The 54,139-nt window shown below is 71.7% G+C and carries 62 protein-coding genes (2 of these 62 running past the window's edge); 26 read left to right on the plus strand and 36 right to left on the minus strand.

From position 1 onward, the window contains the following. From G401_RS0122685 to G401_RS0122695, 3 genes are all read right to left on the minus strand, one after another. Positions 1-598: the 5' portion of a hypothetical protein gene (locus tag G401_RS0122685; protein WP_027344310.1), read on the minus strand. Its footprint begins 95 nt before the window's first position; the window shows 598 of its 693 coding nt (coding positions 1-598); the start codon lies at positions 596-598; its stop codon lies beyond the left edge, outside the window. An 83-nt stretch (positions 599-681) separates the two neighbouring features. Next, positions 682-1,227 carry a hypothetical protein gene (locus G401_RS0122690; protein ID WP_157546144.1) on the minus strand — a complete coding sequence of 182 codons (546 nt, stop codon included), beginning with the start codon at positions 1,225-1,227 and terminating at the stop codon, positions 682-684. Between the two features lie 28 nt (positions 1,228-1,255). Further along, the gene (locus tag G401_RS0122695) at positions 1,256-1,462 is read right to left on the minus strand and encodes a DUF1918 domain-containing protein (protein ID WP_027344312.1); all 207 of its coding nucleotides are present in this window, start codon (positions 1,460-1,462) and stop codon (positions 1,256-1,258) included. A 107-nt stretch (positions 1,463-1,569) separates the two neighbouring features. Here G401_RS0122695 and G401_RS47615 point away from each other — a divergent pair, with 107 nt between their 5' ends. Beyond that, positions 1,570-2,043 carry a universal stress protein gene (locus G401_RS47615; RefSeq protein ID WP_051366996.1) on the plus strand — a complete coding sequence of 158 codons (474 nt, stop codon included), beginning with the start codon at positions 1,570-1,572 and terminating at the stop codon, positions 2,041-2,043. Here G401_RS47615 and G401_RS53165 read toward each other — a convergent pair. Beyond that, complete coding sequence (locus G401_RS53165; protein ID WP_051366997.1) at positions 2,022-2,465, minus strand: PNPOx family protein; 444 nt, start codon at positions 2,463-2,465, stop codon at positions 2,022-2,024. The two genes, G401_RS47615 and G401_RS53165, sit on opposite strands and share 22 nt — an antisense overlap. Positions 2,466-2,665: 200 nt before the next feature. Here G401_RS53165 and pflB point away from each other — a divergent pair, with 200 nt between their 5' ends. Both pflB and pflA read left to right on the plus strand, forming a co-directional pair. Further along, positions 2,666-4,912, plus strand: a complete 2,247-nt coding sequence (gene pflB / locus G401_RS0122715; RefSeq protein WP_027344313.1) for a formate C-acetyltransferase — start codon at positions 2,666-2,668, stop codon at positions 4,910-4,912. Continuing rightward, positions 4,909-5,658: a pyruvate formate-lyase-activating protein gene (pflA, locus tag G401_RS0122720; RefSeq protein WP_027344314.1), complete on the plus strand. Its 750-nt coding sequence runs from the start codon at positions 4,909-4,911 to the stop codon at positions 5,656-5,658. Before pflB ends, pflA begins: the two co-directional genes overlap by 4 nt. 69 nt (positions 5,659-5,727) lie before the next feature. On the opposite strand, the gene G401_RS0122725 is transcribed toward pflA, so the two are convergent. From G401_RS0122725 to G401_RS0122755, 7 genes are all read right to left on the minus strand, one after another. After that, positions 5,728-8,124, minus strand: a complete 2,397-nt coding sequence (locus tag G401_RS0122725; protein ID WP_407636907.1) for a phosphoketolase family protein — start codon at positions 8,122-8,124, stop codon at positions 5,728-5,730. Between the two features lie 281 nt (positions 8,125-8,405). After that, positions 8,406-9,380, minus strand: a complete 975-nt coding sequence (locus tag G401_RS0122730; protein WP_027344316.1) for an Acg family FMN-binding oxidoreductase — start codon at positions 9,378-9,380, stop codon at positions 8,406-8,408. A gap of 229 nt (positions 9,381-9,609) precedes the next feature. Further along, entirely contained in the window at positions 9,610-10,251 is a 642-nt protein-coding gene (locus G401_RS0122735) for a hypothetical protein (protein ID WP_027344317.1), read from the minus strand. Between the two features lie 668 nt (positions 10,252-10,919). After that, complete coding sequence (gene mgtA, locus G401_RS47625; protein ID WP_084557498.1) at positions 10,920-13,379, minus strand: magnesium-translocating P-type ATPase; 2,460 nt, start codon at positions 13,377-13,379, stop codon at positions 10,920-10,922. Continuing rightward, complete coding sequence (locus G401_RS0122745; protein ID WP_027344318.1) at positions 13,376-13,804, minus strand: CBS domain-containing protein; 429 nt, start codon at positions 13,802-13,804, stop codon at positions 13,376-13,378. The genes mgtA and G401_RS0122745 overlap by 4 nt, the downstream gene beginning before the upstream one ends. 88 nt (positions 13,805-13,892) lie before the next feature. Then, positions 13,893-15,557: a GAF domain-containing sensor histidine kinase gene (locus G401_RS0122750; RefSeq protein ID WP_027344319.1), complete on the minus strand. Its 1,665-nt coding sequence runs from the start codon at positions 15,555-15,557 to the stop codon at positions 13,893-13,895. Between the two features lie 80 nt (positions 15,558-15,637). Next, the gene (locus G401_RS0122755) at positions 15,638-15,841 is read right to left on the minus strand and encodes an Hsp20 family protein (protein ID WP_027344320.1); all 204 of its coding nucleotides are present in this window, start codon (positions 15,839-15,841) and stop codon (positions 15,638-15,640) included. A gap of 186 nt (positions 15,842-16,027) precedes the next feature. Here G401_RS0122755 and G401_RS0122760 point away from each other — a divergent pair, with 186 nt between their 5' ends. Both G401_RS0122760 and G401_RS47630 read left to right on the plus strand, forming a co-directional pair. Beyond that, positions 16,028-16,303, plus strand: coding sequence for an SHOCT domain-containing protein (locus tag G401_RS0122760; RefSeq protein ID WP_027344321.1), 276 nt, complete (start codon positions 16,028-16,030; stop codon positions 16,301-16,303). Positions 16,304-16,468: 165 nt separating this feature from the next. After that, positions 16,469-16,924 carry a hydrogenase maturation protease gene (locus G401_RS47630; RefSeq protein ID WP_051366999.1) on the plus strand — a complete coding sequence of 152 codons (456 nt, stop codon included), beginning with the start codon at positions 16,469-16,471 and terminating at the stop codon, positions 16,922-16,924. 41 nt (positions 16,925-16,965) lie between these two features. On the opposite strand, the gene G401_RS0122770 is transcribed toward G401_RS47630, so the two are convergent. The 3 genes from G401_RS0122770 to G401_RS0122780 form a co-directional block, all read right to left on the minus strand. Next, positions 16,966-18,003, minus strand: a complete 1,038-nt coding sequence (locus tag G401_RS0122770; RefSeq protein WP_027344322.1) for an alcohol dehydrogenase catalytic domain-containing protein — start codon at positions 18,001-18,003, stop codon at positions 16,966-16,968. A gap of 123 nt (positions 18,004-18,126) precedes the next feature. Then, positions 18,127-19,038 (minus strand): sensor histidine kinase, encoded by a 912-nt coding sequence (locus tag G401_RS0122775; protein WP_027344323.1) that lies wholly within the window; start codon positions 19,036-19,038, stop codon positions 18,127-18,129. Next, positions 19,035-19,697 (minus strand): response regulator transcription factor, encoded by a 663-nt coding sequence (locus G401_RS0122780; protein WP_027344324.1) that lies wholly within the window; start codon positions 19,695-19,697, stop codon positions 19,035-19,037. The genes G401_RS0122775 and G401_RS0122780 overlap by 4 nt, the downstream gene beginning before the upstream one ends. Before the next feature lie 173 nt (positions 19,698-19,870). On the opposite strand from G401_RS0122780, the gene G401_RS0122785 reads away from it, so the two are divergent. From G401_RS0122785 to G401_RS0122810, 6 genes are all read left to right on the plus strand, one after another. Continuing rightward, positions 19,871-20,614, plus strand: coding sequence for an ABC transporter ATP-binding protein (locus G401_RS0122785; RefSeq protein WP_027344325.1), 744 nt, complete (start codon positions 19,871-19,873; stop codon positions 20,612-20,614). Then, the gene (locus tag G401_RS0122790) at positions 20,614-22,119 is read left to right on the plus strand and encodes an ABC transporter permease subunit (protein WP_034592681.1); all 1,506 of its coding nucleotides are present in this window, start codon (positions 20,614-20,616) and stop codon (positions 22,117-22,119) included. The genes G401_RS0122785 and G401_RS0122790 overlap by 1 nt, the downstream gene beginning before the upstream one ends. Further along, positions 22,116-22,754 carry a hypothetical protein gene (locus G401_RS0122795; RefSeq protein WP_027344327.1) on the plus strand — a complete coding sequence of 213 codons (639 nt, stop codon included), beginning with the start codon at positions 22,116-22,118 and terminating at the stop codon, positions 22,752-22,754. Before G401_RS0122790 ends, G401_RS0122795 begins: the two co-directional genes overlap by 4 nt. 167 nt (positions 22,755-22,921) lie before the next feature. Beyond that, positions 22,922-23,671: an SAM-dependent methyltransferase gene (locus tag G401_RS0122800; RefSeq protein WP_034592683.1), complete on the plus strand. Its 750-nt coding sequence runs from the start codon at positions 22,922-22,924 to the stop codon at positions 23,669-23,671. Positions 23,672-23,906: 235 nt separating this feature from the next. Next, positions 23,907-26,834, plus strand: coding sequence for a putative bifunctional diguanylate cyclase/phosphodiesterase (locus G401_RS58380; protein WP_157546146.1), 2,928 nt, complete (start codon positions 23,907-23,909; stop codon positions 26,832-26,834). A gap of 386 nt (positions 26,835-27,220) precedes the next feature. Then, positions 27,221-27,856 carry a GPP34 family phosphoprotein gene (locus tag G401_RS0122810; protein ID WP_027344330.1) on the plus strand — a complete coding sequence of 212 codons (636 nt, stop codon included), beginning with the start codon at positions 27,221-27,223 and terminating at the stop codon, positions 27,854-27,856. A gap of 38 nt (positions 27,857-27,894) precedes the next feature. Here the strand turns inward: G401_RS0122810 and G401_RS0122815 are convergent, their stop codons facing one another. Together G401_RS0122815 and G401_RS47635 are read right to left on the minus strand one after the other, a co-directional pair. Next, positions 27,895-29,094 carry a hypothetical protein gene (locus G401_RS0122815; protein ID WP_157546149.1) on the minus strand — a complete coding sequence of 400 codons (1,200 nt, stop codon included), beginning with the start codon at positions 29,092-29,094 and terminating at the stop codon, positions 27,895-27,897. 96 nt (positions 29,095-29,190) lie between these two features. Continuing rightward, the gene (locus tag G401_RS47635) at positions 29,191-29,985 is read right to left on the minus strand and encodes a hypothetical protein (RefSeq protein WP_157546152.1); all 795 of its coding nucleotides are present in this window, start codon (positions 29,983-29,985) and stop codon (positions 29,191-29,193) included. Between the two features lie 158 nt (positions 29,986-30,143). On the opposite strand from G401_RS47635, the gene G401_RS0122825 reads away from it, so the two are divergent. Further along, on the plus strand, positions 30,144-30,971 hold the full coding sequence (locus G401_RS0122825; RefSeq protein ID WP_211240809.1) for an ATP-grasp domain-containing protein: 828 nt from the start codon (positions 30,144-30,146) through the stop codon (positions 30,969-30,971). A gap of 19 nt (positions 30,972-30,990) precedes the next feature. On the opposite strand, the gene G401_RS0122830 is transcribed toward G401_RS0122825, so the two are convergent. After that, positions 30,991-31,200 carry a hypothetical protein gene (locus G401_RS0122830; protein ID WP_027344333.1) on the minus strand — a complete coding sequence of 70 codons (210 nt, stop codon included), beginning with the start codon at positions 31,198-31,200 and terminating at the stop codon, positions 30,991-30,993. Positions 31,201-31,263: 63 nt separating this feature from the next. Between G401_RS0122830 and G401_RS47640 the strand changes: the two genes are divergently transcribed. The 3 genes from G401_RS47640 to G401_RS0122845 are packed head-to-tail and all read left to right on the plus strand — an operon-like array spanning position 31,264 to position 32,880. Further along, on the plus strand, positions 31,264-31,659 hold the full coding sequence (locus G401_RS47640; RefSeq protein WP_034592686.1) for a phage holin family protein: 396 nt from the start codon (positions 31,264-31,266) through the stop codon (positions 31,657-31,659). Continuing rightward, on the plus strand, positions 31,656-32,492 hold the full coding sequence (locus G401_RS57155) for a DUF3618 domain-containing protein (protein WP_051367000.1): 837 nt from the start codon (positions 31,656-31,658) through the stop codon (positions 32,490-32,492). Before G401_RS47640 ends, G401_RS57155 begins: the two co-directional genes overlap by 4 nt. A 28-nt stretch (positions 32,493-32,520) precedes the next feature. Continuing rightward, the gene (locus tag G401_RS0122845; RefSeq protein WP_027344334.1) at positions 32,521-32,880 is read left to right on the plus strand and encodes a DUF2795 domain-containing protein; all 360 of its coding nucleotides are present in this window, start codon (positions 32,521-32,523) and stop codon (positions 32,878-32,880) included. Here the strand turns inward: G401_RS0122845 and G401_RS0122850 are convergent. The 5 genes from G401_RS0122850 to G401_RS57825 form a co-directional block, all read right to left on the minus strand. Then, on the minus strand, positions 32,874-33,938 hold the full coding sequence (locus G401_RS0122850; protein ID WP_027344335.1) for a baeRF2 domain-containing protein: 1,065 nt from the start codon (positions 33,936-33,938) through the stop codon (positions 32,874-32,876). The two genes, G401_RS0122845 and G401_RS0122850, sit on opposite strands and share 7 nt — an antisense overlap. 59 nt (positions 33,939-33,997) lie before the next feature. Further along, on the minus strand, positions 33,998-34,291 hold the full coding sequence (locus G401_RS0122855) for a hypothetical protein (RefSeq protein WP_157546155.1): 294 nt from the start codon (positions 34,289-34,291) through the stop codon (positions 33,998-34,000). A 179-nt stretch (positions 34,292-34,470) separates the two neighbouring features. After that, positions 34,471-35,259, minus strand: a complete 789-nt coding sequence (locus G401_RS0122860) for an aminoglycoside phosphotransferase family protein (RefSeq protein ID WP_027344337.1) — start codon at positions 35,257-35,259, stop codon at positions 34,471-34,473. A 57-nt stretch (positions 35,260-35,316) separates the two neighbouring features. Beyond that, positions 35,317-36,198, minus strand: a complete 882-nt coding sequence (locus tag G401_RS0122865) for a serine hydrolase (RefSeq protein ID WP_245601810.1) — start codon at positions 36,196-36,198, stop codon at positions 35,317-35,319. Further along, positions 36,191-37,144 (minus strand): LysR family transcriptional regulator, encoded by a 954-nt coding sequence (locus G401_RS57825; protein ID WP_064741834.1) that lies wholly within the window; start codon positions 37,142-37,144, stop codon positions 36,191-36,193. Before G401_RS57825 ends, G401_RS0122865 begins: the two co-directional genes overlap by 8 nt. An 83-nt stretch (positions 37,145-37,227) precedes the next feature. Here G401_RS57825 and G401_RS47655 point away from each other — a divergent pair, with 83 nt between their 5' ends. Then, the gene (locus tag G401_RS47655) at positions 37,228-38,232 is read left to right on the plus strand and encodes an MBL fold metallo-hydrolase (protein ID WP_051367002.1); all 1,005 of its coding nucleotides are present in this window, start codon (positions 37,228-37,230) and stop codon (positions 38,230-38,232) included. A gap of 60 nt (positions 38,233-38,292) precedes the next feature. Here the strand turns inward: G401_RS47655 and G401_RS0122880 are convergent, their stop codons facing one another. Then, the gene (locus G401_RS0122880) at positions 38,293-39,456 is read right to left on the minus strand and encodes an AI-2E family transporter (protein WP_051367003.1); all 1,164 of its coding nucleotides are present in this window, start codon (positions 39,454-39,456) and stop codon (positions 38,293-38,295) included. Between the two features lie 173 nt (positions 39,457-39,629). Between G401_RS0122880 and G401_RS0122885 the strand changes: the two genes are divergently transcribed. Then, the gene (locus G401_RS0122885; RefSeq protein WP_027344340.1) at positions 39,630-39,839 is read left to right on the plus strand and encodes a CsbD family protein; all 210 of its coding nucleotides are present in this window, start codon (positions 39,630-39,632) and stop codon (positions 39,837-39,839) included. A gap of 179 nt (positions 39,840-40,018) precedes the next feature. On the opposite strand, the gene G401_RS0122890 is transcribed toward G401_RS0122885, so the two are convergent. Then, positions 40,019-40,402 (minus strand): GntR family transcriptional regulator, encoded by a 384-nt coding sequence (locus G401_RS0122890; protein WP_084557501.1) that lies wholly within the window; start codon positions 40,400-40,402, stop codon positions 40,019-40,021. Beyond that, positions 40,399-41,124, minus strand: a complete 726-nt coding sequence (locus G401_RS0122895) for a hypothetical protein (RefSeq protein WP_027344342.1) — start codon at positions 41,122-41,124, stop codon at positions 40,399-40,401. Before G401_RS0122895 ends, G401_RS0122890 begins: the two co-directional genes overlap by 4 nt. Positions 41,125-41,275: 151 nt before the next feature. On the opposite strand from G401_RS0122895, the gene G401_RS47660 reads away from it, so the two are divergent. Then, positions 41,276-41,677, plus strand: a complete 402-nt coding sequence (locus G401_RS47660; RefSeq protein ID WP_051367004.1) for a PadR family transcriptional regulator — start codon at positions 41,276-41,278, stop codon at positions 41,675-41,677. After that, the gene (locus tag G401_RS0122905) at positions 41,674-42,603 is read left to right on the plus strand and encodes a permease prefix domain 1-containing protein (RefSeq protein ID WP_027344343.1); all 930 of its coding nucleotides are present in this window, start codon (positions 41,674-41,676) and stop codon (positions 42,601-42,603) included. Before G401_RS47660 ends, G401_RS0122905 begins: the two co-directional genes overlap by 4 nt. Before the next feature lie 89 nt (positions 42,604-42,692). Here G401_RS0122905 and G401_RS53175 read toward each other — a convergent pair whose 3' ends face one another. From G401_RS53175 to G401_RS0122920, 3 genes are all read right to left on the minus strand, one after another. After that, positions 42,693-43,013, minus strand: a complete 321-nt coding sequence (locus tag G401_RS53175) for an STAS domain-containing protein (protein WP_051367005.1) — start codon at positions 43,011-43,013, stop codon at positions 42,693-42,695. Continuing rightward, positions 43,013-43,432 carry an ATP-binding protein gene (locus G401_RS47670; protein WP_051367006.1) on the minus strand — a complete coding sequence of 140 codons (420 nt, stop codon included), beginning with the start codon at positions 43,430-43,432 and terminating at the stop codon, positions 43,013-43,015. The genes G401_RS53175 and G401_RS47670 overlap by 1 nt, the downstream gene beginning before the upstream one ends. Positions 43,433-43,564: 132 nt before the next feature. Continuing rightward, the gene (locus G401_RS0122920; protein WP_157546161.1) at positions 43,565-44,146 is read right to left on the minus strand and encodes a TetR/AcrR family transcriptional regulator; all 582 of its coding nucleotides are present in this window, start codon (positions 44,144-44,146) and stop codon (positions 43,565-43,567) included. Between the two features lie 83 nt (positions 44,147-44,229). On the opposite strand from G401_RS0122920, the gene G401_RS47675 reads away from it, so the two are divergent. Both G401_RS47675 and G401_RS0122930 read left to right on the plus strand, forming a co-directional pair. Continuing rightward, positions 44,230-45,408, plus strand: coding sequence for an FAD-dependent monooxygenase (locus G401_RS47675; protein ID WP_034592687.1), 1,179 nt, complete (start codon positions 44,230-44,232; stop codon positions 45,406-45,408). Positions 45,409-45,449: 41 nt separating this feature from the next. Next, positions 45,450-46,076 carry a 3-hydroxyacyl-CoA dehydrogenase NAD-binding domain-containing protein gene (locus tag G401_RS0122930; RefSeq protein WP_027344346.1) on the plus strand — a complete coding sequence of 209 codons (627 nt, stop codon included), beginning with the start codon at positions 45,450-45,452 and terminating at the stop codon, positions 46,074-46,076. Here G401_RS0122930 and G401_RS0122935 read toward each other — a convergent pair. After that, complete coding sequence (locus G401_RS0122935; protein ID WP_027344347.1) at positions 46,063-47,292, minus strand: aminotransferase class V-fold PLP-dependent enzyme; 1,230 nt, start codon at positions 47,290-47,292, stop codon at positions 46,063-46,065. The two genes, G401_RS0122930 and G401_RS0122935, sit on opposite strands and share 14 nt — an antisense overlap. On the opposite strand from G401_RS0122935, the gene G401_RS0122940 reads away from it, so the two are divergent. After that, entirely contained in the window at positions 47,291-48,661 is a 1,371-nt protein-coding gene (locus G401_RS0122940) for an aminotransferase-like domain-containing protein (RefSeq protein WP_027344348.1), read from the plus strand. The genes G401_RS0122935 and G401_RS0122940 overlap by 2 nt on opposite strands. Before the next feature lie 6 nt (positions 48,662-48,667). On the opposite strand, the gene G401_RS0122945 is transcribed toward G401_RS0122940, so the two are convergent. Beyond that, a complete protein-coding gene (locus tag G401_RS0122945) occupies positions 48,668-49,339 on the minus strand; it encodes an HAD family hydrolase (protein ID WP_027344349.1) in 672 nt (223 codons plus the stop codon). A gap of 97 nt (positions 49,340-49,436) precedes the next feature. Then, positions 49,437-49,958 (minus strand): HIT family protein, encoded by a 522-nt coding sequence (locus tag G401_RS0122950; RefSeq protein WP_051367020.1) that lies wholly within the window; start codon positions 49,956-49,958, stop codon positions 49,437-49,439. 68 nt (positions 49,959-50,026) lie between these two features. On the opposite strand from G401_RS0122950, the gene G401_RS0122955 reads away from it, so the two are divergent. Next, positions 50,027-50,236: a hypothetical protein gene (locus G401_RS0122955; RefSeq protein WP_027344351.1), complete on the plus strand. Its 210-nt coding sequence runs from the start codon at positions 50,027-50,029 to the stop codon at positions 50,234-50,236. Positions 50,237-50,255: 19 nt separating this feature from the next. Here the strand turns inward: G401_RS0122955 and G401_RS0122960 are convergent, their stop codons facing one another. Then, positions 50,256-50,873: a GyrI-like domain-containing protein gene (locus G401_RS0122960; RefSeq protein ID WP_027344352.1), complete on the minus strand. Its 618-nt coding sequence runs from the start codon at positions 50,871-50,873 to the stop codon at positions 50,256-50,258. 109 nt (positions 50,874-50,982) lie between these two features. On the opposite strand from G401_RS0122960, the gene G401_RS56065 reads away from it, so the two are divergent. Next, positions 50,983-51,321, plus strand: a complete 339-nt coding sequence (locus tag G401_RS56065) for a hypothetical protein (protein ID WP_157546164.1) — start codon at positions 50,983-50,985, stop codon at positions 51,319-51,321. Positions 51,322-51,370: 49 nt separating this feature from the next. Here the strand turns inward: G401_RS56065 and G401_RS56815 are convergent, their stop codons facing one another. Both G401_RS56815 and G401_RS0122970 read right to left on the minus strand, forming a co-directional pair. Continuing rightward, positions 51,371-51,838, minus strand: a complete 468-nt coding sequence (locus G401_RS56815) for a DUF6158 family protein (RefSeq protein WP_084557502.1) — start codon at positions 51,836-51,838, stop codon at positions 51,371-51,373. A 28-nt stretch (positions 51,839-51,866) separates the two neighbouring features. Continuing rightward, complete coding sequence (locus tag G401_RS0122970; protein ID WP_211240811.1) at positions 51,867-52,442, minus strand: TetR/AcrR family transcriptional regulator; 576 nt, start codon at positions 52,440-52,442, stop codon at positions 51,867-51,869. Between the two features lie 118 nt (positions 52,443-52,560). On the opposite strand from G401_RS0122970, the gene G401_RS0122975 reads away from it, so the two are divergent. Together G401_RS0122975 and G401_RS56070 are read left to right on the plus strand one after the other, a co-directional pair. Then, on the plus strand, positions 52,561-52,974 hold the full coding sequence (locus tag G401_RS0122975) for an organic hydroperoxide resistance protein (protein WP_027344355.1): 414 nt from the start codon (positions 52,561-52,563) through the stop codon (positions 52,972-52,974). 122 nt (positions 52,975-53,096) lie between these two features. Beyond that, entirely contained in the window at positions 53,097-53,234 is a 138-nt protein-coding gene (locus G401_RS56070) for a hypothetical protein (RefSeq protein WP_157546167.1), read from the plus strand. Positions 53,235-53,269: 35 nt separating this feature from the next. On the opposite strand, the gene G401_RS0122985 is transcribed toward G401_RS56070, so the two are convergent. Together G401_RS0122985 and G401_RS0122990 are read right to left on the minus strand one after the other, a co-directional pair. Next, the gene (locus G401_RS0122985; RefSeq protein ID WP_245601811.1) at positions 53,270-53,647 is read right to left on the minus strand and encodes a cupin domain-containing protein; all 378 of its coding nucleotides are present in this window, start codon (positions 53,645-53,647) and stop codon (positions 53,270-53,272) included. A gap of 191 nt (positions 53,648-53,838) precedes the next feature. Then, positions 53,839-54,139, minus strand: partial view of a hypothetical protein gene (locus G401_RS0122990; protein ID WP_027344357.1) — the end only. 317 nt of this gene lie beyond the right edge of the window; the window shows 301 of its 618 coding nt (coding positions 318-618); its start codon lies off the right edge, out of view — the gene reads right to left on this strand; its stop codon occupies positions 53,839-53,841.

Here is a 54,139-nt window from a genome sequence, read left to right on the forward strand (position 1 = left end):
GGGTCTCGGCGCGTACGTGGCGCTCCGCCGTGCCCTCACGGCATTCGAGGACGTAGACCCCGGCCGCCACGCCGACCGCCGGACCCACGCCGATCTGCGCGTACCAGCCGTCGTCACGCTCCAGGACCAGGTAGAACCGGTCCGGGCGCAGCCGGCGTACGGCCCAGTCGAGGCGGTGGTCGTCGGGCTCCGGCACGGTCGGCAGGGCCGCCCCGGTGAGCGTGAACGCCGCGCTGTAGCCGGGCGCGTTCGGATGCAGCACGTCGAAGCCCGGCTCGTAGCACACCAGCCCATAGGCCATCGCGAGTTCCAGGGTCGCCCGCTCGACCTCGTCCGCCCGCGGCCACACCGTCGACAGGATCAGCAGCGTGTCCGAGGCGACCGGGGTCATGCTCCAGACGCCGGACACGTCGGCCTGCGCCCCGGGCAGATCCTCCAGCGCCGGAAAGCGGCCGAGCAGGGCCGTGTGCACCGCGCGTACACCGGGATGGGGCGGGAACGCCTCGGTGTCGCCCGCGTACCAACGGTCCAGTTTGGACCGCGCGGCGGCGGCGGTGATCGGCTGGGGCTCGTACCAGACGTACAGATCAAAACTCATGGCGTCTTCGGGTGTCTTCGGGTCGCGTCGGAGTTCGCATCGTAGCGTCGTCCGGCGTCGATCGCGTCAAGCCCTGATCGGAATCATGCGCCGGTCGCCGCACGCGGCAAGCCGGGCACGGTCATCCCCGTCCGCAGGCGGCGGCGGACGGGTCCGGTCCACGGCAGCAGGAGCAGCGCGAGTCCCGTCGTCCCGTACGCCGCTTGGAGCCAGGACAGGTCGGGTAGGTAGATCAGCTCCAGGCCTATCCAGACGAGTTGCCCGGCGCCCAGGGCTTGGACGGCCGCCCAGGACCAGTGGTGGCGGGTCCACCGCTCCACAGGCCGCGCCCACCGCCAGACGGGCCGCCGGAGCACACCGTACGCGGTGAGAAGCGATCCGGCTCCGAACCCGGCCAGCAGCACCAGGGACGGCGCCAGGAACGTGTCGATCAACGGCAGCCCGTCGAGCCACCGAGACGGCAGATACCGGCCGCCGTGCAGGTCGGCGAGCATCGCGATGCCACCGCCAGCGGCGCTGAACCCGAGGAACACCAGCAGACCGGCCAGACCCCGCACGGCGGGCGCCGAGCCGGTGTCGCTCGGCGGTGCCGCCCGGCGGCCGCTCATGTCCGTTGCCGGGCGCGACATCGGATCCACCTCCCGCCGCGGGCCGGCCTCAGGCCGCAGGACGTCCTTCGTCCGGATGTTCGATACGGGCGTCGGAACCGGGGAAGACCAGCCCCTCGTGCCCGTCGTCAAGCCAGCGCACGAGGTAGGGCGGGCTGCCGTCCGGGTGACGCAGCTCCACCACTACGCCGATGCGCCGCCGGTCTCCCACGTGCGTACCTTCGAGGATCAAACGGTCTCCGAGCTGTGCGTTCATGACTTCACCGTAGAGACCCCGCGGCCACCGGGGCACGGGTCGTGGGTCCGTCGCAGACAGGTCTTTCGGCCCTGCTCAGGGCACCTTTGATCATCCAGGCTGACGGCATGACGACCTATCGCATCGTGGTCGGCGTCGACGGCTCGGAAGGCAGCCTGAGAGCCCTGCTCTGGGCGGTCGGCGAGGCTCATCATCGCAACGGCTCGGTCCAGGCGATCATGGTCTGCGACCGGCCCGGGACCGAGGCGGCGCTGCCGGCAGGACTCGGCTCGGACGGCGAACTGCGTCGCGCGGAGGGCGTGCTCGCGAAGGCCCTCGAGGGTGTCCGCGGCCAGTTCGAGGAGACCCCGATCGCCACGGAGGCCGTCACGGGCAAGCCCGCATACAAGCTGGCGGAGGCCTCCCGCGACGCCGATCTGCTCGTGGTCGGCAGCCACGGCCACGGCCACCTGCACCAAGCGACGCTGGGTTCGGTCAGCGAAGGCTGCGTCCGGCAGGCGCACTGCCCAGTGGTCGTGGTGCCCACGCCCCGCTTCGACTCGACGGCGAACACGGACCTTCAGGAAGTCCCGCCCGGTTGACGAGTCTCCGGATCAAGCCTGATCACGATCATCGGGTCGTCCTCGACCGCCAGATCCGGGAACCGGTCGTTGTAGATCCGGGCCGCGTCCGCCCGCTCGGGCGATCCGGCGGCGACGACGTGCCCGGTTCCGCCGCGGGTCATGCCCCGCAGCAGAAGGCCCACACGGTGCGGGCGGCTGAAGTTGTGCCACCACACCTTGCGGTCCGCGCCGCCGACAAGGACCACCACCGTGCCGTCGTCCTGCGCGTACATCACCGGCAGCACGATGTCGCGGCCGCTGCGGCGGGCACGGAACCGCAGTTCGCACACTTGGCGCTCGGCCAGCCGCTCCAGTCCCGGCGTACGCAGGATCCAGAGGGTCAGAGCGTTCCAGGCCTTCCATCGCGGCCGAGCGGGATGCCTGGTGATCGTGCCTGCCATGACGCCACCTCCTTATACCCGGGGGTTTCAGTCCCACAGTGCGCCCGGCGAGCCGGGCGGACCAGGGGCGAAAGTCCCGCGGCCAGGTGGTAGGCGGAACATGCCTGCGCGGTGGTCGGGACCTTCGGCTCGGTCCTGTGCCTCTACCTGCCCGGCGACCGCCCGGAGAGGCTGGAGGCGAGACCCATGAAGGAGGAGCGATGAGCGCGACGACCCGCTCCGATGCCGCGTGGCGCGGCTTCACCGGTACCCGCTGGCGCGACCACATCGACGTGGCCGACTTCGTCCGGCACAACCACGAGCCCTACGACGGTGACGGCGCCTTCCTCGCCGGCCCGACCGCGCGGACGACCCGGCTGTGGCAGCAGCTGACCGCCATGTTCGCCGCCGAGCGGCACCGCGGCGTCTACGACGTCGACGAGGTGACGCCGTCGACCATCACCTCGCACGCACCAGGCTATATCGACCGCGAGCACGAGCTGATCGTCGGCCTGCAGACCGATGCGCCGCTGCGCCGGGCGATCATGCCCAACGGCGGCCTGCGGATGGTCGAGGCCGGCTTGTCCGCGTACGGCTATCAGCTCGACCCGCACGTGGCGAAGATCTGGTCGACCTACCGTAAGAGCCACAACCAGGGTGTCTTCGACGCGTATCCGGCGAACGTGCTGGCCGCCCGCCGGTCGCACCTCATCACCGGACTGCCGGACGCGTACGGGCGGGGGCGGATCATCGGTGACTACCGGCGCGTCGCGCTGTACGGCGTCGACCGGCTCGTCGCCGACCGGATCGAGCGCCGGCGCAGCCTGGAGGACCGGCGTTGCACCGAGGACGTCATCCGCGACCGGGAGGAGCTGACCGAGCAGATCCGGGCTCTGGAGGAGCTCAGGGAGATGGCCGGCGGCTACGGCTTCGACATCGGCGGCCCGGCCCGCGATGCCCGCGAGGCCGTCCAGTGGCTGTACTTCGCCTATCTGGCCGCCGCCAAGGAACAGAACGGCGCCGCGATGTCGCTGGGGCGCACCGCCACCTTCCTCGACGCCTACCTGCGGCGGGATCTGGCCGAGGGCAGGCTTGCCGAACGAGAGGCGCAGGAACTGATCGACGACTTCGTCATCAAGCTGCGCATCATCCGGTTCCTGCGCACGCCCGAGTACGACCAGCTGTTCTCCGGCGATCCGACCTGGGTCACCGAGGCGCTGGGCGGCATGGGCTCCGACGGCCGGACCCTCGTGTCGCGGACGACGTTCCGCTACCTGCAGACGCTCTACAACCTCGGCCCGGCCCCGGAACCGAACCTGACCGTGCTGTGGTCGCCGGCACTGCCCGAAGGCTTCAAGCGCTTCTGCGCCCAGGTGTCGCTGGACACCAGCGCCCTCCAGTACGAGAACGACGACCTGATCCGGCCGGCGTACGACGACGACACGGCGATAGCCTGCTGTGTCTCGGCGATGCGCGTCGGCAAGGACATGCAGTTCTTCGGCGCCCGGGCGAACCTCGCCAAGGCACTGCTGTACGCGATCAACGGCGGCCGTGACGAGATCAGCGGGGACCAGGTCGCCCCGCCCAGCCCGACGGTCGGCGGCGACGTCCTCGATTACGACGAGGTGATGGCGGCCTACGACAAGACACTCGACTGGCTCGCCGAGACCTACGTGGACGCGTTGAACGTCATCCACTACATGCACGACAAGTACGCCTACGAGCGGCTCGAAATGGCCCTGCACGACTATCCGGTGCACCGGTTCCTCGCGACGGGGATCGCCGGGCTGTCCGTGGCCGCCGACAGCCTGTCGGCGATCCGCTACGGCCGGGTGAAGGTCTTGCGCGACGAGCACGGGCTGGCCGTCGACTTCGCCGTCGAGGGCGACTTCCCCGCGTTCGGCAACAACGACGACCGCGTCGACACCATCGCGGTGCACCTCGTCGAGTCGTTCATGGACAAGATCCGCCGCCGGCACGCGTACCGGCACGCCGAGCCGACGCTGTCGGTCCTGACGATCACGTCGAACGTGGTCTACGGCAAGAACACCGGCAACACGCCCGACGGGCGCCGGGCCGGACAGCCGTTCGCACCCGGGGCCAACCCGATGAACGGCCGCGACCGGCACGGCCTGGTCACCGCCGCGCTGTCGGTCGCCAAACTGCCGTACGCCAGCGCCCGCGACGGAATCTCGCTGACGGAGACCGTCACACCCGACGGACTGGGCCACCACCGCGACGAACGGATCGCCAACCTGGTCGGCGTCCTCGACGGGTACGCCGACGCCGGCGGGTTCCACATGAACGTCAACGTACTGACCCGCGCGACGCTCGAGGACGCGATGGAGCACCCGGACGACTATCCGCAGCTGACCATCCGCGTGTCCGGCTATGCGGTCAACTTCACGAAGCTGACCCGCGAGCAGCAGGAGGACGTCCTGTCGCGGACGTTCCACGGTGCGCTGTGACGGCCACGACGCGCCCCGTGACCGGGTCCGTCCACTCGTTCGACATCTCGATCGGGGTGGACGGGCCCGGTACCCGCTTCGTCGCGTTCCTCGCCGGCTGTCCGCTGCGCTGCCGCTACTGCCACAGCCCGGACACCTGGTTCCAACGGGCCGGCGTACCGACCACGGCGGCGGGCCTGGTCGTTGAAATCCAACGCTACCAACGCTTTCTTCAGGTCGCGCACGGCGGCGTCACGATCTCCGGCGGCGAGCCCCTCCAACAGGCCCGCTTCACCCGCGAGGTCCTGCAACGCTGCCACGACCTGCGCCTGCACACCGCGCTCGACACGAGCGGCTTCCTCGGCGTACGCGCGGACGACGAACTCCTCGCCGCCACCGACCTGGTCCTCCTGGACGTCAAGTCGGCCGACCCGGACACCTACCGGCGCGTGACGCGTACCGGCGAACTCGCGCCGACGCTGGAGTTCGCGCAACGGCTCGACCGGATGGGCAAGCCGATGTGGATCCGCTTCGTCCTGGTCCCCGGCTTGACCGACGCGCCCGCCCATGTGGATGGACTCGGCCGCTTCTGCGCGACGCTCGGCAGCGTCGAACGGGTGGAGGTGCTGCCGTTCCACCGTCTCGGCGCGCACAAGTACACCGCTCTGGGGCTGGAGTTCCCGCTGGCGCACGTCGAACCGCCCGCGGCCGTCCTAGTGGACGAGGTCCGCGAGCGGTTGCGGGCGTACGGTCTGACGGTCTTCTGAACCGGTCTTCTGAAGCTGCGCCGCGGATGGGCGGGGTCCGTGGAGGGACCCCGCCCATCCGGGAACGCGTCACGCGGGGCGGCCGACCGCCCAGTCGCGTACCTCCGGCATGTCCTCCAGATGCTCCACGATGTACGCCTCGTGCCGGTCGAGCTGGCTCTGGCACCAGTCCTTGAGGGCGGCGGCGCCCGGCGGCAGCCGGCGGGCGTTGTTGATGGCGTCCATGACCAGGTGGTAGCGCGACGTGCGGTTGCGGACGGTCATGTCGAACGGCGTCGTGGTGGTGCCCTGCTCGATGAATCCGCGCACCCGGAACCGGTCGGCGTCGGGCCGGCCGTGGACGAGCTGGTGGATGGCCCCGGGGTAGCCGTGGAACGCGAAGACCACGTCCACGGTGTCGGTGAACAGTTCGGTGAAGAACGTCTCGCTCATCCCGTGCGGGTGGTCCTTGGGCCGGGGAAGGGTCATCAGATCCACGACGTTGACCACGCGTACGCGCATTCCCGGCAGCCGTTCCTTGAGGATCTGGGCCGCGGCGACGGTTTCCATGGTGACCACGTCCCCGGCGCAGGCCAGGATGATGTCGGGGTCGCTGGTGCCGTCGTCGGTGCCGGCCCACTGCCAGATGCCGGCCCCGCGGGTGCAGTGCTCGATCGCCTGGTCCATGGACAGCCATTGCAGCTGCGGCTGCTTGTCGATGACGATGAGGTTGATGTACGAACGTGACCGGAACGCGTGGTCGGCCACCGACAGCAGGCAGTTCGCGTCCGGCGGCAGGTAGACCCGCGCCACGTCGCCGCGCTGCGTGAGGACCACCTGGATCAGGCCGGGGCCCTGGTGGGAGAAGCCGTTGTGGTCGTTGCGCCAGGCGGTCGAGGTCAGCAGGATGTTCAGGCTGGGCACCTTGGCCCGCCAGGGCAGGCGCTTCGCCTCCTGCAGCCACTTGCCGTGCTGGACCGTCTGCGAGGCGCTGACCATGGCGAACGCCTCGTAGGTGGCGAACATGCCGTGCCGTCCGGTCAGCGTGTAGCTCTCCAGCCAACCGTGGCAGTTGTGTTCGGACAGCACCTCCATGACCCTGCCGTCGCGACCGATCGCGACGTCGTCGGCGGTGACGTGCTCCATGAACGCCCGGTCCGACACCTCGAACACCGCGCCGAGGCGGTTGCTGTTGGTCTCGTCGGGGCAGAAGAGCCGGAACCGGTCGGGGTTGCGGCTGTAGATGTCGCGCATGAACTCGCCGAGCCGGCGGGTCGACTCGGCCCGCTCGACGCCCGGCTCACCGATCTTGACGGCGTATCCGGTGAAGTCGGGCAGATCCAGGTCGCGGGTCAGCAGGCCGCCGTTGGCGTGCGCGGTCGCGCTCATCCGCAGGTCCCCGTCCGGCGACTGCCCGGAGACCAGCGGTACGGGTGCTCCGGTCTCGTCGAACAGCTCGTCCGGGCGGTAGGAACGCAGCCAGCGTTCCAGGATCGCGAGGTGCTCCGGGTTCTCCTTGACGCCGGACAGCGGAACCTGGTGCGAGCGCCACGTGCCGGTGACGGTGATGCCGTCGACCTCGGCCGGGCCGGTCCAGCCCTTGGGCGAGCGCAGGACGATCAGCGGCCAGGTCGGCCGGGACCCGTCCCAGGTCCCCTCCCGCGCGGCGGTCTGGATCGCACGGATGCGCCCCCACGCCTGGGCCAGGGCTGCCGCGAACCGCAGATGCATGCCGGGCAGGTCGTCGCCTTCGACCTCGATGACCTCGTATCCGTGGCCGCTGAGCAGCGCGCGTACCTCCGCCGGGTCCTTGCGGGCGAGCACCGTCGGTCCGGAGATCTTGGCACCGTTCAGGTGCAGGACGGGCAGCACCGCGCCATCGCGCGCAGGGTTGAGGAACGACACGCCTTTCCACGATCCCTCCAGGGGACCGGTTTCGGCCTCGCCGTCACCGACGACCGCGATGGCGAGCAGATCGGGGTTGTCCATCACCGCGCCGAACGCGTGTACCAGGACGTAGCCGAGCTCGCCGCCCTCGTGGATCGAGCCGGGGGTGGTGACCGACACGTGGCTGGGTATGCCGCCGGGGCTGGAGAACTGCCGGAACAGCCGCAGCAGTCCGGGCTCGTTGCGGGTCACCGCGGGGTAGATCTCGCTGTACGTGCCTTCCAAGTAGCCTGCCGCGACCAGGGCGGGGCCGCCGTGGCCGGGGCCGGCGAGGTAGACGGCCCGCTGCCCGGTCATGCGGATCAACCGGGAGACGTGGGCGTAGATGAGCGACAGACCGGGGCTGGTTCCCCAGTGGCCGAGCAGTCTCGGCTTGATGTGCGCCGCCGTCAGCGGTTCCCGCAGGAGGGGGTTGGCCTGCAGATAGATCTGGCCGATGGTGAGGTAGTTGTTGGCACGCCACCAGGCGTCCAGTCCGGCCAGCTCGTCCTCGGACGGCCGGCCCAGATCGTCCAGCAGTTCGTCGCTCGGAGCAGAGATTGTGGTCACGACCTGTTCCTTTCGTGGCAGGGCAAGCAGGAGGGAGCTCGCCGGCACAAGCGTCGCCCGCACGCCGGCCGACCGGATAGGGCCCATGGTCCCTTCCACAAGGGACCATGGGGCGCAGGAGGAGCGCCGGCGGGCCGAGCAGGTGCTGGCGGCACCAGGCCGTACTCGGCTCGATCAGCGAGGAATGCGTACGCCGCGCGGCCACCGCCCTACGGAGGTGGCCGATGACACGTGCCCGGACCATACCGGCCACCGGCCTCCGGCCGGCACGATCAGGCGATCTCCACAATCTGGTCTGCGGCCAGCCGGGGCGTACGCGGCGGTGTGTGCTCCTGCTGCGCGGGCACGCCGAGGCGGACCACGAGGTAGGGGCATCCGAGTCCGGAAAGGACGTCCCGGCGCAGCAGCTCGCGGATGGAGACGACCTCGATGACGGAGCTGAAGGGCAGCACCGACAGCCCGCACGCGGTCGCGGCGAGCCACCCGGCCGACAGCGCCTGCCCGGCCCGCAGCCAGTCCGCGGGCTCGTCCCCGTCGCCGAACAGCATGAGATAGGTGGCCGGGCCGTCGCCTTCGACGGAGGCGGCGAGGGTTCCCCGGCGGACGAAGTCGCGTCCGGGCACCATGCCGGCCGGATCGTGGGAGGGGATGACCGACGACGGTACGCCGGCCGCCGCCCGCTGCCCGCCGATCCAGTACGCCAGCTCGGTCCGGTACGCCGGGTCGAGCATCTCGGTACGGTCGGCGTGCTCGGCGGCCGCACCGAGCTCGGCGACCTGGTCGGGGCGGAGCAGATGGGCATCGACGCCGAGGGCGGTGATCGCAGCCCGAACGGCGGTCACGGCCGCGGGCGGCGCGGTCTCGTGCACCGGCCGCCGGTCGGTGTGACGTAGCTGGAGATCCTGGAAGGTACGCATCGCCTCGGCGGTCACCGGTAGCGTTCCGGCGATCGCGATGCGGGCCAGCAGATCCGGCTGTGCCGGGTCGGGCAGCGTGGCGACGGTCGCGGACACGCCCTCGGCGGCCAGCGCGACGGTCGCGTGGTGCACGGCGGTTCCGCAGCTGATGACCATCAGCCGGCCGTCGGGGTCGGTGACGGTCAGCTGGCGGCTGCGATCGGCGTAGAGGTCGAGGACGTCACCGTGGACCCGCCACCGCCAGGGCTGCGTGTTGTGCACCGAGGGGGCGAAGCCGGCCGCCGCGGCGGCCTCGGCCAGCACGGCGGCCGGCGGGCGTGAAGTCTGCATGTCCCGAACGTTAAGCGCGCCGGCACGTTCAGCGCTGCGGCCCACGGTCAGCACTGCGAGGGACCAAAGTCCCGAACCGGATATCCGGCGCGGCGCCCGTCGATCGCCGCGCGCCGCTTCGGTTGTCCCCTGTCGCTGGTGATCGACAGCGTGACACCGTCTTCACCGATGACCGTGTCCGGCCCCGGCATCGATGCCGGAACCGGACGTGCGGGGGGCTGAGCGGTGTTCACCGGGTCGCGACCGGTTCCCGGGGCTCTTCGACGACGGCGAACCCGACGTTCTTGGCGGTGGTGAACGCGTGCACCAGACCGGCGAGAGCGAGCAGCAGCATCAGCCCGGCGGCGAGGAAGGCGACCAGTGCGGCCTGCCCGGCCTTGGCGCCGAACTCGCTAAACCCGTAGGAGGTCAGCAGCATCCCGCGCAGCGCCTCGCCCTTGAAGAGGGTCTCCCGCTGAGCGGTCACGGTGTCGAGCTGCTTCTGCAGGTCGGCGACGTTGGCGGCGTTGGCGGTCTGGGCCGCGGCCAGCTGCGTACGCAGGGCGGCCTGGTCGTCACCGAGCTGGGCGTAGGTCTTTCCGGCGGCGATCGACTTGACGTGCAGCCCGATGAACTGGTTGGCATAGCACTCGGCCTGCTTGCCGGTGGTCAACTGCTGGCCGGCGTACTGGGTCAGGCAGGGAGCCTTCTTCTCCTCGTCGGTGAGGGTCGCGGCGGTCTTGAAGAAGATCTGCTCCTGCGCCAGCTGGTCGTGGACGTAGGTGTTGGCGAAGTTCGCGTTGCTGTGCAGCACGAACCCCGCTACGACGAGAAGGGCCGCGATGAACAGGCCGCCGATGCTGAACAGGATGTCGAGAGTCCGACGCTTCATGACTGTCTCCTCAGGTCGGACGCCCTGGGAGGCAGGGCGTCTCGGTCGATTCACATCGTGGGGTCCGCGACGACGTACCGGCAGGGAGGAACGCCCTGAAAACGACAGGACCAAGGGCACCTCGTGGAAGGTCTTCCGGACTGGACAGACGGCGGCGGTTGGCGTTGCCCTACCGATGCGCTCCCCCTGATTCGGCACCACGTTGATGCAGCGCCACGTCAGGCCGTACGGGTGAGCGGCGCGGCCGCCGGGGAGACAGTCGGCAGGCCGCGCCGCCGTCCGCCGCCACGGTTCCGGCCGTCCCGGAGCAGGCCGCTCCAGGCCCTCCTCGGCGGATCCGCCCGGCGATGCGGACCCGTCCATCAGATCGCGTCCCCGACGCTTCGTTCAGGGGCCAAGGTCCCGCCCCACAAGCCGGACGACCTCGCCTGCCGGCGGACGCACCGGACTCAGCTGCATCACGGCGCCGCCCCCCGGCGGCGGGTCGGGACCAAGGTCCCGCACCGGTCACGACGGGTGCCTCTACGCGTAGCCGAACATCTGGCCCAGTCTGAAGGCAGCTTCCTCCAGCGGGCGGAGGGCGGAACAGACCGACTGTCCGATGTGGTCTTCGGCTCCGGCGTCGCCTGGGTCACCGTCAACATCTGGCCAAGGCGTACCTGAGCACCTCACCGGACGCTGAACCGGGCTGCCCGCCGGTGCACGCGACGCGGGGCGCTCACCGTCACCGGCTGCCGCGACGGCGCGGTCCGGTAGAAATAGAACTTGGTCACCTCGACGACGAGGAGATAGAGCAGCACCATGCCGCCCAAGGCGGCCAGGTACCCGGCCGGTAGCGGCTGGAAGCCGAGCAGCCCGGCGATCGGCAGCCACGGCAGCGCCACTCCGACCGCGACCACGCTCAATGCCGCCGCGCTCAGGAGCAGACCTGGCCGGCTGCGCAGGAACGGCGTACGCCGGGTGCGGATGGCGAAGATGATCAGCGTCTGAGTGGCCAGTGACTCGACGAACCAGCCGGTGTGGAACATGGCCTCGCCGGCGTGGAACACGCCGAGCATCAGAGCGAACGTCAGGTAGTCGAACAGAGAGCTCGCCAGGCCGAAGACGAGCATGAACCGGCGGATGAGCCGCAGGTCCCAGTGCGACGGCGCGGCGAGTTGTTCGGGGTCGACCCGGTCGGTGGGGATGGCGAGCTGGCTGCTGTCGTAGAGCAGGTTGTTGAGCAGGATCTGCGACGGCAGCATGGGCAGGAACGGCAGGAACGCCGACGCTCCCGCGGCGCTGAACATGTTGCCGAAGTTGCTCGACGCTCCCATGAGGACGTACTTGATCGTGTTGGCGAAGATCGCCCGGCCGTCGGTGACACCGTCGGCGAGCACGCCGAGGTCCTTGCTGAGCAGGAGCACGTCGGCCGCGTCCTTCGCGACGTCCGCGGCGGTGTCGACGGAGACCCCCACGTCGGCCTTGTGCAGCGCGACCGCGTCGTTGACGCCGTCGCCGAGGAACGCCACCCCGGCGGTGTCGCCGCGCAGCGAGCGGACCAGGCGCGCTTTCTGCTCCGGGGACACCCGGGCGTAGACGGTCGCGGTGCGGGCGGCCGTGGCCAGCTCCTCGTCGTCGAGGGCGTCGATCTGACCGCCGTCGAGCACGCCGGTCACCGGTAACCCGAGGTCCGCGCAGACGCGGACGGCGACCGGGCCGCTGTCGCCGGTCGCGATCTTGACAGCGACGCCGAGCCGCAGCAGGCGCGCCACGGCGTCGGCCGCGTCGGCCTTGACGGGGTCGGCGAAGACGAGGAAGCCGCGTAGTTCGAGGGCACGTTCGTCGGCCGGGCTCAGCCGGTCGCCGTCCGCCGGCCGGGAGGCCACCGCGAGCACCCGGGCCCCGTCGGCGTACAGGCGGTCGAGCGTCCTGCGGGCCTCCTCCGGGACGTCCCCGCAGGCGGCGAAGACCGACTCCGGCGCGCCCTTCGTGATCAGGCGGCGGCCCTGCGGCCGGTCCGCCAGCACACTGGTCATCCGGCGCTCGTGGTCGAAGGCGAGCACGGCCACCGGCGCCGGTGGCGCCGTCGGCGCGGCGGCGAGCAGCGCCTGGTCCAGCGGGTTCGCCGGCCCGTCCCCCCGCTCCGTGCAAGGCAGCGCCAGGTCGCGTACTCCGTCGTCACGCTCTCCCGCCGGTCCCAGCGCCGCGACGAATGTCATCCCGCCGGTGGTCAGGGTGCCGGTCTTGTCGGTGACCAGGACGTCGACGTCACCGAGGTCCTCGATGCACACGAGCCTTTTCACGAGTACGCCGCGGCGAGCCAGCCGTCGGCTGCCGGCCGCGAGACTGGTGGTGACCACCGCGGGCAGCAGTTGCGGGGTGATGCCGACGGCGATGGCCAGCGAGAACAGCAGGGCGTCGAGCAGCGGCCGGTGCAGCAGCAGGTTGGTGGCGAAGATCGCGGCCGTCAGCAGTCCCGCGACGACGACCAGCAGCCGGGAGAACCGGCGCAGACCGGCCTGGAAACGGGTCTCCGGCTGGCGGGTGCCCAGGGACAGCGCCAGCCGCCCGAACTCGGTACGCCCAGCCGTGGCGGTCACCACCCCGCGGCCGCTCCCCCGGTGCACGACCGTGCCCATGAGCGCGGCGTCACCGGGCTGCTTGGCGACCGGCAGGGACTCGCCGGTCAGAATGGATTCGTCGCATTCGAGCCCGTCGACGTCGGCCAGCCGCAGATCGGCCGGGACGACGGTCCCCAGGCGCAGGCAGACCAGGTCGCCGACGACCAGCCCGATGACGTCCACGGACTGCCGGCGACCGTCGCGTACGACTTCCACCGCGTGGCGTACGCGGTCGTGCAACGCCTGCGAGGCGCGCTCGGCCCGGAATTCGTTGACGAACCCGAGCCCGACGCTGAGGGCCACGATCACCCCGATGATCACAGCGTCCGTACCCTCACCGACGAAGGCCGAGATCAGCGCCGCGGCCAGCAGCAGCCCCAGAAGTGGATTGCGCACCTGTCGGGCCAGTACCGCGACCGGACGGACGGTGTGGGTGCGGACCGCGTTCGGGCCGTCGTGGCGCAGCCGGAGCGAGGCTTCCTCCGCGGACAATCCAGCCGGGGCGAGAAGGGCCGTGGCCGTCATGCCGGCTGCGATCGGGCCAGCAGGCCGACGAGGTCGGCCGCGGTCAGCAGGCCCACGGGCCGGCCGCCGTCATCCACCACGACGACCGCGTCCGTTCCACAAGCGTGCATCACCCGCGCGGCCAGCCGCACGGTCTCGTCGTCCCGCACGATCGGCGCGCGGTCATCAAGGAGCTGGCCGGCCGTCAGGCGGTCGAACAGCATCGGATCGCGTACCCAGGCAGCGGTGACAGTACGGTCGCTGATCAGACCGACGCACGCGCCGGTGTCGTCGACGACCGCCAGATGCCGCAGTCCCGTCATCGCGTACGCGCGCAGGACGTGGTCCAGCGGGTCGCGATCACGGACCACCACGGCCAGGCGGGACATCACCCGGGTGACGCCGCCGTCGCCGATTTCGAGGTGCTTGCGCCGGGTCGTACTCATGTCACAAGCCTCGGCGTACCGGGGGTCAGGGCCCAGTGCGGGACGCCCCGGCTCGCCAGGACTTTGGTCCTGAAACTCCTGCCGGCTCCTACAGGGGGATGTCCCAGACGAGTGTGGTGCCCGCTCCGGCCGGTGAGTGCAGTTCGATGTCGCCACCGTGCCGGCGGGCCCGTTCCCGGGTGTTGGCCAGACCACTGGACTCCACCGCACCGCCACCACCGTCGTCGGCCACCGTCACCGTCAGACGACCCGCCCCGACCGCGACGGCCACCTCGACCTGCTCGGCGTGCGCATGGCGTACCACATTGGACAGTGCTTCGCGGACGACGGCCAGGACGTCGCCGTGCAGGACGGCCGGAACCGCCGAGTCGACCGGGCCGACGATCCGCAGCGCCGGCCGGAACCCGAGCGCCTCCGCCGACTCGTCCGCCAACCGGCGTACCTCCACCCGCAGCGAACCCGCGGTCGGCGTCCGCAACTCGAAGATCGCCCCCCGGATGTCACGGATCGTCGCGTCAAGGTCGTCGATGGCCAGGTTGATCCGCTCCGCGACCTCCGGCTTCGGCGCCAGACTCGCCACCGTCTGCAACCGCAGTCCCGTCGCGAACAGCCGCTGGATGACCACGTCGTGCAGGTCACGGGCGATCCGCTCCCGGTCGGCCAGCACCACCAACTCCTCCCGGTCGGCGTGCGCCTGCTCCCGCTCCAGAGCGACCGCCGCCTGATCGGCGAACAGACCGATCAACAACAACTCCTCCCGATCACGGGGCTCACCCTCATACCCGACCAGCAACGCACCCCGACCCCGACCGAACGGCGTCACCGACCCCCGCAACAACGGCAACCCGACCGGCCAGTCCGCCAGATCCGCGAGCCGCTCCACCTCGACCGGCTCACCACTGGCGACCGCGGCACCCACCACCGTCCCGACCACCGGAACACTCGCGGCGGCCAGGTCCGGCAACGGCTGCCCCGCATCCAGCGCGGCCACCGTCAGCAGATCATCGTCGTCACGCAGCAGCACCACCGCCAGGGCGGCGTCGGCCGCCGCCCGCGCCTTGCGTACCACGATCGACAACGAACTGTTCGGCCCCGCCGCGTCCGCCACCGCCGACGTCACCTCCGCCGTCGCCGTCAACCACCGCTGCCGCCGACCCGCCAACGCATACAACCGCGCGTTCTCGATCGCCGCACCCGCCGCCGACGCCAACGCGATCATGATCTCCTCATCATCGTCGGAGAACACCGCCGCATCCCGCTTCTCCGCCAGATACAAATTCCCGAACACCTGATCACGGATACGCACCGGCACACCGAGGAAGCTGTGCATCGGCGGATGATTCGGCGGGAAACCCGCCGACTGCGGATGCTCGGTGATGTCCGGCAGACGCACCGGATGCGGATCGGCGATCAGCAGACCCAACACACCCCGACCCGTCGGCGGGTTCCCGATCGCGGCATGCGTACGCGGATCCAGGCCGTGCGTGATGAACTCCACCAACCTGCCCTCAGCACCGATCACGCCGAGCGCGCCGTAGCGGGCATCGGTCAGCTGACAGGCCGCCACCACGATCCGCTCCAACGTCGCCCGCAGATCCAGATCGGTACCGATACCCACGACCGCGTCGAGCAGACTACGCAACCGCTCCCGGCTGGCCAGCACATCACCGACCCGGTCAAGGAGCTCCTGAAGCAACTCGTCGAGGCGTACGCGGGAAAGGGGCGTCAACCCCAGAGCGGACAATGGCTCCACGCCCCCGATCGTAGTCGCCGCCCAGCCGTGATGCGCCTCGTCCGGCGGCCGTCCGATGCCGCCGGACGAGGCCGGGGAGTTCACTTGGCGGGCAGTGCCACCGGGACGTGACGGCCGGTCGGCCTGTGCTCGGCCAGTGGCACCTTCACCTCCAGGATTCCGTCGGCGTACTTCGCGGAGATCTTCTCGTCCCCCGCGTTGCCCGGCAGCCGGATGAGCCGGCCCGGCCGCACGAGCGTCTCGGGGTCGAACCATTCGACCAGCTCGCCGAAGAGGCGTGGCATCGACGTGTTCCTGGAACACCTCCTGTCGTCTTCTGCCACCTCCATCCCACGCCGCACCGAACGGGGGTTGCAGGCCCGGAAGTCCTGTTGCCGCGGGGTCACAGGTCACCGGTCCGATTGCCGCACATCGGGACCTTCGACCGGCGTACGCGTGCGGATCGCCTCTGCCGTCGCCGCGGCGTACGCGTGACGCTGAGCCCGAAGGACGGACTTCAGGAGGTGGCTGCCGTGATGTACGGATACGGCTACGGCGGATGGTGGATGCTGTTCGGCCCCGTCGTGGGCCTGGCGCTGCTCGGTCTGCTCGTGTGGGTCCTGGTCAGGCTGGTGCAGCCGGCGCGACCGGCGGCGTCACCCGGGCCTGATGCGCGCGAGATTCTCGACCGCCGCTACGCCGCCGGCGAGATCGACGATCAGGCGTACGCCCAGATGAGCGCGAAACTGACCGCGCGCCATCCGTGAGCGCTCGTGCCGAGTGCCGGCGCCGCGACCGCCCGAGGTGGCGATCGACCTGGTCCGCCAGGCCCATCGACCCTGTGCTCGGCGGTCGCCGCGCTCCTAGCGTCGAGTGCGTATCCACCACCGGTCGCACCAGGCGGCCGGCACCAGGCGGACGGGAGGCAGACGATGAGCACCGTCGTCATCGGCATGGGGGCAGGAAGGCAGGGTGCCGGCCCCCTCGTGGTCGATCTGCTGCGTCATATGAACGTGCCGGATGTTCGGCTGGCTGAGAGCGACGGCGACCCGGCCGACCTCGTCGAGCAGTGGGACAAGGCCGACTTGGCGGTCGTCGTGACAGCCGTCGACGCGGGCGGCCCGCCGGGACGCGTCCGCCACATCGGCCTGCCCGATCCCGCGGGAACGGCATTGGATGGTGGCCTTACCGCACATGCCGCCACCACAGGAATCTCGGCGGCCCTGGCCCTCGGCCAGGCCCGTGCGCGTATGCCCGGGCGGCTCATGGTGTGCGGGATCGAGATCGACCCGAGGTTCGGCGACCGGTTGACGCCTCCGGTACGCGAGGCGTGCCAGCGCCTGGCCACGCAGCTCAGCGACTTGGTCGTTTCGGCCCAGGTCTGGTGACCGGCAGCCGGGCCGGGACGCCCGGCCCGGCTGCGCGGCGGTCAGCGACTGACCACGACCTTGAGCGCCCCTGTGCCCGCCGGGTCGGCGAACACGTCGTACGCGGTCATGAACTCCTCGAACGCGAACCGGTGCGTCACCATCGCCGAGACGTCCAGCCGGCCCGCCGCGAGCATCGACAGCAGCGCCGGAGTGGAGAACGTGTCGACCAGACCCGTCGTGATGGTGACATTGCGGATCCACAGGTCTTCCAGATGCAGTGTCGCGGGCTTGCCGTGCACCCCGATGTTCGCCACTCGGCCGCCCGGGCGTACCAGGGTGGTACACAGTTCGAAACTCTCCGGCACACCGACGGCTTCGATGGCCACGTCCGCGCCCAGCCCGCCGGTGAGCTCCCGGATCATCGCGAGCGGAGAATCGTCGGGCGTCGTCGTGACCGTCGCGCCGAACGCCCGGGCGGCTTCCAGCCGGGCGGCCGCCTTGTCGATCGCGATGATGGCCGACGGCGAGTACAGCTGGGCGGTCAGAACGGCCGCCAGCCCGATCGGGCCGGCGCCGACCACCACCACGGTGTCGCCGGGACGCACCGCGCCGTTGAGCACGCCGACCTCGTAGGAGGTGGGCAGGATGTCGGCGAGCATGACCGCGGCCTCGTCGCCGATGGACTCCGGCAGCCGGTAGGTGGACAGGTCGGCGAACGGGAGGCGGGCGTACTCCGCTTGGACGCCGTCGACGGTGTGGCCCAGGATCCAGCCGCCGCCGTTGCGGCACTGTCCATAGTGGCCTTCGCGGCAGAACCGGCAGGTTCCGCAGGCCGAGATGCACGACGCGAGCACCCGGTCGCCTTCGCGCAGACCGCTGACGCCGCCACCGGTCTCGACGACGGTGCCGACCGCCTCGTGGCCGAGAATGCGGCCCGGGGCGACCTCGGGCACGTCGCCCTTGAGGATGTGCAGGTCCGTACCGCAGATCGTCACGGCGTCCACCTTGATGATCGCGTCACGCGGGTCGATGATCTTCGGGTCGCCGACCTCGGTCCAGGTCCGTTGCCCGGGACCGCCGTACACGAGCGCCTTCATGGCTACCTCCCAGTCTTCACCTCCAGCCTCGGCGGCGGCGGAATCGACCGGCAGTGCGACTGGTCCCGGCCGGAAGGGGCCGAAAGGCCCGACATCGGCAGACCGGGCAGCGGGCGGATGGGTTCAGAAGGTGACCGTCACGTCGAGTCCGCCCTCCGGCCGGGCCCGGGCGGTGATGCGAGCCTGGTGCGCGTCGGCGATCGCCTGCACGATCGCCAGCCCCAGGCCGTGCCCTTCGGTGTTGAGCCGCTCCCCGGTCAGCCGCGCGAACGGCTCGAACAGCCGTTTGACCTGGTCCGGTGGCACGACCGGGCCGCTGTTGACCACTGTGACCACCGTCTTGCCGTCACGCTGCCCGGTCGTCACCGTCACGTAGCCGCCGGGCACGTTGTAGCGCAGCGCGTTCTCCACCAGGTTCGTGATCAGGCTCTCCAGCTGCCGCGGATCGCCGGTCACCGGGCCCGGCTCCAGCCGTCTGTCCACAGTCAACCCTCGCGGGTCGGCCCGATCGAGCACGCGCGCGGTCGTCTCCTTCACATCCAGGTGTACGCGCAACCGCGTACCCCGTTCCCCGTCGGCGAGGGCCATCAGCGCGGCGATGAGGCTCTCCTGATGCCGGCCCAGTTCCAGGACCTCCTCGCACACCGAGCGCAGCGTGGCCGCGTCGGCGTCCGGATCCGACAGCGCGACCTGGAGCAGGGCGCGTTCGGCGGTCAGCGGCGTACGCAGTTCATGCGACGCGTTGGCGACGAAGTTCTGCTGCGCCTCGATCGACCGGCGCAGCGGCCGCAGGAACCGGCCGGCGATGAACCAGCCGAGGCAGAGCGAGACGACGACCATCACGGCGTACGCGGCGACGGTCAGGCCGAGGACCCGGTCGGATCCCGTTTCGACCTCGGGCCGCGGCTGCAGGCCGTTGGCGGGGCTGGTGTTCGAGATGCCGAACAGCGGCACGGACAGCAGCAACGCTCCGGTGATCATGAACGGCACGGCGTACAGCAGGGTCAGCTGGACCTGGAGCGAGCGGCGGATCACGGCGCACCGATCCGGTAGCCGCCCTCGCGGACGGTGTGGATCACCGGTGGTTCGCCGAGCTTCGCGCGCAGCCGGCGTACGGTCGTCTTCACCGTCGTCGTGAACGGATCGGCCTGCTCGTCCCAGACCCGTTCCAGCAACCGCTCCGCCGACACGAGCCGCCCCTGCGCCGCGAGAAGCTCGCTGAGCAGCGCGAACTCCTTCGGGCTGAGGTCGAGCCGGCGACCGGCCCGGGTGGCGACGCGGCGGCTGGCGTCCAGGTGCAGGTCGCCGTATTCCAGGACGGGCGGCACGGCCTCGCCCGCGCGGCGGCCCAGTGCCCGTACGCGGGCGACGAGTTCGGCGAAGTCGAACGGCTTGGGCAAGTAGTCGTCCGCGCCCAGGTCCAGGCCCTCGATCCGGTCGGCCACCTGGGCCGCGGCGGTCAGCATGAGGACGCGGCTGCCGGTGCCCTGCGCGATGATCCGGCGGCACACCTCGTCGCCGTGCACGAGCGGCAGGTCCCGGTCGAGCACCACCACGTCGTAGCGGCTGATCTCGACCTTCTCCAAGGCCTGCGCGCCGTCGGTGACCACGTCGACGGCCCAGCCCTCGCGGCGCAGCCCGGTGCCGAGCGTCCGCGCGAGGATCGCGAAGTCCTCGACCACCAGCACCCTCATGTCGTCCACGCCGTCAGGCCGTCCACACCCGTCATGCAGTCCACCATGCCAGCCACGATGCCAGATCCCCGGTGACAGAGCGGTGACAGCCGCCGACACCGGGCTGACACCGGCCGATGCGTAGACCAGACCCAGACACCACCGACCAGACCGCACACAGAAGGGAACTCCCCATGATCGTCGTCAACGGGCTGCGCAAGCGGTTCGGCCGCACCCTCGCCCTGGACGGCATGAGCTTCGGCGTCGCCGCCGGGCAGGTGACCGGGTTCATCGGCCCCAACGGCGCCGGCAAGTCCACGACCATGCGCGTCATCCTCGGCCTGGACCGGGCCGAGGAGGGCACCGCTCTCATCGACGGCCAAGCGTACCGCTCCCTGCGCCGGCCGCTGACCCGGGTCGGGTCGCTGCTGGACGCCTCGGCGCTGCAGCCGAGCCGGACGGCCCGCAACCATCTGCGGTGGCTCGCGGATTCGCAGGGCCTTCCCGCCCGCCGCGTCGACGAGGTGATCGAGCTGTCCGGGCTGGGTTCCGCCGCCCGGCGCCGGGCGGGCGGATTCTCCCTCGGCATGCGCCAGCGCCTCGGGATCGCGGCGGCCCTGCTCGGGGACCCGGCCGCGCTGCTGCTCGACGAACCGTTCAACGGCATGGACCCGGAGGGCATCATCTGGATGCGCGGGTTCCTGCGGACGCTCGCCGGCCAGGGCCGGGCCGTCCTCGTGTCGAGCCACCTCATGAACGAACTGCAGGACATCGCCGACCGGGTCGTCATCGTCGGCCGGGGGCGCGCCATCGCCGAGGCTCCCGTCGCCGACCTGCGGCGTACGCCCGACGGCTCGGTCCGCTCGCTGGAAGCCGCCTACCTGGAACTCACCCGCGACGCGGTCGACTACCGGGCGCATTCGGGCGAGGTGGCGTGATGCGTACGCTGCGCGCCGAATGGACCAAGCTGCGCACCGTACGCGGCTGGGTGGTCGCCCTCCTGGCCGCCGCGGCCGCGATCATCGGGCTCGGCGTCCTGCCGGGCATGCAGGGCACCTGCGACGCCACCTGCCGGCTGCCCGTCGGACCGGACGGCACTGAGGTCACCGACGTCCTCTACTTCGTCCACAAGCCGCTGACCGGCGACGGGTCGCTGACCGTACGCCTCGACGCGCTCACCGGCATCCTGCCCTCGGCCCCGGACCAGCAGCCCGATCCCACCGGCGGCGGACCCCAGCACGCCGACGGTGACGGGGGCCGGCCCGGCCTCGTACCCTGGGCGAAGACCGGCATCCTGATCAAGGACGGCACCCGCTCCGGCTCGTCGTACGCGGCGCTGATGCTGACCGGCACCCACGGCGTACGCATGCAGTACGACTTCACGAACGACATCGCCGGACCGGCGGGCGGCGGGCCGCGGTGGCTGCGGCTGACGCGTGCCGGCGGCACGGTCACCGGCGAGGTGTCCGCCGACGGGACCACGTGGACGAAGGTCGCCGGCGTCACGCCGAGCAACCTGCCCGCCACGGCGGAGATCGGGGTGTTCGCGACGTCACCGCAGTACACCGAGGCGGTGGCGGGTGCTCTGGGCCTGCACGGCGCGAGCGGCGGCCCGACCTCGGCGACAGGCGCGTACGAGCAGGTCACGCTGACCGGAACGAGCGCATCCGGATGGCGGGGCGACCAGATCGGCGGCGGCGGCGACCGGGCCGGAACGTCCACACAGGACGGCGATCGGATCACCGTCACCGGCTCCGGCGACATCGCGCCGGCGGTGGCCGGCCCGGCCGGGCTCGGCGTCACGATCACGCAGACGCTGGCGGGCACGTTCGCCGGCCTCATCCTCGTCGTCGTGGTCGCGACGATGTTCGTCACCGCCGAATACCGGCGCGGCATCATGCGTACGACGATGTCCGCCCAACCACGGCGCGGCCGGATCCTCGCCGCGAAGGCCGTGGTGATCGGCGGCGTGGTCTTCGCCGTGGGCCTGGTGGCCGCCGCGACGGTCGTGACGCTCGGCCAGCGCATGCTCGAAAGCAGCGGCGTCTACGTGCACTCGGCCTCGCTGGCGGTCAGATTGCAGGTGATCGTCGGAACCGCGGCGGTGCTGGCGGTGGCGGCGGTGCTCGCGCTCGGCCTGGGGGCGGTCATCCGGCGCAGTGCCGCGGCCGTGACCACGGCGATCGTCGCGATCGTACTGCCCTACCTGCTGGCCATGACCGTGCTGCCGGACACGGCGGCGCAGTGGATGCTGCGGATCACGCCGGCGGCGGCGCTCGCCGTCCAGCAGAGCACGCCGGAGTACGCCCAGGTCAGCAACCTCTACACGCCGGTCGGCGGGTACTTCCCGCTGTCACCGCTCGGCGGCTTCCTGGTCCTGTGTGGATGGACGGCGCTCGTCCTCGCGATCGCGGGCGTCCTGTTGCGACGGAGGGACGCATGACCGCCGTACTGCGCTCGGAGTGGCGCAAGCTGTCCACCTCGCCGGGTACGCCGTGGCTCCTGCTCGCGGTCATCGCCTCGACGACCGGAGTCGGCGCCCTGGCCGCGGCCACGGTCTCCGGCGGTGACCGGGTCAAGACCGCGCTGACCGGCGTGCAGCTGGGCCAGGCGGTGGTCGTCATCCTGGCCGTCCTGCTGATCAGCGGCGAGTACGCGACCGGCATGATCCGCGTCAGCCTGGCCGCCACACCCCGCCGGACCGCACTGCTCGCGGCGAAGGCTGCGCTGCTGACCTCGACGGTGGCCGTCACGGGGGCACTCGCCATCGGAACCTCGCTACTCGTCGCGCACGCGCCGGTCACGGCGGCGGCGCTGCGCTCCGTGCTCTACCTGTGCCTCATGGCGCTGCTGGCGCTCGGGGCGAGCACGGTCGTCCGCGAGACAGGGGCCTCGATCGGCCTCATGCTCGGCCTGCTGTACCTGCCGCCGCTGCTCCTGCCTGCGATCACCGATCCGGCCTGGAAACGCCACATCCAGCATCTCGCGCCGGCATCGGGCGGCCTGGGGACGCTCGCCTGGTGGGCGCTGGCCGCGATGCTCCTGGGCGCCGTGACACTGTCCATACGCGACGCGTAGGCGGGACGGTTCGCCGCCCGCGGATCCGACGGTCCGCGGGCGGCATCCTCCTAGGTCACGGGGCAAGCGGCGCCACCAGGGAAATGCCGGCCATGACCCACCGCCACCGCGCGCGGTCGCCGGCAAATCAATGGCGATCGACGTATCGGGGCGACTAGCCTCACCCGATGATCGAACCCCCCGCGCTCGGTACGGGCGCTCAGCTGCAGTTCATGGCGCCGCTGTCGGCGGCCCGAGCGGCCGGCCTGGTGGCCGGGTTGTCCGCCCGCCGGCCGGCCACCATCATCGACCTCGGCTCGGGCTGGGGTGAGCTGCTGCTGCGGTTGCTCGCCGCGCTTCCGGAGGCGCGCGGGGTGGCCGTCGATACCCACGAACCGGACCTGGACCGGGGCCGGGCCTCCGCGGAGCTACGCGGCCTGTCCGATCGGGTGGCCTTCCTGGCCGGCGCGGCGACAGCGCACACGCAGGCCGCGGACCTGGTGGTGAGCGTGGGCGCGTACCAGGCCTTCGGCACGATCCCGGCCGCGCTGGCCGAGTTGCGGAAACTAGTCACGTCCGGCGGCCGGCTGTTGTTCGGGGCGGAGTTCTGGGAGCGGCCGCCGACGGCGGACGAACTCGGCCGGATGTGGCCGGGCATCGCCGCCGACTCCTGCCTATACCTGGCCGATCTGGTCGACGCGGCGGTGGCCGCCGGATTCCGGCCGCTCCGGATCGCCACGGCGACCGCGGACGAGTGGGCGGAGTTCGAGTCGGGGCTGGCGGCCGACACGGAGGAATGGATCCTCGACCATCCGGATCACACCGCGACCGCCGGCCTGCGCGACAAGCTCGACGCCCAGCGCTCGATCTGGCTGCGTGGACACCGCGGCGTGATGGGCTTCGCCTATCTCACCCTCGGCGTCCCCGCCGCCCCGTAACCCCCTCCCACCCCCCATCCCCCGCCCGCCGCGTGCCCGGTGGTTCCGACGATCTTGCGCGAATGTCTCGTTTCGTGCCTGAAATACCCGGAATTCCCGAACATTCGCGCAAGATCGTCGAAGGAGGGCGGGCGGAGCGGGGCGGGCGGGGCGGGCGGGGCGGGGGCAGTCTGTATCGCCGGTCATGATTCGGGGGATTCCACCGGACTGAGCGCGATCTTGCCGCTAGCGTCGGGTGATAGCCACCCGTACCGTGAAGGTCCTCTACCCGGCCGTGATGGTCCTGCTGATCATCGCGTACTACACCATTGCCGGAGCACGGCCCTTCGTGCTGGTCACGGTCGGCCTGGGCGGCGCTGCCGCGATCTTCGCCGGGCTGCGGACCTACCGCACCGACCGCTCGTCCGCGTGGGCCCTGCTCGCCGTCGCCGTCCTGCTCATGACCGCCGGGGAGTTCTCGTACGCCGTCCTGCGCGCCTGGCCGAACCGGGACATCGCGTACCCGGAGTTGCCGGACGTGTTCTTCGTGTCGGCGTACATGCCGCTGGCGTTGGGGCTGATCCTGCTCGGGCGGCCGCGCGCACCGGCCAGGGACTGGCTGCTGGCGCTCGACACGATCGCGGTCGGGCTGGCGGCCACCCTGCTCGTCTGGATCACGCTGGTCCGCCCCGCCGTGATCGACATGCACATGACCGGGCTGGCCAAGATCACGGCGATCGCCAGCAACGTCGGGTACGCCGCCGTGCTGGCCAGCGCCGTGCTCGTGGCGGCCGCCTGGCGGGCCAACGCCGCGCTGCGCGTACTGGGGGCGGCGCTGGCGGCGTTCCTGGTCTCGGATTACCTGTACGGCGTCCGCGTCCTCGAGGGACTCCCGCAACCGGGCGTGCTGGCCGATCTCGGCTTCCTGCTGTTCTTCGGGCTGAGCGGGATGGCCGCCCTGATGCCGTCGATGCGGCTCGTCACCTCCCCCGCGTACGCGCGCAACCAGCTGGGCGGCGGCCGGCTGGCGATGGTCGCGGTCGGGCTGCTGGTCGCGCCGACCGCGCTGCTCGTGGCGGCCACCTCCGGCCCGGTACGCATCGGCGTCGCGATCGGGCTCACCGCCGCCTCGATCGGGCTGCTGATCGTGGTGCGGATCGCGTTGTCGACGGCCGCGTACCAGCAGAAGGCCGCCCGGGAGAAGTCGCTGCGGACGGCCTCGCGGGCGCTGATGCTGGCGCCCGACCGGACAGCGGTGGTGGCCGGGGTGACGGCGGCCCTGCACGACCTGGTTCCCGACGAGCCGACCGGCGTCCTGATCCTGCCACCGGGTGAGCGGCCGGGCGAGCCGCCGGCCGGCGGGCTGCCGATGGACCTGCGCGAGGGCGAGCCGCCGACGGACATCGGGACGATCGTGTTCACCGGGCCGCAGGCGACGCTGGGCGAGCTGATGCCGACGCTGCGCGCGCTGGCCGATCAGACCGCGTCGGCGTTCGTGCGGGTGTCCGCGGTCGCGGAGCTGGCCGCCAAGGAGCGCGAGCGCTACTTCCGGACGCTGGTGCTGACCAGCGCGGACGTGATCCTGATCAGCAAGCAGGGCATGGTCACGTACGCGACTCCGTCGGCGCACGCCCTGTTCGGCCTGGACGTGCTCGGTGCGGACTTCGACGACCTGGTGACATCGGTGGAACCGCGGGCCGAGCAGGCGGGCTGGCCGGACGTCGTCAGCGCCGAGGAGGGCGAGATCGACCGTCCGGGTGGGACGATCACGGTCCTGGTCCACCGCCGGGACCTGCGGGGCGACCCGACCGTCGGCGGGGTGGTCACCACGCTGCGCGACGTCACCGCCGAGCGCGACCTGCGGCGCGACCTCGCCCACCGGGCCAGCCACGACGTCGTCACCGGGCTCGGCAACCCGCAGCTGTTCCAGGAGGCCCTCGACGAGGCCGTGCGGACCCCCGGCACGGCCGTCCTTTTCATCGACATCGACGACTTCAAGCTGGTCAACGACACGTACGGGCACACCGTCGGGGACCAGCTGCTGATCGCCGTCGCGCACCGCATCGAGACCTGCGTCGGCCCGGCCGATCTCGCCGCACGCATCGGCGGCGACGAGTTCGCGGTCATCCTCGGCGAGGTCGGCGACGTCGCGACCGCCCGCCGCGTCGCGCAGCACCTCGCCGATCTGCTGGCCCGGCCGGTGGTCACCGACGGAACCGTCATCGACGGGCACGCGAGCATCGGTCTGGCGTACGCGTCGCGGCGGGGGCGCGCCGAGGATCTCGTCCGGGAGGCCGACATCGCCCTGTACGCGGCCAAGTCGAGCGGCAAGGGCCGGTGGCGGCAGTACGACAGGGAGATGGACACGCCGAGCCGCAAGCACGCCGCGACCGGGCGCCGGTTGCAGGCGGCCATGGAGTCCGGCGCGCTGACCTTGTTCTACCAGCCGATCGTGGAGCTGGAGTCGGGTGAGCCGGTCGGACTGGAGGCGCTGCTGCGGCTGCACGACGACGACGGCGACGGCGAACCGATGACGCCGCCGCAGATCGTCGCGGCGGCCGAGAGCACCGGCCTGATCGGGTACCTCGGCGAGTGGATCCTCGGCCGGGCCCTGGCCGACCTGCCCCGCTTCCAGCTGCCCGGGCTCGACGTCCACGCCGACGGCTGCTACGTCAGCGTGAACGTGTCGGCCCGGCAGTTGCGCCAGCCCGACTTCCTCGCGGCCGTGCGCCGCCGGCTGGCGGTCAGCGGCGCCGATCCGCGGCTGCTCGTCCTGGAGATCACGGAGAACGTCGTGATCGAGAACGACGACCAGCGGTCCTGGGACTACCTCAACGAACTGCACCGGCAGGGCATTCGCATCGCCGTCGACGACTACGGCACGGGATACGCGTCCCTGAGCTATCTGCGCCAGCCGAGTGTCGGCATCGTGAAGATCGACCGGTCGATGCTGCGCGGTGTCGACGAGCGGACGCGGACGTTGATCGAGGGAGTCAGCGCGACCCTGCGCGGGCTCGGCATCGACCAGATCGCCGAGGGCATCGAAACGGAGGCGGCGCGCGACGTGCTCATCGCCGCCGGCTGCCCGTACGGCCAGGGGTATCTCTACGCCCGGCCCATGCCGGCCGACGAGGCGGTGGAGTGGCTGCGCGATCACAAGCGCGGCAACGCATCGGCGGGGTGACCCGAGCCGGCCGGCCGGCACGGTCGATCCAGAAACCTCAGTAGCAGCACGGTTGGAGTAGCTGCATGAGCTTGAGTAGTTGCATGAGTAAGGCTCGGCATCCCACGGGGGAAGGACGCCGAGCCGTTGTATTAAGAACACCACACTCGCCTCGTTCGCGCCAGTCCTCCGCATGCCATTTTTCTTCGGAGATCATCTCCGGGACGACTCCGCTATGTGGACGATCCGCACTACTCGTTCGACGCATTCACGTCACACATTTACTCATAGACCACATTCAACGAAACCGCATTCGCCGCTAGAGTGTGGTGGTTCCCCACGCGGGCCGCGTACCCCGGCGCCCCCGCAGTGGTCGCGACCCTCCGATACCCCATGGGAAGGTGCGCATGCCCGGCCCCGATCTCGCGTACGCCGCCCGCCCCACCACCTGCCCGGCCCACCGGATCGCCGACGAGTTCTGGTTGCTGGCACACGATTCCGCCGGCCGGCCGCTGCCCTCGACCCGGACACTCGAACTCGGGCTGGCCGCCGCCGTCCTCGCCGAACTGCTCGTCGAGCAGCGCATCGACCTCACCGCCGGGCCGGTCGTGCCGGTCGGCGGCCGGCGTCCGGAAGAGACGGTCGCCCGGTCGGCGTACGACCTGATCGACGGCGAGCCGCGCCACCCGGTCTCGGCGTGGCTGCCGCGGTTGGCCGGACCCGCCGCGCTGGCGGTGCCCCGGCGCCTGACCGCCGGCGAGCCGCCCGCACCGTGGCTGCCCGCCCGCCTGCTCGGCCGGCCGGCCTCCGCCACCGGCGCCCGGCTGCGGCAGGGACTGCGTGGTCAGCGGTGGCTGGCCGGCACCGACGTGATCGTGGCGGCGCTGGCCTGGGCCACCGGGCTCGACCGCGACCTGCTGCGCTGGGCCGGGCGGCCGGCGCGACAGTTCCATGAGGACGAGCGGGCCGGGCTGCCGGGACCGATCCGGCGGCTCGCGGTGGACACGCACCGCACGGTCGGAACGATCAGCGGCATCCGCTGAGCAGTACTCCGCTGTTCAGTAATCCTCGGTACTGATCGTCACTCCGCGCCGACGAACCACGAGTCGCCGCCGACCACGGCATTCCACGACGACGAGTCGCGTTCGGCCGCCGCCACCGACCGCGCGGCCAGATCCGGCCCGATGCCCGTGCGCTCCGCGCACCACCGCACCCAGCTGGGCAGGATCCGCGCGACCGCCGGTAGCTCGTCGGCCGGCCACTCCACCGCGATGAGGTCCTGCAAGAGCCGGACGCGATGCGGCGAGCAGGCCAGGCGCGCGTACTCCAGGCTGCCTTCCAGCCACGCGTCGACGACGTCGCGCAGCAGCGGCTCCCCGGCGGCGGGGTCGTCACGGTCGGCGCACCACTGCGCGAAGCCGGCCAGGAACGGCTCGGCGTCGACACTCTCGGACAGCTCCCTTTCCCACCGGCTGACCGGCACCTCGGCCGGGCTCGCCGCCATCCAGAAGTCCTGGATGCGGCGGCGGGCGCGGAAGTACTCGTCCATCATCGCCCGCGGCTCGTCGCCCATGATGCCGAACTCGGTGTGCGCGCGCAGCAGGTCCGCGAGCACCGCCAGGTCCGCCGGCTCCGGCCGGGCCGCCCCGGCCGCCGCGGATCCGGCGAGGTCACGCCAGACCGCCGCCGCCTCCTCGGCGTCCCGGCAGACCCGCCCGCCGACCACGGCCATCCCTCCCGAGCAGGCGTCCACGTCGATCACGTAGACCTCACCGGTCCCGGACCGGTCCATGTACGCGCAGTCCAGGATGACGCCGAAGCGCGTGCCGTACGCGTCCCGCAGCACCTGGGCGGTCCCGGTCGGACGGATCAGGATGGTCTGCAGGATCCAGCGCGGTTCGGCGTACCCCTCGTTCGTCAGGTCGCCGAGACGGTCGAGGGCGTTGCCGGCCACCTCGTTCGCGGCGATGGCCGTGATACCGCACAGCAGCCGCGCGGCCGCGGACGACGGCACCCCGGCCGCCGCCTCGATCACCGTCGCCAGCCAGTTGTCGAGCTGGAATCCCTCGTTCTGCCGCTGGACCTCGGCATACAGGACGCCGCCGAGCAGTTCGGCCGTCGCCTGCTCCAGCTGCCCGGGCGTCTGCGCCGCGAGCAGCTCATCCATGCCGGCGAGGACGGCGGCGGTCGCGTCGGACCACCACGGCCAGGTACGCGGACCGGCCGGGCGACGCGTACGGCGCTGCTTCTTCGGCTTGCGCTTGCGGGAAACCGGGGACACCCGGCGACCGTACCGGATGCCGCGGCGGCACACCGGAATCGGCTGCCGCCGGGCGCGTCCGGGTGGCGGCCGACTCCGGTGCCGTCCGCCGTCCGATCAGGACCGCCGCAGGCGGTAGTGCAGGCGTACCACGGGAATGCGCCACAGCCGCAGATCGTGATCGGTACGCACGTCGCCGTCCGCGTCGACGTACAGGTGGAAATGCTCGGCGATCGGGATCCGCCGGGCCCGGACCGTGCCGTCCCCGCCGCGCAGCACCAGGTACGCCCCGTCCCCGCCGAACCGGCCGAGCGGCGAATGCAGGTGCAGCCCGCCGTCATCGGCGTTGGACGGGCGCAGGAACACCTGCAGCGAGCCGAGCGGCAGCGGGAAGGCGACCCGGACGCTCGGCTGGTCGCGCCGCGGCACGGTACGCGTCCCGTACAGGCCGCTGTAGGTGGTCCGCCCGGTCTTGCGCATGGTACGCAGCCACGCGGCCCCCACCACGGCACCGGCCTCGTCGTGCACGTGCACGACCGCGCTGTCCATGCCGAACGAGACGTCCAACGGCCGCATCGGCAGGCTCAACTGCTGCAGCCGGTTGCTCAGCAGGCCGGAGATCAGCCGCCCGAACGGCCACGCGAAGGCCGACCACTCGCTCCATAGATCCAGCCGCCACGCCCCGGCGTGCTCGTAGAAGTCGGCGATCCGCGGGTCGACCAGGTTCGGGTCGAAATCCGTCCCGGCCAGATCCTTCATGCTCACCAGCAGCCCGTGCTCCGGTCCGGTGGAGACGGTTCCGCCGATCTCCCGCGCGTACTCCTCGACCCAGCCGTGGCCCACGAAGTAGCGCCCGGCGGCAGGTCCGGTCAGCCAGCCCGCCTCCGCCGCCGGTACGCGACGACTGGTCAACCTGGTCAGGAAACGGCCGAGAAGATCAAGGGGGTGCGCGCGGGGGCGACGGGGAGCGTCCGGAATCATGCGCGGCACGGTACCGGTTAGGCTGCGACTTCGCTGACCGGATGATCGGCTGCTGGGATCGGCTACGGGGAAAGGCGTACAGGCGAATGATGATCTTTCCGAGTGACCCGCTGCGCCCGCGGCGCCCCGACGAGCATTTCGCCGCGGAGGCCGCGGCCGCACGCGATCTGGGTGAGACTGTCGCGCTGGTGGACCACGACGCGCTCGCACGGGGCGACGCGGACCAGGCGGTACGCGGCGTGCCCGCGGGCGAGGCGGTCTATCGCGGCTGGATGCTCAGCGCCGACCGGTACGCGCAGTTCGCCGCGGCGCTGGAACAACGCGATGCCCGGCTGCGGACGACGGCGGCCGATTACCGCCGCGCGCACGAACTGCCGGGCTGGTACGCCGCGCTCACGGACGTCACCCCGGCGAGCGCGTGGACGCGGGGTGACGGGCGCGACGAGTTCGACGCCGCCCGGGCGCGACTCGGGCCGGGCGCGGCGGTCCTGCGCGACTACAGCAAGTCCATGAAGCACCATTGGCACGAGGCGATGTACATCCCGGACACCGGCGACGAGGCGGCGGCCTGGCGGGTGGCGAGCCGGTTCCGCGCACTGCGCGAGGACGAGTTCGCGGGCGGCTTCGTCCTGCGCGCCTTCGAGAACTTCGCCTCGGCCGAGGTGCGCACCTGGTGGCGCGACGGCCGCCAGGTCCTGTGCGGCGCCCATCCCGACACCCCGGCGGACCTGCCGCCCGAAGACCTCGACACCGGCTGGCTCGCGCCGCGGATCGCCGCGCTCGCGCTCCCGTTCGTCACCGCAGATCTTGTACGCCGCGCGGACGGCACCTGGCGGGTCGTGGAGATCGGCGACGGTCAGGTGAGCGACCGCCCGGTCTCGCTCGACGCGACGGAGTTCCTGGCCGCGATCCGATGAGGAGGCGGGCCGGCGAAGATCAGTACGGCGCCTTACCGGCCAGCAGGTAGAGCGGGATGCCGACCGGGAACGCGAAAACGATCATCATTTTCCAGCCCGTACGCGTGAACAGCCGCAGCCGGCCGTCCGGCGTCCGCGCGAGGTCGGCGAGGCAGCGCAGGATGATCACGGCCATTCCGCCCAGGACGGCGACCATGAGCACGATCGCCACGAACTGCTGTGGGGTCACCCGCCATGCGTAGCATGATCCGGGCCGAAACGGGTACAGCCCTGATCACAGGGAGGGTACGTCATGGCTGAATCCACCGCCGAACTCATCCGCACAGCCTCCGGCCAGGTCAGCACCCTGGTACGCGACGAGCTGCGGCTGGCCCGCGCGGAGCTCACGCAGAAGGCACGGGACGCCGGGCTCGGGGCCGGGCTGGTCGCCGGGGCCGCCATAGCGGTCTTCTACGGTGTGGGGGCGATCCTGGTCGCGGCCGGGCTGGGCCTGGCCGAGGCGATGCCGGGCTGGCTGGCGGCACTGATCGTGTTCGCCTTCCTCATCGTCGTGGCCGCCGTGCTCGGCTTGATCGCCCGGGCGCACTTCCGGCGGGCGACACCGGCCACGCCGCAGCGGACGATCGAATCCGTTCACGCCGACATCGACGCCGTGGAGACGGCCGTACGCGAACGAGGTGCGCGATGACCCAGGACCCGACCGACCCCGATACGACCGAGCCCGATCCGGCGGTGTCCGATCCGGCTGTGTCCGATCCGGCGGTGTCCACGGACGACGTCTACCGGGCAGCGGGCTCACCGGCGGGACGGGCTCCCGCTCCGAAGGCAGCACGGCCCGCCGCGAAGCCGAAGGCGAACGGCGCGAAAGCCGGCACCAAGGGAAAGCCCGCCAGTGCCGGCGAAACAACCGTCAGCGCCAGCGGGAAGACCGGCAGCGCCAACGGGAGGGCCGCGAAACACGCGGCTCCCGCTCCCCCGCCGCAGGTGACGGCGGAATCGGGTCCGGAGCCGGTTCTGGAGCCCGCTGTGGAGGCTGTGGAGCCCGTTGTGGAGCCCGCTGTGAAGCCGGAGCCGGTGCCCGAGCCGAGCGTCGGCGAGCTGGCCGAACAGGTCCGGCTCGACCGCGCGGCCCTCGCGGACACCGTCGCCGCCCTGGCCGCCAAGGCCGACGTGAAGGCCCGTGCCACCGAGAAGGCGCACGACGTCAAGGCGAAGGCCGCGGAGACCCTCGACAGCGTCGTCGAAGTGGTCAAGGCGAAGCTGCACACCGCGAGCACCCAGGCCGGTGACAAGACCACCCACGCCGGTGACAAGGTCGCCGAGCAGGCCGCCGGGATCACCGCGGCCGCGGCCGCAGCGGGCACCGTGATCGCCGACCGGGCCGAGGACGTCGCGTACGAAGCGGCGGCGACGGCGGGGTCGCTGCGGGAACGCGTACGCCGCAATCCCGTGCCGTACGCCGTCCTCGCCGCCGGAATCGTCGCCGCGATCGTCCTGCTGGCCCGGCGCCGCCGAGTTTGACCTGCCCGAACCGGGGTACGCGACGCTCATGGACCGTGGAAACAGCAAGCACTCACCTCGCCTCGACGACGAGATGGCCCACGAGACCCAGGGCTACACGCAGGGCGCGGGCTCGGGCTCGCGGGCCGAGGATTGGCGGGCACCCGAGCCGCCCGCCGACGGCGAGCCGGAGCCCGCCGCCATCCTCGACCAGGACGAGGACGGGCTGTCCCGCCTCGGCCGGTTCGTGCCGCGTACCTGCCTGCCGGGCAGTCCGGCGCGGTTGCGGACGGGCGCCGAGCGGCTGCGGGCGCCCGACGACGTCCTCGAACAACTCGACCGCCTCGATCCCGGCCGCACCTACACCACCATCGCCGAGATGTGGCAGGAGCTCAGTACGGCTCAGTGAGCCGTCTCGGGGTCGGCGTACCGGAGCAGGGCTCCGATCCCGTCGCGGAGGTCTTCCGGACGGTCGTCTTCGAGGAACAGCACGTCGGCCTGGGTGAGGGCGGCCGCACGTACGAGGTCGTTGCGGACCGGGTCGTTCGCCTGATCGTCGGGCGCGTGCGCGGCCAGCAGGAGCGTGTCGACCTGCGCCCGGTGCAGGGCCAGTTCGGTGGCCTCCCGGCCGCGTACCGCCCAGACGGTCCCGGTCTCGTGAAATCGGTCGAGAACCCGGTTGTCCCGCGCGTCGGCGATCTCCCCGACGATCCGCGCGGTCGCCCCGTCGAGGGCCGGGCCGGCCGCGGAACCGGTGTCGGCTAGACCGGTGTCGGCGGGACTGGTGTCGGCGGGATCTGGGTCGGCGAGCACGGATTCGAGCTGCCAGCGTACGGGCAGCCGGTTCTGCAGGAGCCGCCGTGCGGTCACGTCACCGGCGATGACCACCACGTCGGCGCCGATCGCCTCGGCGTACCGGGCCACCGCCTCGGCGGCGTCACCCTGCCATGCCGGTTCCGTCTCGTCGGGGACGCGGGCCTGCGGCCAGTCCGCCGGGTCCACCTCGCGGACCGGGTACTGCCCGGCGCCCTGGACGTCGTCACGACGCGGCATCGCGCCGGCGGACGCGTACTCGATGGTGGTGCCTGTCCTGTCGACGACGACACGGAGCCAGGAGACCTGCTTGCGGCGCCCGCGGAGCAGCGGGAGGACGAACGGCGACGGACCGTACCGGGCGAGGGTGACCGGGGACGGTTCGGGCATCCAGTACGTGGCGGTGGCGCCGCGCTCGGCCGCGAACGCCGCCAGACCGTGCGCCCCGGGCTGGTCGGCGGACGCGTCGAGCAGGGTCGCCGCGGCGTCGATCGTCCCGGCCGGGGCGCCCGCCGCCGCGAGCTGCCGCCGCGCCTCCTGCCAGCGCGGCCCGACCTCGTGCCGGGCGTTCGCCGCGTCTCGGGCATCGTCCGGATAGACCGACGCCCACGCGCCCGTACGCTCGAACAGCGGACGAAGGAATGCGATGTTCATTCTGCTCAGGTACCCCTGGGCGGCAGGCCTATGCGTCGGTATCCGGCCTGGTCACGGGGTCAGAAACCTTCGGCGAGGCCGAGGATCGGCGGCGTCGACGACGGCAGCGGGGACGGCACCGAGCGCTCCTGCGCCACCGGCTGCTGCTCCTCCGGCTGCTGTCCCGCCGGATACTGTCCCGCCGGATGCTGTGCCGCCGGATGGTGCCCTACCTGCTCGCATACCTCCAGCGCGTGCCGTGCGGGCGGGCAGGGAACCGCCAGCCCGCACTCGCCGCACAGCCCGCCGACGCTCACGCTGTGCCGGTGCAGCAGCTCGCGCGCGAGCACGACGACCGCGCTCTCCGGGGGCAACAGGGGATACAGCGGCCGCGGCGCCGCGTGGCGCGACGTGGTAGTCGAGGACATATCCGTCTAACGCGCCGACGCCCCGGCCGCAACGCGCCTCGATCGACGGATCCACCGGCCGGTCCGAAGCTTGTCACCCCCGCCGGCTCGGCCGATCGGCGCCATGGACCCGGCTGTGGACCCCGTCACCGGCCGGGTTCGCGCCAGAACCCGTCGGGCAGCGCGGCCACCTCGCGCCCGGACTGTTCCAGGTCCGCCGCCCAGGGCAGCATGAGCTGGAAGACCGGCTCCCCGCCCGCCGCGAGCTGCCGGATCACCTCGACGTTGCGCTCGACGCGTCCCATGATCGCGTCACGGATCGCGATCCGGTCGCCGGTGTAGCCGTACGCGTCGAGCAGCAGGTGCAGCCGCCGGTGCCGATCGGCGGGGTCGGGAAAGCCGACCGACTCGGCGAGCGGCTCGGTCAGCAGCGGCACCCAGGTCAACGCCGAGAACGCGAGGTCGTCCTCGCGCCGGGCCGGGCTGGCGGTGTCCCAGTCGACGAAGCCGACCAGGGTGCCGTCGTCGGCCCACACGGCGTTCCACGGTGAGGCGTCCAGATGCCCGATGAGCAGCCCCGGCTGCCACGCGCGGCCGGTGAACCAGACGGCATCGGCGTCCGGCCGGTAGCTCGCGGTCGCGTCGTGCAGCGTCCGCAGCCAGCCGCCGACCTGCCGCAGCGCGTCGTCGGAACGCAGCCAGCCGGGCCACGGCGGCGGGGTGTCACCCAGTGTCTGGCCGGGCAGGAACGTCAGCCGTTCGCGTCCCTGCTCGTCGCGCCCCCGGCCACGCGGGGCGCCGTCGAACCCGGCGTCCTCCAGGTGGCGCAGCACCGTGTGCACGGTCGAGGTCCACGGCTGCGCGGGCCGGCGGACCTCGCCGCCGACGCGTACCGCTCCGAAACCGCGCCCGCCGGGTAACCGTTGTTCCGTCATCCCGCGGTTCTACCGCCACCGGACGACCGTTGCGACCGAATAACGCGACCGAATGCATCAGGCCCGGAGGTACTGGACCGCCGTACGCGCGGCGGTGCCGATCACGGCGTCGACGCGGGGCAGGGCCAGGGCGGTGGAGGCGCTGCGCGTGAACACCGCGACGGCGTACCGGCCGCCGTCGGGGTACTCGACGACCCCCACTTCGTTGCGGATGGTGGGCAACGTGCCGGTCTTGCCGTAGACGCGTACATCGTCGTAGGGGAAGCCCGCGGCCAGCCGGTGCGGCCACACCTGCAGCGACAGCAGCCGGCGTACGGCCGAGCAGGAGGACGGGGCGGCGGCGGTGTCGCGCCAGACGGCGGTGAGCAGCGTCGTGCAGTCGCGCGCGGTGGACCGGTTGGTACGCCCGGGGTCCAGCGTGGACAGCCGCGACAGGGCCGACGGGTCGGTGAGCGCGGCGGGATCGGTACCGAGATCGGCGAGGGTGCGCTCGGCGATGTCGCGGCACAGCTGGGTGACGGCGGTGCCGGCGAGACCGAGGCGGGCCAGCGTCTCGGCGACCGCGGGCAGGCCGATCCGGTCGGCGATCGCGTCGGCGGCGGCGTTGTCGGAGACGCTGACGGCCAGGTGGGCCAGGTCGCGCAGCGACATCGTGACCGGGTCGCGCATGGCTCCGATGCCGGTCGGCCCGCTGGTACGCCCGGTCGCCAGCGTCACGGCCTCGGTGAGGTCCAGGACGCCGGCGTCGGCGAGCCGGTGCAGGGCGACGACGAGCGGCAGCTTGAACACGCTGCCGATGGCGACCGGCTCGTCGGCGGCGACGGCGACCTGCCGGCCGGTGTCGATGTCGACCGCATGCAGCCGGCCGATCGCCCCGGCGTCGGCGAACAGCGCGGCGATGCGGTGCTCGATCAGGTGCTCGATCATCGGATCAGGCATGGCGGTCCTCCGGCATGGGCAGGATGTCCAGGACCGGCCGGGCGTGCGGCGCGGTCCGGGAGGGCGGCTGCGCCGCCGGCCGGAGCGCGCGGGCGGCCGCTTCGGCGAACGCCTCGACGTCGGGGTGGTGCCCGGTACGCGGCCACGCCGGGGCGAGCCGTTCGGCGAGCGGCTGACCGGCCAGCGGGCGCCAGGTCAGCCCGGCCGGCTGGGGGCGGGCGACGTCGAAGGTGACCGCGGTTCCGGCCATCACCAGCCCCAGCCCGAACGCGCGGCTGCCGGCCTGGTGGACGGTGGGCGGGTGGTAGCCGTGCCGGGCGCAGGTGTCGAGGATCTCGTCGTAGCGGGCGGGTGCCGTGGCGCGCCGAAACAGCGCCAGGTCGTGGTCGTTCAGCTGGGACAGCAGGACTTCCGCCCCGGCCGGCAGCAGCGAGTCGGCGGCGACGACGCCCATCGGACGGTGGAGCACCGGTCCGAGGACCAGGGCGGCGGTGTCGCACGGCAGCTGCAGCACGGCGGCGTCGAGCCGGCCGTCGGCCAGGCCGCGCAGCTGGGCGGCGTTGCCGATCTCCTGCAGCCGCAGGCGCGTACGCGACCGGGACCGGGCGAATCCGTCGAGGACCGCCGCCACCACCGCCGCGTCGACGCCGGGCGGTACCGCGCCCCGCAGCACGGCCGGCGGCGTTTCGCGGCGCTGGGCGAGCTCGGTCAGCCGGTCGGCGCGGCTGAGCAGTTCACGCGCCTCGGGCAGCAGCGTCCGCCCTGATTCGGTGAGGGCGACCCGGCGGGGTGTGCGGTCGAACAGGCGGGTCCCCAGTTCGCGTTCCAGCCGCTGGATGCGCTGCGACAGGGGTGGCTGAGCCATGTGCAGCCGGGCCGCGGCACGGCCGAAATGCAGTTCCTCAGCCACCGTGACGAAATATCGCAGGTGTTGCAGGAGGTCCACGACCGGCAACGATATCAGTTCCGATATCGAACGTGTCGGAAAGTGATGTTGGCAGCGTGATCATGCGGGGCGATCGTCGGCCCATGCAGAGCAACAGCACTCCCCCGAACCCCTTGCGCCGCCGGGAAGTCCTGCGCCGTACCGTCCTCGGTGGAACGGCCGCCGCCGTCGGCCTCGCCGCCGCGCCGGTCGTCTCCGGCGCTGCTCCAGCCGCGGCGGCCCGGCCGCGGGGAACCGCGGACGTCACGTTCCGATGGCTGGGCGTCGCCGGGTGGCAGGTGGTCCACGACGGCCACGTGCTGTATTTCGACCCCTACCTGAGCCGCTTCGACTACCAGTCGAACCCCGCGCTGGACATCGACCCGACGATAGTCGACCGGCTGCTGGCGGCCGGTACGCTCGCCGGTCCCCCCGAGCTGATCATGGTCAGTCACGGGCACTGGGACCACCTGGCCGACGTACCGCAGCTGCTCGCCCGGCCGGACTGGGCCGGTGCCACGATCCGCACCATCGGCACCGACACGGTACGCAACCTGCTGGCCGGCATGGGGGTGTCCGACGCCCGGCGCAAGAACTTCATCGTCGCCACCGGCGGTGAGGAACTCGACTTCGGGGCGTACCAGGTGCGGGTCGTGCGCAGCCTGCACAGCCAGTCCAAGGGCTTCGGCTTCGCCATGCCGGGCGTACGCGTCGCGCCGCCGCCCACCCCGCAGACCATCAGCGACCTCGTGGAGGGCGGGACGCTGGCGTACCAGGTCACGTTCGGCGGCCGGCTGCGGGTGCTGTTCTCCGGCGGCACCAACTTCGTCGAACGGGAGCTGGAAGGGCTGCGCCCGGACGTCGTCATGGTGTCGATGACCGACTACTCCTCGCTGCCCGACTACCTCGAACGGCTGCTGACCGTCCTCGGCGGTCCCCGCTACGTCGTACCGGTGCACCACGACGACATGGTGACCAAGTTCGACAACCCCAACCTGCCGGGGACCGTCGACGCGACCGCGGCGACCCGGCTCCGCGACGCCATCCGGGCGCTGCGGATGCCGACGAAGGTCATCGAGGCGCGCCACCTGGAGGCGTTCACCCTGTAGGCAGGCCCTGGGCCCGGACATTGCGCGTACGGATGTCCGGGCCTTCTGCGCACCTCTGCGTCACGCGCGGTCCAGGCGCGGGAACACCGTCTCCCGCAGGATGATGTCGATGGCCGCCGCGACCGGGATCGCCACCAGCGCGCCGAGCAGGCCGCCGGCCGCCCCGCCGATCAGGACGGCGAGGATCGTGGCCACGGCCGGCACCGACACCGCACGCCCGATGACGCGCGGCACGATCAGGTAGTCCTCCAGCAGCCGGTACGCGATGTAGAACACCGCGGTGGCGATGGCCACCGGCAGCGACACGGTCAGGGCGATCAGGGAGACGATGATGCCCGCGATGGTGGATCCGATGATCGGGATCAGGTCGAACAGGGCCACCATGATGCCCAGCACGATCGGGTAGGGCACGTGGAAGATCAGCAGCCAGACGGTCGTCCCGACCCCGGCGATGAGACTGGTGACGAGGTTGCCGAGGACGTAGTGGCCGACCTTGCCGCTGATCTCGTCGCCGATGAGGATCACCCGGGCGCGCCGGGAGGCCGGGGTCAGCCGGTAGAGCAGCCGGCGGATACGCGGCAGGTCGAACATGAGGTACACGGTCAGGACCAGCACCGTGAAGATCGAGAACGTGGTGCTCAGGACGACCCGGCCGGCGCTGACGACCTCCCCGGCCATCGCTGAACTGTCCACACCCGACAGTGCTTGGCGTACGCGTTCCTCGATGTGGTAGCGGGCGTCCAGGTGCCCCAGGGTGGTGCTGTGGTCGCGCATCTGGCTGATGTAGACCGGCAACTGGTCGACGAACTGGCCGACCTGCGCGATCAGCGGCGGCAGCGCCAGCGCGAGGAAGCCGCCGAGGACACCGATGATCAGCAATGCGACCAGCGGCACCGCCAGGGCGCGGGGCATCCGGGTCCGCCCGAGCCAGGCGACCGCGGGCTCCAGCCCGATCGCGAGGAACAAGGCGACCGCCACCAGGACCAGCACCCCGCTGGCGGCCTGCAGCAGGCGGCCCAGCTCGTACGCCACCCCGACACCGAGCGCGCCCCAGAAGCCGATGACGAACGGTGATCGCCGGCCGATCGGCGGGCCGGGCTTGCCCAGCACCGGCGCGGCCGTGCTCAGCCGCTCCGCCTCTTCATGGGCGTCGGCGACAGCCTGCTCCTGAGCGCTGGCGCCCTCCCCGGCCTGGTTCTGAGCGCCGGCGTCTTCATCAGCCACGGTATACAACTGCCCGCCCGATCACCTGGGCAAACGCGATACGCCCGGATCGGCGTCCCGCGTACGCCCAGGTCGCGGAACGGTTCGATCGATGTCGCCGGCGGAGGGTTGAGGGAGCGCGACGGTGGGCACAACCAGGTCGTCCGGACGACGCCCAGTCAAAGGAGATCGGGATGGGAACCGTGGACAAGACCAAGCACGAGGCGCAGGACCTGATCGGCAAGGCGAAGGAGAAGATCGGCGACGCGACCGACAACCACCGCCTTCAGGCCGAGGGCGTGGTCGAGCAGGGCAAGGCGAAGCTGGGCAAGGCCGGCGACGAGGTACGCGACGCGCTGCGCGGCCGCGACGCCGAGAGCGACGCCGAGCGCACCGACAACTGAGCTCGACCGATGACAGAGCTCGACCGCTCAGCGAGATGAGCGGCGCACGCGGCACCGGCCGGGAACCTGCGGGTCCGGCCGGTGCCGCTGCCCTGATCCGAACGCATCGGGCAAGGCAAGCTCGCGGAACAGCACCGCTGTCGGCCTCGCTGGGGACGCGTACGCCCGGGGGATGATCACTATTCGACGGGCTTGTTCAGCGCGGTGGTCAACGCCCGCGCTATCTCCTCGTCGCCGGCCCCGAGCCGACGGGCGGCCGCGACGTATTCGACCGCCTTGGCGGCGAGGATGTCGCCCCGGCTGCCGGGCGGCAGCGCCGCCGCGATCCGGGTCCCGGCGGCGCGTCCGGTGGTGACCAAGCCGGCCGCTTCCAGCTCCTGGTACGCGCGGGCGACGGTGCCGTTGGCCAGGCCGAGGTCGGCGGCGAGCTGGCGGACAGGCGGCAGGCGCTGATCGGGCCGGAGGGTGCCGAGGGCGATCAGATCGGCGATCTGCTGGCGGACCTGTTCGAACGGGGGGACATGCGAGTGGGGGTTGATGCGGATCTCCGGGTCGATGCTCACCGGACTGTCGCGTCCACAGTGGTGAGACTCTCCGGCCGAGCCGGCGTGGCAGGTTCGGCCGCCACCGCGATCAGCGTGGCGGCGTAGTAGGCGAACAGCACCAGACCGGCCGCGGACAGCAGCGACAGCGCAACCCCCATGGTCGGCGATCCACCGCCGCGCCAGTCCAACTCGCTGTCGGCGTACCAGAAACCGAGCGCGGTGAAGACGAGCGCGAACACGGCGGCGCAACAGTTCGCGATCCGGCGCACGGCCGCCTGGCGCCACGCCTCGTCCTCGGCGCGCTCGATCTCGGTGGCGCCCGTCTGCGCACTGCGGGCCACCAGCCACACCGTCAGCCCGGCAAGAAGCGCGACGACGCCGAGGGTGGCCTTCGTCGTCACGAGGCTCACCGGCGACGCCACCCCGAAGTAGTCGATCTCGTGGCCGGGATGATGCGGCAGGCGCAGGAGCCCGAGGCCGAGCACGCCGGCGCCCAGCAGGACGACCACCAGCACGGTCCGTCCGGAGAGGTAGTCGCCCAGCCGACGCGGACGCAGGCTCGCCACTCCCCGGGCGCGGGCTGGGCGCGGCGTGACGGCCTCGCCGGCCAGCAGGCCCGCCGCGACGGCCGCGGCCAGCGCGACCGGGGCGAGGTCGAAGAGGTAGGTACGGGTCATCGCGAAAGCCAGCCCGGTCCCGACGACCAGGCCCGCCAAGCGGCAGTATCCGCCGATGGTCACACGAAGCCTCCTTGTAGCAACTGATTGATACAAGGTAACCCTCCGGCGGAACTTGTATCAAGTGGTTGTGACAAGCCGGCTCGGCCACGTGCTTTACCTCATCTTGGACTCGTTCTCGTCGAGTACTTGATGTGATACAGTACTTCACGTGATGACGAATGAAGACCCGCCCGGGCCACCGCCCGACTCCTCGGGCAGCGACGCTTTCGCGGCCGACCTCCTGCGCGGCCACACCGACACGATCGTGCTCGGCGTACTGCGGGACGGGGACAGCTACGGATTCGAGATCTACAAGACGATCCGGGACGCGACGGGCGGCGACCACGCGATCAAGGAGGCCACCCTCTACGCGACCTACCGCCGCCTGGTCAAGGACGGCCTGATCGAGGCGTACTGGGGCGACGAGACGCAGGGCGGCCGCCGCAAGTACTACCGCATCACCGACGCCGGCCGGGCCGTGTTCAGCGGCAACGTCGCGGCGTGGATCACCACCCGCAGCATCCTCGACACCCTCCTGCACACGAAAGACTTCACCGAAGGACGGCAGCGATGACCGACGACCAGCTCCGTACGCCCGCCGGGGACCTGCACCGCCTGCTCGACGAGGCCTTCGCCGGGGTCGCCATGACCCCGGACGCGCAGGACCTGAAGGAGGAGATGCGGGCGAACCTGCTCGCCCGGGTCGCCGAGCTCGTGGCCGCCGGCCGGTCCCCGCACGAGGCCGCCCGCCACGCGATCGCCGAGGTCGGCGACGTGCGCGCGCTGCTCGACGGCACTCCGGATCCGGGTTCCCCGGCGGGTTCCGCCGCGGCCGCCGAGACCTGGACGAACGCGGCCGAGCGCCACCGCGTACGCCCGAAGCCGGCTTTCGTCGTGCGGGTGGTCGTCGCCGCACTGGCGACCGTGATCGGGCTGGGCCTCGCGGCCCTCGGCGCGACCGACGTCCTGGCCTTGCCTGCGGGGGTGCTGGTCCTGCTCACCGGGATCGGCGCGACCGGCATCGCGTGGCTGGTCGGCGACCCGCTGGCGCAGGAGACGACGACCAGCTACCCGATGCCCGCCCGGCGGGCCGGCGGCTACTTCTTCGCGACGCTGCTCGGCGCTTTCGGACTCGGCCTCGGCGGCCTGATCGCGCTCGGCGAACTTCCCTTGTGGACGGTGACCTTCGCGGCGCTGGGCGTGGTCGCGGCCATCGTGCTGTTCGCGTTCCTCGGCGCCACCCAGACCAACCGCCACAAGGCCTGGGTACGCGCGATCCAGAGGGAGCACTCCGGCGTGGCGACCCGGTTCGACACCGATCCCGCCGCGGCCGCCCGGTTCGGCATCTACACCCTGGTGATCTGGCTGGTCGCGTTCGCGGTCTTCGTCGTCCTCAGCCTGACGGTCGGCTGGGCCTGGTCGTGGCTGGCCCTGCTCGGCGGCTTCGCGGCGATGATGCTCCTGCTCGCGCGGATGCTGTTCGGCCGGACCGACGCGTAAGGACCCAGACGTCAGGACCCACGCGTCAGGACCCTGGCGTCAGGACCCCGCGTGGCGAGCTCCACCGACTCCGAGCGGAACGCAGCCGGTCACAGCGCCGGCTGCGTTCCCGTCAGCACTTCCCAGACACCGCACACCTTGAGGATCCGGGTGATCACGTCCGAGGTCTCCTCGGTCACCAGAGGCAGGCCGGCGGACGCGGCCAGGTCCTGGGCGACCAGCAGCGCCTCGATCCCGCTCGAATCGCAGAACCGTACGCCGTGCAGGTCGACCACGATGCGTTCCAGCGTCCGGTCGGCGAGCGATTCCTCGACCGCCGAGGCGAGGTCGCCGGCGGTCGACAGGTCGAGTTCGCCGTCGAGCAGCAGCCGCGCCACCGCGCCGCCCTCCTGCGGGGTGATCGTGAGCATCAGGTCATCCTCCGGCCCTGCTGCGCCGGCATCGCCGCGAGGCGAACCCAGACCCGTTTGCCGCCTTCGTGGTTCTCCACTCCCCAGTCCTGCGCGAACTCCTCGATGATGGCGATCCCCCGGCCGCCGTCGTCCCGGGGGCCGCCGCCGGCCGCCCGGCGGCGGGGCACCACCGAGGATCCGTCGGCCGCGCTGACGACGATCGCCTCGTCGTGCGCCTCCAGCCGCAGCTCGATCAGCCCGCCGCCGTGGCGTACGGCGTTGGTGACCAGTTCGCTGACCACCAGTTCGGCGTCGTCGAGCCAGCGCGGGTCCTGAAAGCCCCAGCCGGCCAGCAGCATGCGGGCGGCCCGACGGGCGTAGCGGGGCGCGTCGGGCCGGTTGACCGGCAGGTCGAGGCGAGCGGACAGCTGGCTCATGATCCCTCCCTCTCGCACGGTGACAGCCCCCGTGCTACCCGGCCGAGCGAGGTCGCAAACACTCCGTGGTCATCCACAGTGCACTCAGGCCGCGGTGCACTCTGGCCGCAGTGCATTCAGGCTGCGGTGCATTCAGGCCGCGGTGCTCGCTCCGGACGGCGGGCGCAGGCCGTCGAGCAGAACCGTCACGAACGCCGCGCCGAGGTCCCCCGGGCCTTTGCGGGCCCGCGCCACGGCGTGCGCGGCCTCCCCGACGAGCACCACCGCGGTCTCCAGGGCGATGTCGGTGCGGATGCGCCCGGCCGCCCGGCCGGCCGCGAGCAGGTCGCGCAGGACCCCGCCGAGCTCGGCCTCCAGCGCCGCCGTCGCCGGGAGGGACAGGCCCGCGATCTGCTCGCTGATCGCGTAATGCTCGCGCTGGAAGGCGCTCAGCTCCACCAGGAAAGTACGCAGCGCGGCCTCGTCCGGGGTCGCGGCCAGTTCCCGGCCCCGCGCGACGATCGGCGTGAGCAGTTCCGCCACGGCCGCGTCCAGCAGGGCGTCCTTGCCGCCGAACGCGCGGACGACCGTGCCCGCGCCGAGCCCCGCCCGCTGGGCGATCTTCTCGACCGTCAGCTGCGCCTCCGGCTGGGCCAGCAGCTGCTTCGCCGCGTCGAGGGCCAGGCCTCGGTTGCGTACCGCGTCCGCACGGCGGGCACCGGGCTCACTTGACATCTGGAACGCCCCTTCCACATAATGATTTGGAACGTGAATTCCACTTATTCCCAGCCTGGATCGTAGCCCCTGGAAGGTGCGAGATGAAGCAGCACGTCCTCATCGCCGGCGCGAGCATCGCCGGCCTCACCGCCGCCCACTGGCTCGCCCGCGCCGGTTTCGCCGTCACCGTCGCCGAGCGCACGGACGGCCCGCGCCCCGGCGGCAACGGCGTCGACCTGCGCGCGCGGGCCGCCGAGGTCATCGAGCTCATGGGCCTCACCGATCGCGTACGCGCGGCCGCCACCGACGTGATCGGCATGAAGTTCGTCGACGCGGCCGGCCGTGCCCGGGCCCGGATCGACACCCGCGTCCCGGGTGCGGTCGAGATCATGCGCGGCGACCTGGTCGGCCTGCTCGCCTCGACCGTCGAGAACAGCAGCGACGTCGAGTTCCGCTTCGGCTCCCCGGTACGCGCCCTCGACCAGGACGGCACCGGGGTGAGCGTCACCTTCGACCGGGGCGCCACCGAGCGCTTCGACCTGGTGATCGGCGCCGACGGCCTGCACTCGACCGTCCGCCGGCTCGCGTTCGGGCCCGAGGACCGGTTCCTGCATTTCCACGGCCACTACTTCGCCTTCGCCGACGCCGATCCCGCCCTCGGGGAGGACCGCTGGGTGACCATGTTCAACCGCCCGGGCCGCATGGCCGGGGTGTACCGCTCGGGCAACCACCCGCAGGCCAAGGCGTACTTCATCTTCCGGTCGGCGCCGCTCGTCTACGACTACCGCGACGTGGACCAGCACCGGCGGATCGTCCGCGACGCCTTCGCCGACGACCGCGGCTGGCACGTACCGGCCCTGCTGGACGCGGCCACCGCCGATCCCGGCTTCTACTTCGACTCCCTGAGCCAGGTACGCCTGCCCGCCTGGTCGACCGGCCGGATCGGGCTCGTCGGCGATGCCGCGTACTGCGCCTCGCCGGCCTCGGGCGCCGGTGCCGAACTGGCCGTCGTCGGCAGCTACCGGCTGGCGGCCGAACTCGCGCGGGCGGACGGCGACCACGCCGCTGCCTTCGCCCGGTACCAGGCCGCCCACACCCCGCTCGTCCGGCGCCGGCACCGGATCGGCCCGAACGTCCGCATGATGGTGCCGAAGACGCGGGCCGGCAGCCGGGTCCGCGACACCCTGGCCCGGCTGCCGTTCCTCACGGCCCTCGGCGCGCTCGAAGGCGCGGGCGAGCCGCTTTCGCCCGGAATCGAGGTTCCCGCCGGCCGGTCGTGATCTGATGGGATCACCCGCGCCATCCGGGAAGGGGGCGGCCGATGAGCGGCTGGATCAGGAACATCACGGTGCTCGGGCCGGGCGTACGCGGATCGCGGATCGCCGGGTACGCCGCCGGACGCGGATTCCCCGTGATCGCGTACGGCCTGGCGGCGGAGGCCGTCCCGGCCGGCGTACGCCTGAGCACCGATCTCGCCGCGGCCACCCGCGAGGCCCATCTGATCATCGAAGCCGTGCCCGAGACGGTCTCCGCCCACCGCGACGCGTACGCGAGCCTGGCGGCGGTCGCTCCGGAGGGGGCGATCTTCGCCACGACCTCGACGCTGCCGCCGAGCGACCTGGTGGCCTTCACCGCGCGGCCGGACCGGTTCCTCGCGCTGCGCCTCCCCGACCCAGCCCGCCAAGCCGACCTAGCGCGCCAAGACGACCAAGCGCGCCAAGACGGTCAAGCAGGCCAGGGCGGCCAGGGCGACATCGGGGAGGGCGCCGCCGAGATCATGGGAACGACGGCGACCTCGCCGACCGTCCTGCGCGCGGTCGCGCGGTTCGCCGCCGACCTCGGACTGGTGCCGGTCGAGCGGCGCGACGGTACAACCGACGGCACCACCGACGCCACAACCGACGACGGGGCACGCTCGGCGTCGATCGACTCGCTCAGGCCGCGCTGAGCTCGCGTACCGCCTCGACGACACTCTCCACTTCGGACTCGGTGTTGTAGTAGTGCGGGGACAGCCGCAGGCACCAGTCCACGTCCTTGTCGCCGAAGTCGAGCACCGCGAACTCCCGGTAGCTCAGCGCGGAGTTGATCCGCCGGGCGTCCAGGGCCGCCTTGAACTCGGCCGCCGCCCAGCCGTCGATGGCGAACGTGACCAGCGCCGCCCGATCCGCGCCCCGGTCCAGGACGCGTACGCCGGGGACGTCCGCCAGCCCCGTCCGCAGGGCACCGGCGAGCTCCGCGGCTCGCCGGCCGGCCGCGGCGACACCGACGCCCGTGGCGTACCGGACCGCCTCGGCGCAGCCGAGCAGCGTGGCGTACGGGAACTCCCACTCCTCGAAGCGGGCGGCCGAGGCGACCGGCTCGTACGCCTCCGGTCCGGTCCAGCGCGCCCCGTGCATGTCGATGGACAGCGGTTCGTAGCCCTCGCGCAGCACCCGGTCGGACACGTAGAGGAACCCCGAGCCGCGCGGGCCCCGCAGGAACTTGCGGCAGGTGGCCGTCAGCAGGTCGCAGCCGATCTCGGCGACGTCGAGGTCACGCTGCCCGGCCGACTGGCACGCGTCCACCAGGTACAGCAGGTCCAGTTCCCGGCAGTGCCGGCCGATGTCGGCGACCGGCTGCACGAGGCCCGAATTCGTCGGCACATGGGTCGCCGCCACCAGCCGCGGCCGGCGCGTACGCATCAGCGACGCCATCGCGTCCACGTCGACGCCCGCGCCGTCCGGCCGGTCCGGGGCGTGCACGATCTCGACGCCGAACCGCTTGCGCAGGGCCAGGAACGCGATCTGGTTGGAGACGAAGTCGTTGCGAGTGGTCAGGACGACATCCCCGGCCTCGAACGGGATCGCCGACAACGCCCGCGCGTACGCGTGGGTCGCGCTGCCCGCGAACGCGATGTTCTCCGGTCCACAGTGGATGAGCTCGGCGACCGCCTGGTAGAAGCCGCGTACGGCGCCGGACCGGGCCGCGGACGCTTCGTAGCCGCCGATCGCGGCCTCCAGCCGCAGGTGCTCGACCATCGCGTCGAGCACCGGGCGGGCCAGCAACCCGCAGCCCGCGTTGTTGAAGTGGATCACCGACTCCGCGCCGGGCGTGTCGGCCCGCAGGGCGGCGACGTCCAGAAGCGGTTCCCTCAGCAACTCAGTAGCGCTATTCTGTTCACTCATGTCCGAGAGTAGCAGTATCGAGGCGCTCGCAGCCAGACTGCGTACCGAGATCGGCGGCCTGGCCCCGGGCGAACGCCTGCCCACCAGCCGCGACCTCGTCACCCGGTACGCGGTCGGCCCCGTCACCGTCAGCCGCGCCATCGCCCGGCTGGCGGCCGAGGGGCGCGTCGTGACCCGGCCCGGCAGCGGTACCTTCGTCGCGGCCCGCCGCCCGGCCGGGACCGAGGCGGACACCTCCTGGCAGACGGTCGCGCTGGCCGGGCGCGCGTTCGACGCCCGGGCCGCCCACGATCTGCTCAGCTCGCCACCGGCCGGCGCGATCACGCTGTCCGGCGGCTACCTGCACGCCTCCCTGCGGCCGATCCGCGCCCTCGAAGCCGCGCTCGCCCGGGCCGCCCGCCGCCCGGACGCCTGGGACCGCGCGCCCGCCGCCGGGATCACTCCACTGCGGACGGTCTTCGCCCGCTGGGCCGGGCCCGGGTTCGGCCCCGACGACGTCCTCGTCACCGCCGGCGGGCAGAACGCGCTGTCGATGGTGTTCCGGTCGACGATCGCGCCCGGCAGCCCCGTCCTCGTCGAGACCCCCACCTACCGCGGCGCGCTGGCCGCCGCGCGGGCCGCCGGGCTGCGGCCCGTCGCCGTGCCGATGGACGCCGACGGCGTGCGGCCCGACCTGCTCGCGGAGGCCTTCGCGATGACGGGCGCCCGGCTGTTCTACTGCCAGCCGACCTTCCACAACCCCACCGGCACCGTGCTGTCCGCCGAGCGCCGCCACCAGATCCTCGCCGTCGCCCGCGCGGCCGGCGCCTTCATCGTCGAGGACGACTACGCCCGCCACCTCGGCCACGGCGCCGCGCTCCCCCGCCCGCTCGCCGCCGACGACGCCGACGGCACGGTCGTGCACCTCACGTCGCTCACCAAGCCCGCCGCGCCCAGCCTGCGGGTCGGCGCCGTCGTCGCCCGCGGCCCGGTCCTCGACCGGCTGCGCGCGCTGCGCCTCGTGGACGACTTCTTCCTCGCCCGCCCGCTGCAGGAGGCCGCCGTCGACCTGCTCTGCTCGCCCGCCTGGGAGCGGCATCTGCGTACCCTGGCCGTCGCGCTGCGCGAACGGTGCGCGGCGCTCGCCGCGGCGATGCACGAACACTGTCCGCAGTGGACTCTCACCCGGTTCCCTTCGGGCGGCCTGCACCTCTGGTTCACCACCCCCGCCGAGTACGCCGAGAGCACCCACGCCGCGCTCTCGCGTGGAGTCGCGGTGAGCCCGGGACGCGGCTACTTCCCCGACGAGCCACCCGGGGCGTACGCGCGCCTGAACTTCGCGGCCGCCGACGTGGCCGAATTCGGTACGGCGGCCCGCCGGCTCGCGTAAGCGCGCTCAGGCGGCGGCCACGCCACCGAGACGTGACAGCAGCAGGCCGACAGCCTCGCCGATCTCGCCGGGCCCCTCGACGGTCACACCCGCCCCGCCCAGCCGCTCCAGCGGCGCGACGTCGATGTCGTAGCGGTCGCCGACACTCCAGGTGCCCGGCGCGCCGACGCCGAGCCGGTCCAGCACGATCCCGAACGCGGCCGGGGACGGCTTCGGCTGCGCTCCCGTGTCCTCGGCACCGACGACGGCCGTGAACACGCCGTCCGGGAAGCCGATCTTCGCCAGGATGCGCCCGGCGAGCGTACGCGTGTTGTTGGTCAGCAGCGCGACCGGAAGGTGTCCGCTCAGCCGCCGGACGGCCGCGACGAGCTCCTCGTCGCGGGACAGACCCGCGGCGATGTCGAGGTGCCGCGACCGGTACGCGCTCCAGCGGGCCGGATCGACGCCCTCGGCGATCATGAAGCCGGTGGTGGACGTCGCGTCCCAGTTCCCGGCCATCCGCCGGCGCAGCTCGGCGACGCGGTCGCGGGCGGCGGCCGGGGTGAGCCCGTGCAGCTCCACCAGCCCCCGCGCGATCACGTCGAGCGTCGGATCGACGTAGCGCTCGCGCGGATACAGCGTCCCGTCCAGGTCGAACACGACCGCCCGCGGCGGCGAACCGTTGTCGTGGACGCGCATGCGACTCCGCCTTCACCTACGGGTATCCGGGCCGGGCCCAGTCTGTCACAGCCTCCTGGCCCGATTCCCCTACCGTCCGTAGTGGACTGTCGTCGGGTCACAGGTCGGCCTCCCGGGCGATCGCGGCCCGCAGTTCCCGCGCCAGCCGCTCCTTCTCCTCGGCCGGCTGCTCGATCACGCCGTACTCGGCCATCATGGCGTGGAACTGCTGCTCGTCGGGCGGCGTGCCCGGTGGCAGCGGCACCACGTGGACGTGCAGGTGCCGGTTGGCCTGCTGGCTGCCGAGGCTCGCGATGTAGGTCCGCTCCGAGGGGACCGTGGCCTCGACGGCCCGCGCCACCCGGTAGACCGCCGCCTGCAACCGCAGGTACGCCGCCGCGCTCAGCTCCCGCACGATGTGCTCGACATGGGCCCGCGGTGCCACCAGGCAGTAGCCGGGAACGGTCGGGTAGCGGCTGAGGAAACCCAGGAACTCGCCGTCGTCGTAGAAGACCTCGTGCTCCCCGCCCGGCGTACCGTCGACGATCGCGCAGACGAAGCACGGCGAGGTACGCGACCGCTGCGCGTACGCCGCCACGTCGAAGGGAACACGATCGAAGGGAACACTTCGGTGGGCCACGGACGGCACCGTACCGCGCTCCACCGTCGTGCGCTCTACCGTCGTGCGGCGGTCGCTACCATCGTGACGTGACGCCGGACCCCGCCGAGCCGCCGCTCATCACCGCCATCGTCCACACTGGAGACGCGTACGCCGCGGCCGACATCCTCGGCTCCGACCTGGCGGTAGCCGGCCGGTCCCTGGAGGAACTCGCCGCGGAGGTCGAACGGCTGACCGGCTCGGACCACCCCGACGCGGCCTTCCGCTGGGAACGGGACCGGACGAACCCCGCGCTCTGACGACGACGGCCGACCTCTCCTACGCGGATTTCACCGGCTGCCGCAGAACCGTCTTCAACTTCGCCGGCTCCGTACGCCGCACGTCGCTGAGATAGATCTCGTGATGGTCGCCGTTGAAGGTCAGCCCGTGCTCAGGCAGGTAACGATGGTGCAGGCGCTCCAAGGTCGGAGCCTCGTCGTCATAGGACCCCACATGCAGGATCTGCACGCACCGGCCTTCCACCATGCTCATCAGCCGGACGTGCGCCAGCGCCGGATTGTCCTTCTTGCGCGCCGTCGCGGCGACGGCCGCCCCGACCATCCCCGCGGTGATCCAGTCCGGCTGGCTGATCATCATCGTCCACGACCAGGCATCCTTCTGCCTGGTCACGAAGGTCGCCGGGTCGTCCGCCCGCCACAACCCCTCCAGCGGCGCCACCACGAAATCCCGGTCCAGCTCCTTGCGGCTCGCGAACTTCACCGCGTACGCGACGCCGAACAGCGCCTCGACAGCCTCCGCGTACGCCGCCGAGGTGTTCGGATCGCCGTGCCCGTCGACGGCGACGTACGCCAGCTCGGGTACATCGACGACGACGAAGTCCTTGGCCGGTGGGGCATACAGCTCGCGGTACGCCTTCTTGACGTCGAACTTGTCCACAGCGTCTCCCTGTTCGCGACGGGCTGCCACTTCGATCTTCATCGCCCAACCCCCGATTGTGTCACCGCTGAGGTATTGGAAGACTGCGGCTTCATCGAGGGAGTGTGTGATGGATAGCAAAGAACTTGTGACCGCGTTGGCCGCAACGGATGTCGACCCGAACTACCGAGTCGACGGCCACCTTGTCGGTTTCACGCATGATGGCACGCCCTACCTGGACCGGCTGCCGGATGGCCGGTGGTGTGTCGGATACATCGAACGGGGCGTAGAGCATCCGGTCCGCTTCTTCGCGACCGAGAACGAGGCTTGTCGATATTTCTACGATGACGTGACGAAACCGCGAAAGATGCCCCGGGTCCGCACACCCGAAGAGGTGGCTGCGGATGAAAGGCATATGCGTCGATGGTGGGCGGAGCGCGAAGAGCAGGTGGGCCCTTCTGGCGATTAGCACTCCACCGGCGGAGCTCCGGAAACCCGCCTCGATCGAGCGGCGGAGTTCACGCTCTCGCGCGGGCTCCGCTGCGGAGGCGTTCCGGCGAGATCTCCCGGTCCGGGAACCTTCGCAGGTACTCCAGCTCCAGCTCCGTCTGCCGCTCCGTGTGGCGTTCCAGCGCCTGGTCGGAGCCGTGCCGGAAGGTGTCGTTGCGGGTGCGGTGCAGCTCCGCCAGCTCCCGGATCAGATCCTCCTCGGTCAGCTGGGTCGCCGGAATCCCCTCCGGCGACAGGCCGGCAGCGATACCACCGGCATAGACCCCACCGGCATAGACCCCACCGGCGGCGAGCGCGGGTACGCCCAGTACTTCGGTCACTTCGTCGTAGGCGTACTCGCCTTCGGGGAGGGCGTCGAGCGCGTCCAGCACGTCCGGCGACGCGTCGGCGGCCACCGCCCGGCGGTAGAGCTCGTCCCGGCCGACCCGCTCCCGGGCCGCGTACGCCTCGTCGAGGATCACCACGATGCTGTCCATGACCAGGGTGTACCCGCGTGGTGAGCGGCTAACCGCCGTTGAGGACGGCGGTCGTGGCGTCCCGGACGAGCCGGCGGAGGTTCGGCGGCTTGTTCAGGTGGCTGGTGACCAGCAGTCCGTCGCCAAGCACGGTGAGGATGTCGGCGGTCCGTCCGGGATCGGCCGCGCCGTCCCGGCGCAGCAGGTCGACCAGCAGGTCCCGCTTCCACCGGCGGTGCTCCTCGATCGCCTGGCGTACGGGGCTCGCGGGATCCGGGTACTCGGCGGCGGCGTTGATGAACGGGCAGCCGCGGTAGCCGGGGAATTCGGCGGCGTCGGCGATCTGGTCGAAGACCGCCAGCAGCGCCGCCCGGGGATCGGCGGTGTCGATCGTCGCGACCGCGGCCCGGCCGATCCTGCTCTGCTCCCGCACGTACGCGCAGACCAGCTCCTCCTTGGCCGGGAAGTGGTGGTAGAAGGTCGCTTTCGCGACGCCGGCCTCGGCGATGATCCGGTCGATGCCGACGGCGTGGATGCCTTCGGCGTAGAACAGCGCGGTCGCCGTGCCCAGGACACGTCCCCGCGCCGGGCTGTCGCGCCGCTGCTCGATGCCGGTACCCGTCACGCGATTGACAGTACCAGACAGATCTGTCTAGTCTGGCCGCGCCACCAGGTAGACAGATCTGTCTAGGAAATCCCGACCCGAGTGACGATCCCGACCCGAGTTCAGTGGAGGCAACAACATGACCAACATCTATACGGCTGTCGCGACCGCGTCCGGCCGCGACGGCCGGGCGGCCAGCTCCGACGGCAGGCTGGACGTGAAGCTGTCCCTGCCCGTCGAGATGGGCGGCGACGGCGCGGGCACCAACCCGGAGCAGCTGTTCGCCGCCGGGTACGCGGCCTGCTTCGCCACCTCGATGAAGCTGGTCGCCCCGCGCAAGAACCTCGACGTCTCCGATGCCTCGGTCACGGCCGAGGTCGGGCTGTCCCCCAACGGCGCCGGCGGCTACCAGCTCGACGTGGCCCTGCGGATCTCGCTGCCGCCGCACATCACCCCGGAGGCGGCCCAGGATCTGCTGGCGGCGACACACCACGTGTGCCCCTACTCCAACGCCACCCGCGGCAACGTCCCCGTACGCCTCATCCTCGAGTAGCGGCGAGATCCCCGAACAGCGCAGATCCCCGAGGAGCGCGGACTGCTGTCGATTCCGGCCGAGCCCCCGCGTCGTACAGGTGGACGGGTTCGGCCGGGCCCGCGACGAGGAAGGCGGCATGCGTGGTGGACAACGAGAAGGCGGCCCTGCGATGGTTCCTGCGGGCGCAGCGCGACAGCGTGCTGGCGATCGTCGAGGGGCTCGACGAGGACGCGGTCCGGGAGCTGATCGACGGAAAGACGGGCCTCGGCCCTCGATGAGAGGGACGGGGCCCGCCGGAATCCGATGTGGACGATCAGCGAGGCTTGGCGTACGCGCCGACCTCACCGAAGTCGAACAGCACGCAGGCCTCGTCGCCGATGACCTCCGCGTCGTGGCCGGGCGGGATCGCGAAGATCTCGCCCGTGGTGATCTCCTGCTCGCTGCCGTCGTCCATGTGGATGCGCATCCGGCCCTGCATGCAGTAGCCCAGATGCGATACCTCACACGACTCGGTGCCGGCGATCGGCTTGACGTTCGTCGACCACCGCCAGCCCGGCTCGAACGTGCCCCGCGCGACGGGCCGTCCGCCCGCCATCACCACGTCCGCCATGCCCTTGCCCTCGAACATCCGGGTCTCGTCGGGCTTGTCGAAGGACTTCACCTCGACATGCTTCATATCGACAGTGCCCACCGTTATCACCACCAGTGATCGGGGCCTCCGCTATGCCGCGGATGCCTCCAACCTTGACGCTAATCAGCCCGGTGCCCGCCCGTGGACGTTGGTAAAGAAGAGCACCATTGATACAGGGGAGCGGTAGGGTGCCGGCCGCGGCCCCGCCCCGGGGCGGCGCGACCGCGGCCGGCGGTCTGGGTGGGCGTCGGTCACATGGGCGCGAACTGGTTGGTGGCGGAGTTGTAGCGGACGGCCTGCGAGGTCTTCATGGTCAGATCGATCTCGAGGGCCTGGCTGGACACCGAGCTGATGACCATGCCGTTGTTCTTGTAGCTGGACGCGAACACCTGCACCTTCTCGATCGGCGTGAAGATCGCGTTGTCCAGGTAGGGCACGGCCACGGCGTTCACCGCGCCGGACTGCGCCATGCCGTTGATCGCCGCCGCCTGGTAGAGGCCACTGGTGATCATCGTGGTGTTGCCGACCGTGAACTCGCCGTCGTTGTTGAAG

It is taken from the genome of Hamadaea tsunoensis DSM 44101 (assembly GCF_000428945.1).
GTDB lineage: Bacteria > Actinomycetota > Actinomycetes > Mycobacteriales > Micromonosporaceae > Hamadaea > Hamadaea tsunoensis.

Excerpts from the sequence above, each read along its gene's own strand:
- G401_RS0122695 (WP_027344312.1), bottom strand. The coding sequence starts at position 1,462 with ATGAACGCACAGCTCGGAGACCGTTTGATCCTCGAAGGTACGCACGTG.
- G401_RS47615 (WP_051366996.1), top strand. The coding sequence starts at position 1,570 with ATGACGACCTATCGCATCGTGGTCGGCGTCGACGGCTCGGAAGGCAGC.
- G401_RS0122730 (WP_027344316.1), bottom strand. The coding sequence starts at position 9,380 with ATGCAGACTTCACGCCCGCCGGCCGCCGTGCTGGCCGAGGCCGCCGCG.
- G401_RS0122790 (WP_034592681.1), top strand. The coding sequence starts at position 20,614 with ATGCGTACGCTGCGCGCCGAATGGACCAAGCTGCGCACCGTACGCGGC.
- G401_RS57155 (WP_051367000.1), top strand. The coding sequence starts at position 31,656 with ATGACCCAGGACCCGACCGACCCCGATACGACCGAGCCCGATCCGGCG.
- G401_RS47670 (WP_051367006.1), bottom strand. The coding sequence starts at position 43,432 with ATGAGCCAGCTGTCCGCTCGCCTCGACCTGCCGGTCAACCGGCCCGAC.
- mgtA (WP_084557498.1), bottom strand. The coding sequence starts at position 13,379 with ATGACGGCCACGGCCCTTCTCGCCCCGGCTGGATTGTCCGCGGAGGAA.
- G401_RS0122845 (WP_027344334.1), top strand. The coding sequence starts at position 32,521 with ATGGACCGTGGAAACAGCAAGCACTCACCTCGCCTCGACGACGAGATG.
- G401_RS47655 (WP_051367002.1), top strand. The coding sequence starts at position 37,228 with ATGCAGAGCAACAGCACTCCCCCGAACCCCTTGCGCCGCCGGGAAGTC.
- G401_RS56815 (WP_084557502.1), bottom strand. The coding sequence starts at position 51,838 with ATGGACAGCATCGTGGTGATCCTCGACGAGGCGTACGCGGCCCGGGAG.
- G401_RS0122795 (WP_027344327.1), top strand. The coding sequence starts at position 22,116 with ATGACCGCCGTACTGCGCTCGGAGTGGCGCAAGCTGTCCACCTCGCCG.
- G401_RS47630 (WP_051366999.1), top strand. The coding sequence starts at position 16,469 with ATGAGCACCGTCGTCATCGGCATGGGGGCAGGAAGGCAGGGTGCCGGC.
- G401_RS0122920 (WP_157546161.1), bottom strand. The coding sequence starts at position 44,146 with ATGTCAAGTGAGCCCGGTGCCCGCCGTGCGGACGCGGTACGCAACCGA.
- G401_RS0122785 (WP_027344325.1), top strand. The coding sequence starts at position 19,871 with ATGATCGTCGTCAACGGGCTGCGCAAGCGGTTCGGCCGCACCCTCGCC.
- G401_RS0122865 (WP_245601810.1), bottom strand. The coding sequence starts at position 36,198 with ATGCCTGATCCGATGATCGAGCACCTGATCGAGCACCGCATCGCCGCG.
- G401_RS0122780 (WP_027344324.1), bottom strand. The coding sequence starts at position 19,697 with ATGAGGGTGCTGGTGGTCGAGGACTTCGCGATCCTCGCGCGGACGCTC.
- G401_RS0122825 (WP_211240809.1), top strand. The coding sequence starts at position 30,144 with ATGATCTTTCCGAGTGACCCGCTGCGCCCGCGGCGCCCCGACGAGCAT.
- G401_RS0122885 (WP_027344340.1), top strand. The coding sequence starts at position 39,630 with ATGGGAACCGTGGACAAGACCAAGCACGAGGCGCAGGACCTGATCGGC.
- G401_RS53165 (WP_051366997.1), bottom strand. The coding sequence starts at position 2,465 with ATGGCAGGCACGATCACCAGGCATCCCGCTCGGCCGCGATGGAAGGCC.
- G401_RS0122800 (WP_034592683.1), top strand. The coding sequence starts at position 22,922 with ATGATCGAACCCCCCGCGCTCGGTACGGGCGCTCAGCTGCAGTTCATG.
- G401_RS0122690 (WP_157546144.1), bottom strand. The coding sequence starts at position 1,227 with ATGTCGCGCCCGGCAACGGACATGAGCGGCCGCCGGGCGGCACCGCCG.
- G401_RS0122850 (WP_027344335.1), bottom strand. The coding sequence starts at position 33,938 with ATGAACATCGCATTCCTTCGTCCGCTGTTCGAGCGTACGGGCGCGTGG.
- G401_RS0122945 (WP_027344349.1), bottom strand. The coding sequence starts at position 49,339 with ATGCGCGTCCACGACAACGGTTCGCCGCCGCGGGCGGTCGTGTTCGAC.
- G401_RS47675 (WP_034592687.1), top strand. The coding sequence starts at position 44,230 with ATGAAGCAGCACGTCCTCATCGCCGGCGCGAGCATCGCCGGCCTCACC.
- G401_RS0122940 (WP_027344348.1), top strand. The coding sequence starts at position 47,291 with ATGTCCGAGAGTAGCAGTATCGAGGCGCTCGCAGCCAGACTGCGTACC.
- G401_RS0122975 (WP_027344355.1), top strand. The coding sequence starts at position 52,561 with ATGACCAACATCTATACGGCTGTCGCGACCGCGTCCGGCCGCGACGGC.
- G401_RS0122770 (WP_027344322.1), bottom strand. The coding sequence starts at position 18,003 with ATGAAGGCGCTCGTGTACGGCGGTCCCGGGCAACGGACCTGGACCGAG.
- G401_RS0122905 (WP_027344343.1), top strand. The coding sequence starts at position 41,674 with ATGACCGACGACCAGCTCCGTACGCCCGCCGGGGACCTGCACCGCCTG.
- pflB (WP_027344313.1), top strand. The coding sequence starts at position 2,666 with ATGAGCGCGACGACCCGCTCCGATGCCGCGTGGCGCGGCTTCACCGGT.
- G401_RS0122810 (WP_027344330.1), top strand. The coding sequence starts at position 27,221 with ATGCCCGGCCCCGATCTCGCGTACGCCGCCCGCCCCACCACCTGCCCG.
- G401_RS0122930 (WP_027344346.1), top strand. The coding sequence starts at position 45,450 with ATGAGCGGCTGGATCAGGAACATCACGGTGCTCGGGCCGGGCGTACGC.
- G401_RS47660 (WP_051367004.1), top strand. The coding sequence starts at position 41,276 with ATGACGAATGAAGACCCGCCCGGGCCACCGCCCGACTCCTCGGGCAGC.
- G401_RS0122860 (WP_027344337.1), bottom strand. The coding sequence starts at position 35,259 with ATGACGGAACAACGGTTACCCGGCGGGCGCGGTTTCGGAGCGGTACGC.
- G401_RS0122745 (WP_027344318.1), bottom strand. The coding sequence starts at position 13,804 with ATGAGTACGACCCGGCGCAAGCACCTCGAAATCGGCGACGGCGGCGTC.
- G401_RS47640 (WP_034592686.1), top strand. The coding sequence starts at position 31,264 with ATGGCTGAATCCACCGCCGAACTCATCCGCACAGCCTCCGGCCAGGTC.
- G401_RS56065 (WP_157546164.1), top strand. The coding sequence starts at position 50,983 with ATGGATAGCAAAGAACTTGTGACCGCGTTGGCCGCAACGGATGTCGAC.
- G401_RS0122935 (WP_027344347.1), bottom strand. The coding sequence starts at position 47,292 with ATGAGTGAACAGAATAGCGCTACTGAGTTGCTGAGGGAACCGCTTCTG.
- G401_RS0122735 (WP_027344317.1), bottom strand. The coding sequence starts at position 10,251 with ATGAAGCGTCGGACTCTCGACATCCTGTTCAGCATCGGCGGCCTGTTC.
- G401_RS0122755 (WP_027344320.1), bottom strand. The coding sequence starts at position 15,841 with ATGCCACGCCTCTTCGGCGAGCTGGTCGAATGGTTCGACCCCGAGACG.
- G401_RS53175 (WP_051367005.1), bottom strand. The coding sequence starts at position 43,013 with ATGCTCACGATCACCCCGCAGGAGGGCGGCGCGGTGGCGCGGCTGCTG.